Origin of the sequence: Escherichia sp. MOD1-EC6842, from assembly GCF_002965705.1 — a bacterium.
GTDB classification, from domain to species: domain Bacteria; phylum Pseudomonadota; class Gammaproteobacteria; order Enterobacterales; family Enterobacteriaceae; genus Escherichia; species Escherichia ruysiae.
The window spans coordinates 57,540-115,210 of the sequence record NZ_PTRF01000010.1 but is presented as its reverse complement, the minus strand read 5'-3'; the positions used below and the strand labels follow the sequence as shown (position 1 = coordinate 115,210).

52 protein-coding genes (2 of these 52 cut by a window edge) are annotated in these 57,671 nt (G+C 50.3%); 30 read left to right on the top strand and 22 right to left on the bottom strand.

Going from position 1 to position 57,671, the window contains the following annotated elements; genetic code table 11:
* A protein-coding gene (locus tag A7Z29_RS13780) for a YbjC family protein (RefSeq protein WP_001201587.1) crosses the window boundary here: on the bottom strand, positions 1-103 show its beginning. It extends 185 nt beyond the left edge of the window; only the first 103 of its 288 coding nucleotides appear in the window; it begins with the start codon at positions 101-103; its stop codon lies off the left edge, out of view.
* A gap of 159 nt (positions 104-262) precedes the next feature.
* Between A7Z29_RS13780 and grxA the strand changes: the two genes are divergently transcribed.
* Positions 263-520 (top strand): glutaredoxin 1, encoded by a 258-nt coding sequence (gene grxA, locus A7Z29_RS13775; protein ID WP_001195223.1) that lies wholly within the window; start codon positions 263-265, stop codon positions 518-520.
* Between the two features lie 31 nt (positions 521-551).
* Here grxA and A7Z29_RS13770 read toward each other — a convergent pair whose 3' ends face one another.
* Positions 552-929, bottom strand: coding sequence for an inner membrane protein YbjM (locus tag A7Z29_RS13770; RefSeq protein ID WP_000681103.1), 378 nt, complete (start codon positions 927-929; stop codon positions 552-554).
* Positions 930-1,197: 268 nt separating this feature from the next.
* Here A7Z29_RS13770 and A7Z29_RS13765 point away from each other — a divergent pair, with 268 nt between their 5' ends.
* The gene (locus A7Z29_RS13765) at positions 1,198-2,883 is read left to right on the top strand and encodes an aspartate:alanine antiporter (RefSeq protein ID WP_001024863.1); all 1,686 of its coding nucleotides are present in this window, start codon (positions 1,198-1,200) and stop codon (positions 2,881-2,883) included.
* Between the two features lie 135 nt (positions 2,884-3,018).
* On the opposite strand, the gene rcdA is transcribed toward A7Z29_RS13765, so the two are convergent.
* A complete protein-coding gene (gene rcdA, locus A7Z29_RS13755) occupies positions 3,019-3,594 on the bottom strand; it encodes a DNA-binding transcriptional regulator RcdA (RefSeq protein ID WP_001250444.1) in 576 nt (191 codons plus the stop codon).
* 83 nt (positions 3,595-3,677) lie between these two features.
* On the opposite strand from rcdA, the gene A7Z29_RS13750 reads away from it, so the two are divergent.
* The 3 genes from A7Z29_RS13750 to ybjH all read left to right on the top strand — a co-directional run bounded on the left by A7Z29_RS13750 (position 3,678) and on the right by ybjH (position 6,070).
* On the top strand, positions 3,678-4,886 hold the full coding sequence (locus A7Z29_RS13750) for an MFS transporter (RefSeq protein WP_000217871.1): 1,209 nt from the start codon (positions 3,678-3,680) through the stop codon (positions 4,884-4,886).
* Positions 4,886-5,701, top strand: a complete 816-nt coding sequence (gene ybjI / locus A7Z29_RS13745) for a 5-amino-6-(5-phospho-D-ribitylamino)uracil phosphatase (protein WP_010347526.1) — start codon at positions 4,886-4,888, stop codon at positions 5,699-5,701. The genes A7Z29_RS13750 and ybjI overlap by 1 nt, the downstream gene beginning before the upstream one ends.
* Positions 5,702-5,785: 84 nt before the next feature.
* Positions 5,786-6,070 carry a protein YbjH gene (ybjH, locus tag A7Z29_RS13740; RefSeq protein WP_077629224.1) on the top strand — a complete coding sequence of 95 codons (285 nt, stop codon included), beginning with the start codon at positions 5,786-5,788 and terminating at the stop codon, positions 6,068-6,070.
* Positions 6,071-6,110: 40 nt separating this feature from the next.
* On the opposite strand, the gene mdfA is transcribed toward ybjH, so the two are convergent.
* Positions 6,111-7,343 (bottom strand): multidrug efflux MFS transporter MdfA, encoded by a 1,233-nt coding sequence (gene mdfA, locus A7Z29_RS13735; protein ID WP_010347523.1) that lies wholly within the window; start codon positions 7,341-7,343, stop codon positions 6,111-6,113.
* Positions 7,344-7,626: 283 nt separating this feature from the next.
* Between mdfA and ybjG the strand changes: the two genes are divergently transcribed.
* Together ybjG and deoR are read left to right on the top strand one after the other, a co-directional pair.
* On the top strand, positions 7,627-8,223 hold the full coding sequence (ybjG, locus tag A7Z29_RS13730; protein ID WP_000892324.1) for an undecaprenyl-diphosphate phosphatase: 597 nt from the start codon (positions 7,627-7,629) through the stop codon (positions 8,221-8,223).
* A 57-nt stretch (positions 8,224-8,280) separates the two neighbouring features.
* Positions 8,281-9,039, top strand: coding sequence for a DNA-binding transcriptional repressor DeoR (gene deoR, locus A7Z29_RS13725; RefSeq protein ID WP_000450137.1), 759 nt, complete (start codon positions 8,281-8,283; stop codon positions 9,037-9,039).
* Between the two features lie 47 nt (positions 9,040-9,086).
* Here the strand turns inward: deoR and dacC are convergent, their stop codons facing one another.
* Complete coding sequence (dacC, locus tag A7Z29_RS13720) at positions 9,087-10,289, bottom strand: serine-type D-Ala-D-Ala carboxypeptidase (RefSeq protein ID WP_024212562.1); 1,203 nt, start codon at positions 10,287-10,289, stop codon at positions 9,087-9,089.
* Between the two features lie 246 nt (positions 10,290-10,535).
* On the opposite strand from dacC, the gene gstB reads away from it, so the two are divergent.
* Entirely contained in the window at positions 10,536-11,162 is a 627-nt protein-coding gene (gene gstB, locus A7Z29_RS13715) for a glutathione S-transferase GstB (protein ID WP_105290374.1), read from the top strand.
* Here gstB and yliI read toward each other — a convergent pair.
* The 3 genes from yliI to A7Z29_RS13700 form a co-directional block, all read right to left on the bottom strand.
* Complete coding sequence (yliI, locus tag A7Z29_RS13710) at positions 11,159-12,274, bottom strand: aldose sugar dehydrogenase YliI (protein WP_085460558.1); 1,116 nt, start codon at positions 12,272-12,274, stop codon at positions 11,159-11,161. The genes gstB and yliI overlap by 4 nt on opposite strands.
* Positions 12,275-12,384: 110 nt before the next feature.
* The gene (gene bssR / locus A7Z29_RS13705) at positions 12,385-12,768 is read right to left on the bottom strand and encodes a biofilm formation regulator BssR (protein ID WP_000497144.1); all 384 of its coding nucleotides are present in this window, start codon (positions 12,766-12,768) and stop codon (positions 12,385-12,387) included.
* A gap of 104 nt (positions 12,769-12,872) precedes the next feature.
* Positions 12,873-14,927 (bottom strand): beta-galactosidase, encoded by a 2,055-nt coding sequence (locus A7Z29_RS13700; protein WP_105290373.1) that lies wholly within the window; start codon positions 14,925-14,927, stop codon positions 12,873-12,875.
* Between the two features lie 234 nt (positions 14,928-15,161).
* On the opposite strand from A7Z29_RS13700, the gene A7Z29_RS13695 reads away from it, so the two are divergent.
* From A7Z29_RS13695 to rimO, 3 genes are all read left to right on the top strand, one after another.
* Positions 15,162-16,244 (top strand): LacI family DNA-binding transcriptional regulator, encoded by a 1,083-nt coding sequence (locus A7Z29_RS13695; RefSeq protein ID WP_105290372.1) that lies wholly within the window; start codon positions 15,162-15,164, stop codon positions 16,242-16,244.
* A gap of 254 nt (positions 16,245-16,498) precedes the next feature.
* Positions 16,499-17,734 (top strand): oligosaccharide MFS transporter, encoded by a 1,236-nt coding sequence (locus tag A7Z29_RS13690; protein ID WP_105290371.1) that lies wholly within the window; start codon positions 16,499-16,501, stop codon positions 17,732-17,734.
* 127 nt (positions 17,735-17,861) lie between these two features.
* Positions 17,862-19,187, top strand: coding sequence for a 30S ribosomal protein S12 methylthiotransferase RimO (rimO, locus tag A7Z29_RS13685; RefSeq protein ID WP_032225035.1), 1,326 nt, complete (start codon positions 17,862-17,864; stop codon positions 19,185-19,187).
* Between the two features lie 46 nt (positions 19,188-19,233).
* Here rimO and A7Z29_RS13680 read toward each other — a convergent pair whose 3' ends face one another.
* From A7Z29_RS13680 to iaaA, 7 genes are all read right to left on the bottom strand, one after another.
* Complete coding sequence (locus tag A7Z29_RS13680) at positions 19,234-20,562, bottom strand: GGDEF domain-containing protein (protein ID WP_000086867.1); 1,329 nt, start codon at positions 20,560-20,562, stop codon at positions 19,234-19,236.
* Between the two features lie 7 nt (positions 20,563-20,569).
* Positions 20,570-22,918 carry a sensor domain-containing phosphodiesterase gene (locus tag A7Z29_RS13675; RefSeq protein ID WP_000950341.1) on the bottom strand — a complete coding sequence of 783 codons (2,349 nt, stop codon included), beginning with the start codon at positions 22,916-22,918 and terminating at the stop codon, positions 20,570-20,572.
* A 177-nt stretch (positions 22,919-23,095) separates the two neighbouring features.
* Positions 23,096-24,007 (bottom strand): glutathione ABC transporter permease GsiD, encoded by a 912-nt coding sequence (gene gsiD / locus A7Z29_RS13670; RefSeq protein WP_001236036.1) that lies wholly within the window; start codon positions 24,005-24,007, stop codon positions 23,096-23,098.
* Between the two features lie 2 nt (positions 24,008-24,009).
* A complete protein-coding gene (gene gsiC / locus A7Z29_RS13665; RefSeq protein WP_000936043.1) occupies positions 24,010-24,930 on the bottom strand; it encodes a glutathione ABC transporter permease GsiC in 921 nt (306 codons plus the stop codon).
* 17 nt (positions 24,931-24,947) lie between these two features.
* The gene (gene gsiB / locus A7Z29_RS13660; RefSeq protein ID WP_105290370.1) at positions 24,948-26,486 is read right to left on the bottom strand and encodes a glutathione ABC transporter substrate-binding protein GsiB; all 1,539 of its coding nucleotides are present in this window, start codon (positions 26,484-26,486) and stop codon (positions 24,948-24,950) included.
* A 19-nt stretch (positions 26,487-26,505) separates the two neighbouring features.
* Entirely contained in the window at positions 26,506-28,380 is a 1,875-nt protein-coding gene (gene gsiA, locus A7Z29_RS13655) for a glutathione ABC transporter ATP-binding protein GsiA (protein WP_105280614.1), read from the bottom strand.
* Complete coding sequence (iaaA, locus tag A7Z29_RS13650; RefSeq protein WP_105290369.1) at positions 28,367-29,332, bottom strand: beta-aspartyl-peptidase; 966 nt, start codon at positions 29,330-29,332, stop codon at positions 28,367-28,369. The genes gsiA and iaaA overlap by 14 nt, the downstream gene beginning before the upstream one ends.
* Before the next feature lie 201 nt (positions 29,333-29,533).
* Between iaaA and moeA the strand changes: the two genes are divergently transcribed.
* Positions 29,534-30,769 (top strand): molybdopterin molybdotransferase MoeA, encoded by a 1,236-nt coding sequence (gene moeA, locus A7Z29_RS13645; protein ID WP_105290368.1) that lies wholly within the window; start codon positions 29,534-29,536, stop codon positions 30,767-30,769.
* Positions 30,769-31,518: a molybdopterin-synthase adenylyltransferase MoeB gene (gene moeB / locus A7Z29_RS13640; protein ID WP_105280612.1), complete on the top strand. Its 750-nt coding sequence runs from the start codon at positions 30,769-30,771 to the stop codon at positions 31,516-31,518. The genes moeA and moeB overlap by 1 nt, the downstream gene beginning before the upstream one ends.
* A 189-nt stretch (positions 31,519-31,707) precedes the next feature.
* On the opposite strand, the gene fsa is transcribed toward moeB, so the two are convergent.
* On the bottom strand, positions 31,708-32,370 hold the full coding sequence (gene fsa, locus A7Z29_RS13635) for a fructose-6-phosphate aldolase (RefSeq protein WP_001487873.1): 663 nt from the start codon (positions 32,368-32,370) through the stop codon (positions 31,708-31,710).
* A gap of 130 nt (positions 32,371-32,500) precedes the next feature.
* On the opposite strand from fsa, the gene A7Z29_RS13630 reads away from it, so the two are divergent.
* The 4 genes from A7Z29_RS13630 (at position 32,501) to A7Z29_RS13615 (ending at position 38,205) form a co-directional block, all read left to right on the top strand.
* Positions 32,501-33,400, top strand: a complete 900-nt coding sequence (locus A7Z29_RS13630; protein ID WP_105290367.1) for a glycyl-radical enzyme activating protein — start codon at positions 32,501-32,503, stop codon at positions 33,398-33,400.
* Between the two features lie 5 nt (positions 33,401-33,405).
* Positions 33,406-35,838 carry a glycyl radical protein gene (locus tag A7Z29_RS13625; protein ID WP_000209350.1) on the top strand — a complete coding sequence of 811 codons (2,433 nt, stop codon included), beginning with the start codon at positions 33,406-33,408 and terminating at the stop codon, positions 35,836-35,838.
* 140 nt (positions 35,839-35,978) lie between these two features.
* Positions 35,979-36,794: a sugar-phosphatase YbiV gene (ybiV, locus tag A7Z29_RS13620; RefSeq protein WP_000216898.1), complete on the top strand. Its 816-nt coding sequence runs from the start codon at positions 35,979-35,981 to the stop codon at positions 36,792-36,794.
* Positions 36,795-36,945: 151 nt separating this feature from the next.
* Positions 36,946-38,205 (top strand): DUF1479 domain-containing protein, encoded by a 1,260-nt coding sequence (locus tag A7Z29_RS13615; RefSeq protein WP_105290366.1) that lies wholly within the window; start codon positions 36,946-36,948, stop codon positions 38,203-38,205.
* Positions 38,206-38,433: 228 nt separating this feature from the next.
* Here the strand turns inward: A7Z29_RS13615 and A7Z29_RS13610 are convergent, their stop codons facing one another.
* Complete coding sequence (locus A7Z29_RS13610) at positions 38,434-40,026, bottom strand: ABC-F family ATPase (RefSeq protein ID WP_032225022.1); 1,593 nt, start codon at positions 40,024-40,026, stop codon at positions 38,434-38,436.
* Between the two features lie 218 nt (positions 40,027-40,244).
* Between A7Z29_RS13610 and ldtB the strand changes: the two genes are divergently transcribed.
* On the top strand, positions 40,245-41,165 hold the full coding sequence (ldtB, locus tag A7Z29_RS13605; RefSeq protein ID WP_001056379.1) for a L,D-transpeptidase: 921 nt from the start codon (positions 40,245-40,247) through the stop codon (positions 41,163-41,165).
* A gap of 232 nt (positions 41,166-41,397) precedes the next feature.
* Here ldtB and A7Z29_RS13595 read toward each other — a convergent pair whose 3' ends face one another.
* A complete protein-coding gene (locus A7Z29_RS13595) occupies positions 41,398-42,516 on the bottom strand; it encodes an anion transporter (protein ID WP_000056471.1) in 1,119 nt (372 codons plus the stop codon).
* Positions 42,513-42,980, bottom strand: coding sequence for a manganese-binding transcriptional regulator MntR (mntR, locus tag A7Z29_RS13590; RefSeq protein WP_000091012.1), 468 nt, complete (start codon positions 42,978-42,980; stop codon positions 42,513-42,515). The genes A7Z29_RS13595 and mntR overlap by 4 nt, the downstream gene beginning before the upstream one ends.
* Positions 42,981-43,165: 185 nt before the next feature.
* Here mntR and mntS point away from each other — a divergent pair, with 185 nt between their 5' ends.
* Positions 43,166-43,294: a manganase accumulation protein MntS gene (gene mntS / locus A7Z29_RS13585; RefSeq protein ID WP_001001762.1), complete on the top strand. Its 129-nt coding sequence runs from the start codon at positions 43,166-43,168 to the stop codon at positions 43,292-43,294.
* Between the two features lie 271 nt (positions 43,295-43,565).
* Entirely contained in the window at positions 43,566-45,149 is a 1,584-nt protein-coding gene (gene opgE / locus A7Z29_RS13580; RefSeq protein WP_001054642.1) for a phosphoethanolamine transferase, read from the top strand.
* A 49-nt stretch (positions 45,150-45,198) separates the two neighbouring features.
* Here opgE and ompX read toward each other — a convergent pair whose 3' ends face one another.
* Positions 45,199-45,714 carry an outer membrane protein OmpX gene (gene ompX / locus A7Z29_RS13575; protein ID WP_024212356.1) on the bottom strand — a complete coding sequence of 172 codons (516 nt, stop codon included), beginning with the start codon at positions 45,712-45,714 and terminating at the stop codon, positions 45,199-45,201.
* A gap of 52 nt (positions 45,715-45,766) precedes the next feature.
* Positions 45,767-45,832 carry a hypothetical protein gene (locus A7Z29_RS23255; protein WP_123058184.1) on the bottom strand — a complete coding sequence of 22 codons (66 nt, stop codon included), beginning with the start codon at positions 45,830-45,832 and terminating at the stop codon, positions 45,767-45,769.
* A gap of 234 nt (positions 45,833-46,066) precedes the next feature.
* Here A7Z29_RS23255 and rhtA point away from each other — a divergent pair, with 234 nt between their 5' ends.
* The 6 genes from rhtA (at position 46,067) to ybiO (ending at position 52,765) form a co-directional block, all read left to right on the top strand.
* A complete protein-coding gene (gene rhtA / locus A7Z29_RS13570) occupies positions 46,067-46,954 on the top strand; it encodes a threonine/homoserine exporter RhtA (RefSeq protein WP_105290365.1) in 888 nt (295 codons plus the stop codon).
* 298 nt (positions 46,955-47,252) lie between these two features.
* Positions 47,253-47,756 (top strand): DNA starvation/stationary phase protection protein Dps, encoded by a 504-nt coding sequence (gene dps / locus A7Z29_RS13565; RefSeq protein ID WP_000100800.1) that lies wholly within the window; start codon positions 47,253-47,255, stop codon positions 47,754-47,756.
* A gap of 403 nt (positions 47,757-48,159) precedes the next feature.
* On the top strand, positions 48,160-48,906 hold the full coding sequence (gene glnH / locus A7Z29_RS13555; RefSeq protein ID WP_000843874.1) for a glutamine ABC transporter substrate-binding protein GlnH: 747 nt from the start codon (positions 48,160-48,162) through the stop codon (positions 48,904-48,906).
* Between the two features lie 138 nt (positions 48,907-49,044).
* Positions 49,045-49,704, top strand: a complete 660-nt coding sequence (gene glnP / locus A7Z29_RS13550; protein ID WP_105290364.1) for a glutamine ABC transporter permease GlnP — start codon at positions 49,045-49,047, stop codon at positions 49,702-49,704.
* Positions 49,701-50,423: a glutamine ABC transporter ATP-binding protein GlnQ gene (gene glnQ / locus A7Z29_RS13545; protein ID WP_000569080.1), complete on the top strand. Its 723-nt coding sequence runs from the start codon at positions 49,701-49,703 to the stop codon at positions 50,421-50,423. The genes glnP and glnQ overlap by 4 nt, the downstream gene beginning before the upstream one ends.
* Positions 50,424-50,539: 116 nt before the next feature.
* On the top strand, positions 50,540-52,765 hold the full coding sequence (gene ybiO, locus A7Z29_RS13540) for a mechanosensitive channel protein (protein WP_001267280.1): 2,226 nt from the start codon (positions 50,540-50,542) through the stop codon (positions 52,763-52,765).
* On the opposite strand, the gene rlmF is transcribed toward ybiO, so the two are convergent.
* On the bottom strand, positions 52,762-53,688 hold the full coding sequence (gene rlmF, locus A7Z29_RS13535; protein WP_010354760.1) for a 23S rRNA (adenine(1618)-N(6))-methyltransferase RlmF: 927 nt from the start codon (positions 53,686-53,688) through the stop codon (positions 52,762-52,764). The genes ybiO and rlmF overlap by 4 nt on opposite strands.
* Positions 53,689-53,962: 274 nt before the next feature.
* On the opposite strand from rlmF, the gene mcbA reads away from it, so the two are divergent.
* From mcbA to ybiI, 4 genes are all read left to right on the top strand, one after another.
* Positions 53,963-54,223, top strand: a complete 261-nt coding sequence (gene mcbA / locus A7Z29_RS13530) for a DUF1471 family periplasmic protein McbA (RefSeq protein WP_010347475.1) — start codon at positions 53,963-53,965, stop codon at positions 54,221-54,223.
* A gap of 264 nt (positions 54,224-54,487) precedes the next feature.
* Positions 54,488-56,770 carry a catecholate siderophore receptor Fiu gene (locus tag A7Z29_RS13525; RefSeq protein ID WP_105290363.1) on the top strand — a complete coding sequence of 761 codons (2,283 nt, stop codon included), beginning with the start codon at positions 54,488-54,490 and terminating at the stop codon, positions 56,768-56,770.
* A 41-nt stretch (positions 56,771-56,811) separates the two neighbouring features.
* Positions 56,812-57,489: a PKHD-type hydroxylase YbiX gene (gene ybiX, locus A7Z29_RS13520; RefSeq protein ID WP_000990155.1), complete on the top strand. Its 678-nt coding sequence runs from the start codon at positions 56,812-56,814 to the stop codon at positions 57,487-57,489.
* Positions 57,490-57,562: 73 nt separating this feature from the next.
* Positions 57,563-57,671, top strand: the start of a protein-coding gene (gene ybiI / locus A7Z29_RS13515) for a C4-type zinc finger protein YbiI (protein WP_000146362.1). It continues 158 nt past the right edge of the window; only the first 109 of its 267 coding nucleotides appear in the window; the start codon lies at positions 57,563-57,565; its stop codon lies off the right edge, out of view.

The window sequence follows — 57,671 nt, the reverse complement described above, 5'->3', positions numbered from 1 at the left end:
GCGAAAAGTTGTCACTTATCGACAGTAACGCCGCCGCCAGTAACATCATTCCGAGAAATTCCAGTATCAACACGCTTTTAGGCAATTTACCGATCGCGCGCATAAACTTCCCTCTGCAAAGTGAGCTGCCAGTTTAAAACCTTTCGCCGCGTTGTGCTTAACAGTTATAGCTTTAAGCAATCAATGCAACAGGTTAAACCTACTTTCAGCGAATAAGATTTGGCGTGATCATGCACACATGACAGATAAATGGAGAAAGCCAATGCAAACCGTTATTTTCGGTCGTCCGGGTTGCCCTTACTGCGTGCGTGCCAAAGATTTGGCAGAAAAGTTAAGTAATGAACACGATGATTTTCACTATCAGTATGTGGATATTCGTGCTGAAGGGATCACTAAAGAGGATCTGCAACAGAAAGCTGGCAAGCCGGTAGAAACCGTACCGCAGATTTTTGTCGATCAGCAACACATCGGTGGCTATACCGATTTTGCTGCCTGGGTGAAAGAGAATCTTGACGCCTGATTACCGGATAAGCCCTCTCTGTTTGAGGGCTTTATTGATTTTTTCTGTGTTGTGGCCTGAACAAGCTACTAATAAACAAAAAACATAACGCGCCCAGCGCACACCAGAAGACGGCACTCAACAACCACGCCAGCTCCTGCCAGAATGAGCGTGATGGTGAAAAAAACAGACGCATAATTAACATAGAACAGGGTGCTGCCAGCATTGCGCCAAACAGTGGTTTAAGGACTTCTCTACGCCGCGAAAAAAAGCTGGCTACAGCCCCAGGAAGAATAAAAAACAGTAAGCCGATTTCAGGGTGCCCGGCAGCCCGAAAAGCTCCCTTCATATGTGTCGCCAGAAAAAGGCACACCACAATAAAGAGGACAAAACAGCAAATTGCCCCCGCCCAATGTTGTTTATGTTTCACATGTTCCTCCTGACACTGCCTCTATCGAACACATTTTTCGCCGGTGTGGCGCTCAGTAAGATAAAGCCGCTTCGCATTCCATGCTAATATAGGCCAACACAATTCTTATAGCCGTTGGTATCTAATGTGATTACACTAGTAAAATATATTGTTACTTTACTATTGATTAAGTGCGCTGAATGAATCTGCGCTCTGAATTCAGGTAAAAACATTATCTTAAATTACCATTTCTTTCAACAGCTTACTCGTAAACAAGAAGTTAGTCTCCGTGAATATAAACGTCGCCGAATTGTTAAATGGGAATTACATTCTGTTATTATTCGTGGTCCTCGCGCTTGGACTATGTCTCGGAAAATTACGACTTGGTTCAATCCAACTGGGTAATTCCATTGGCGTTTTAGTCGTATCACTGTTATTAGGGCAACAACATTTCAGTATTAACACCGACGCGCTTAATCTTGGCTTTATGCTGTTTATTTTCTGCGTCGGGGTCGAAGCCGGACCCAACTTTTTTTCCATTTTTTTCCGCGATGGTAAAAATTACCTAATGTTAGCCCTGGTAATGGTCGGTAGTGCACTGCTGATCGCCTTAGGGCTGGGTAAGTTGTTTGGCTGGGACATCGGCCTGACGGCTGGTATGTTGGCTGGCTCAATGACATCAACACCGGTTTTGGTTGGTGCGGGCGATACCTTACGCCACTCTGGAATAGAAAGCAGGCAACTCTCTGCGGCACTGGATAATTTAAGCCTCGGGTATGCATTAACCTATTTGATTGGCCTGGTGAGTTTGATTGTTGGTGCGCGTTACTTGCCTAAGTTGCAGCATCAGGACTTACAGACCAGCGCCCAGCAAATCGCTCGTGAGCGAGGTCTGGACACCGACGCCAGCCGTAAAGTCTATCTGCCGGTAATTCGCGCCTACCGCGTCGGCCCAGAACTGGTCGCCTGGGCCGACGGCAAAAACTTGCGTGAACTGGGTATTTATCGACAAACCGGTTGCTACATTGAACGTATTCGTCGTAACGGGATTCTGGCAAATCCGGATGGTGACGCCGTGCTACAGATGGGCGATGAAATAGCGTTGGTAGGATATCCCGACGCCCACGCCCGACTCGATCCCAGCTTCCGTAATGGTAAAGAAGTTTTTGATCGAGACCTTCTCGACATGCGTATCGTCACTGAAGAGGTGGTCGTCAAAAACCATAACGCTGTCGGTAAACGTCTGGCACAACTGAAGTTGACCGATCACGGTTGCTTCCTTAACCGCGTTATTCGTAGCCAGATTGAGATGCCGATAGATGACAACGTCGTGCTTAACAAAGGTGACGTTTTACAAGTCAGCGGCGATGCCCGCCGCGTAAAAACCATCGCCGATCGCATCGGCTTTATCTCGATTCACAGCCAGGTCACTGACTTGCTGGCATTCTGCGCGTTCTTTGTTATTGGGCTGATGATCGGGATGATCACCTTCCAGTTCAGCACATTCAGCTTCGGCATGGGTAACGCTGCCGGGTTGTTATTCGCTGGTATTATGCTGGGCTTTATGCGAGCGAACCACCCAACCTTCGGCTATATTCCCCAGGGCGCGTTAAGCATGGTGAAAGAGTTCGGTTTGATGGTATTTATGGCGGGCGTTGGTTTAAGTGCCGGCAGCGGCATCAATAACGGCCTGGGCGCGATTGGCGGTCAAATGTTGATTGCTGGGTTAATTGTCAGTCTGGTGCCTGTTGTTATTTGCTTCCTGTTTGGCGCTTACGTGCTGCGCATGAACCGCGCGCTGTTGTTCGGTGCAATGATGGGCGCGCGTACTTGTGCTCCAGCAATGGAGATCATCAGCGACACTGCGCGCAGCAACATTCCGGCATTAGGTTATGCGGGCACTTATGCAATAGCTAACGTGCTGCTGACGTTGGCAGGGACAATCATCGTAATGGTATGGCCAGGACTCGGATAAAACTGAAGTTGCCCCAAAAATGAAATTTTTTTGCACAACCGCAGAACTTTTCCTCGGGGCATCAGTCTTAATTAGTGCCACTGCTTTTCTTTGATGTCCCCATTTTGTGGAGCCCATCAACCCCGCCATTTCGGTTCAAGGTTGGTGGGTTTTTTGTTGCCTGAATTTTATCTCCTGCCCTGCCAATTGCGCCACCATCTGCAAAATATCCTCGCGCGATAGCGGCTTACGGTCAGTGACAAAATGCAGTGTCATCCCTTCAATAAACGCATCCAGCGCGCGGGCGGTTCCGGGTTCAAACCATTGTTCGAGCGTTTGCTGACTGCGCTGCATCCAGTTTTGCATCACCGTTTTTAATAGCGGTTTTCGGCTGGCCAATGCGTAGAGTTGATACATCAGTTCCATGTTATCCGGCGTTGCAACCTGCGAGCTGTAGATCATGTCGGTTATGGCCTGGCAGGCGCCTGAAGCATCACTGACATCGCTAAAAAATGCCTGATATTGCTTAGACATGATCTCTGTAAAACTGCTGAACGCCTCCAGCAGCAACTCATCAATTCCTGAAAAATAGTAGGTCATCGACCCCAACGGCACTCCGGCAAGAGTAGCGATTTTGCGGTGTGTAACGGCATGTATTCCGTAAAGTTTCACCGCCTCCAGCGTGGCCTGGATGATTTTTTCTCGCCGTTGCGGATCGTTAGCGCGACGCATGTCATTTCCTCTCTTTGCAATTGTGTACAAATGTACACAACCTTGCTAATGTTGTCTTCCCTCTTCTTTTTTTGACGTGATCTATGACCGTAAATTCTTCACGTAATGCCTTGAAACGCCGAACCTGGGCGCTGTTTATGTTCTTCTTTTTGCCAGGCCTGTTAATGGCATCCTGGGCAACCCGTACGCCTGCTATCCGCGATATTCTTTCTGTCTCGATCGCTGAAATGGGCGGTGTCCTCTTTGGCTTGTCGATCGGTTCGATGAGCGGAATTCTCTGCTCGGCGTGGTTAGTGAAACGTTTTGGGACGCGTAATGTCATCCTGGTCACGATGTCCTGCGCGTTGATCGGGATGATGATATTAAGTCTGGCGCTCTGGCTGACATCGCCCGTGCTCTTTGCCGTGGGTCTTGGCGTCTTTGGAGCCAGTTTTGGTTCTGCGGAAGTGGCGATAAACGTTGAAGGTGCCGCCGTTGAGCGAGAAATGAATAAAACGGTTTTGCCGATGATGCACGGCTTTTATAGCCTGGGCACGCTGGCAGGTGCTGGTGTCGGGATGGCGCTGACGGCCTTTGGCGTTCCGGCAACTGTGCATATTTTGTTGGCGGCACTGGTCGGCATCGCACCTATTTATATCGCCATTCAGGCAATCCCTGACGGAACAGGAAAAAATGCCGCCGATGGCACGCAGCATGGCGAAAAAGGCGTACCTTTTTATCGCGATATCCAGTTGCTGTTGATTGGTGTCGTGGTGCTGGCGATGGCGTTTGCAGAAGGTTCTGCCAACGACTGGTTACCCTTATTAATGGTTGATGGTCACGGTTTTAGCCCTACTTCCGGCTCGCTGATTTATGCCGGTTTTACCCTGGGGATGACCGTTGGACGCTTCACTGGCGGTTGGTTCATAGACCGTTACAGTCGCGTTGCCGTGGTTCGGGCCAGTGCGCTAATGGGTGCGTTGGGTATTGGGCTGATTATTTTTGTCGATAGCGCCTGGGTCGCGGGGGTGTCTGTTGTCCTTTGGGGGTTGGGAGCTTCTCTGGGCTTCCCACTGACCATTTCTGCCGCCAGTGATACCGGCCCCGATGCGCCGACCCGCGTCAGCGTGGTAGCAACAACCGGTTATCTGGCTTTCCTCGTCGGGCCGCCGCTGCTGGGCTATCTCGGCGAACATTATGGATTACGTAGTGCAATGCTGGTTGTACTGGCGCTGGTTATTCTCGCGGCTATTGTCGCGAAGGCCGTCGCCAAACCCGATACCAAAACGCAGACGGCGATGGAGAATAGTTGATGAGCATTAAATTAATTGCGGTAGACATGGATGGTACTTTCTTAAGCGATCAAAAAACCTATAACCGCGAGCGGTTTATGGCTCAATATCAGCAAATGAAAGCACAAGGGATTCGCTTTGTGGTCGCCAGCGGGAATCAATATTATCAGTTGATCTCTTTCTTCCCCGAAATTGCCGATGAAATTGCCTTTGTGGCAGAAAACGGCGGTTGGGTAGTGAGCGAAGGCAAAGATGTTTTTAATGGCAAGCTGTCGAAAAATGCATTTACCACTGTAGTGGAACATTTACTGACGCGCCCGGAAGTGGAAATTATTGCCTGCGGAAAAAATAGCGCCTATACCCTCAAAAAATATGACGATGCCATGAAAACGGTGGCGGAAATGTATTATCACCGTCTGGAATATGTCGATAACTTTGACAACTTAGAAGATATCTTCTTTAAGTTTGGCCTGAATCTTTCCGATGAACTGATTCCGCAAGTGCAAAAAGAGTTACATGATTCGATTGGCGATATTATGGTGCCGGTTCACACCGGCAACGGTAGCATCGATCTGATTATCCCCGGCGTACATAAAGCCAATGGCCTGCGGCAACTCCAGAAGTTATGGGGAATAGACGACAGTGAAGTGGTGGTCTTTGGTGATGGCGGTAACGATATCGAAATGCTGCGCCAGGCTGGCTTTAGCTTTGCGATGGAAAATGCCGGCAACGCGGTCGTAGCTGCGGCGAAATACCGCGCAGGCTCCAATAACCGTGAAGGCGTACTGGATGTGATCGATAAAGTTCTTAAGCACGAAGCGCCATTTAATCAATAAAACGGCAGCACGCCCGGCAACACAATGCCTGAATGAAGGATGCATAATTCGCGGAAATTCCCCTTCTGGATTATTTCAGGCGAAATGATGATGAAAAATTGTGTACTGCTGGGCGCGTTTCTATTGAGTTTTACTGGTGTGGCAATGGCGCAAAGTGTCACCGTTGATGTGCCGAGCGGATACAAAGTGGTGGTAGTCCCCGATTCAGTCAGCGTTCCACAAGCGGTCAGCGTCGCGACTGTACCGCAAACTGTCTATGTGGCGCCTACTCCAGCGCCGGCTTACCGCCCACATCCGTATGTTCGTCACCTTGCCAGCGTAGGCGAAGGGATGGTTATCGAACATCAAATCGACGACCATCACCATTAATCCATGAATGCCTGATTGTGCAAAGCAACCAGGCATTTTCTTATCCGTCGTTTGAATTTCCTGTTTGTTTATCTTTTAAAAAGATAAACATCAGCAGCAGCCACAAAATTCCGTTGGCAAGGTTAAAGAGATTAAACAGGCCGTTGCCCCCGTTCAGCCAGGCATGTTTACTGATTTCGATACCGACGGTAAAGATCAGCATTTGTAACATCCCCATCGCCGCAGAAACCGTACCTTTACTCATATCGCTGGCAAACAGGGTTAATCGCACCAGCCCCGCATTCGCCAGGCCAATACCAAAAGCATAAATACTTAACCCGGCGGTCATCCATAAATACGCGTGCGATGAGATAACCGTTGCGGCAGCGGCGACTAACAGGCCAATCATAATCGGCCAGCCGCCCATGATGATCAATGCACGAACGGTGCGGCGCGAGGTCAAACGCGCTAACAGCAAGTTACCCGCAATTAACGCCCCGAAAACTGGCACTTGCAGCAAACCATATTCATAGCTGCTCAACTTTTCGCCAGTGATAATGATAATTGGTGACTGGGCGATCCACGCCAGCAACGGCAGGCTGACGAACCCCAGCGCCAGAGCTCCGGCAACAAAGCGACCGTTCTTCAGCACCAGCTTGTAGTCATGCCCAAGCTCTTTCAGGGACAGTTTCTCACCAATACGCGTGGCGGTTTCCGGCATAGCGCGTTGCAGACCGAAAAAGGAGATCGCTGCCAATGCGGCAAACAAGACAAACATCCCCTCCCAGGGCAGCACATGGATCCATGCGGCGCCCACCAGCGGACCGAGTAGCGGAGCAATCAGCGCCACGTTCGCCATCAGCGCGGTGATCTTGATACAAACCGCCTCTTCGAAGGATTCCTGAATCGCGGCGTATCCGACAGCGCCAATGAAACAAAGGCTTATCCCTTGCAGGAAGCGTAATAGCGTGAATTGTTCAATGTTTTGCGCCAACAATATTGCCAGACAGGTGACGATAAACCACACCACGCCCGCCAGCATCACCGGACGGCGGCCAATACGATCCGACAGCGGTCCCAGGAGCCACTGTAAAAACATCCCGCCCGCCAGGTAAGCGGTCATCGAAGTAGGAACCCAGTCAATACCCGCCTGATACTCTTCCACTACAGCGAGCATACCGGGTTGAATCATATCATTGCCGATATAGGTCGAGAATTCGTAGAGCACCAGACAGAGAGGAAAAAGTAACGCCTGACGTCCAAGCCGGGCACCGGAAGCTAATCTATTTTGCATGCAATTTCTTCGCCAATAATAATCGCGCAAAGTTTAATAAAAGCGCGGCAAACGAGAAAGCAAATTTTGTAGGTGAAACCACGCTTAAGCACATTCTTACATTATTCCGAGTATAGCTACTCTTTCTTTAAGCTTTATTTAATTCCTTCGCGTTACTATTCCCTGTTGTAAACCAATCCGAAAGTGAAATAAGACGATGCCGCTTTACCCTGTTTAACATGCACTTTATGCTCATCGACTTGCCTGATGGCTCCCCAATAATCACCTTTTGAGTCTGAAAGTTATGCTGGAAAATCTGAATTACTCATTATTCTCTCTTATTAACGCGACGCCAGACTCATCCGCATGGATGATTTCGTTAGCGATTTTTATTGCCAAAGATTTAATTACTGTAGTACCGCTGCTGGCTACGGTGCTTTGGCTATGGGGGTTTACAGCGCAACGGCAACTGGTGATAAAAATCGCTATCGCGCTGGCGGTCGGCCTGTTTGTTTCCTGGACGATGGGGCACTTATTTCCGCACGACCGTCCGTTTGTTGATCATATCGGCTATAACTTCCTGCATCATGCGGCGGATGACTCTTTCCCAAGCGATCACGGCACGGTGATATTTACCTTTGCGCTGGCATTTTTATGCTGGCATCGCCTGTGGTCAGGCGCAATCCTCATGACGCTGGCGGTGGTCATTGCCTGGTCACGTGTTTATCTCGGTGTTCACTGGCCGCTGGACATGCTCGGTGGATTGTTGGCAGGAATGATTGGTTGCCTTAGCGCCCAGATTATCTGGCAGGCTGTGGGGGCAATGCTCTACCAGAAGCTGCAATTATGGTATCGCTTCTGTTTCGCCTTACCTATACGTAAAGGCTGGGTGCGTGGCTGATTTCGGATAAAAAGTGTAATATCAGGCGGCTCGCTTCAATAACTATTCAGAGGGAATATGGAAACACGTCGCGAAGAGCGTATCGGGCAGTTACTACAAGAATTAAAACGCAGCGATAAGTTACACCTGAAGGATGCCGCCGCCCTGCTTGGGGTTTCAGAGATGACGATTCGTCGCGATTTGAATAACAACAGTGCCCCCGTCGTACTACTCGGCGGCTATATTGTTCTGGAACCGCGTAGTGCCAGCCATTACCTGTTAAGCGATCAAAAATCCCGCCTGGTGGAAGAAAAACGCCGGGCTGCGAAACTGGCCGCGACGCTGGTTGAACCCGATCAGACCCTCTTTTTTGACTGTGGCACCACCACGCCGTGGATTATTGAAGCGATAGATAATGAAATCCCTTTCACCGCCATTTGTTATTCACTAAATACCTTTCTGGCGCTGAAAGAGAAACCCCATTGTCGCGCGTTTCTTTGCGGTGGTGAATTTCACGCCAGCAACGCTATTTTCAAACCCATTGATTTTCAGCAAACACTGAATAATTTTTGCCCGGATATCGCTTTTTATTCCGCAGCTGGCGTGCATGTCAGTAAAGGCGCAACCTGTTTTAATCTTGAAGAGTTGCCGGTAAAACACTGGGCGATGTCGATGGCACAAAAGCACGTGCTGGTTGTCGACCACAGTAAGTTTGGCAAGGTACGTCCGGCGCGCATGGGCGAGCTGAAACGCTTTGATATTGTGGTGAGCGATTGTTGTCCGGAAGATGAGTATGTGAAGTATGCGCAGGCGCAGCGTATTAAGTTGATGTATTAATGACGCATAACCGGATGACGTTTCCGCGCCATCCGGTCATCAGAAGATTAAGAGAACCAGCTGCCGAACCACTGATGGAATTTCATCATCACGAAGTCCCACATCCGACCAAAGAACCCACCCTCTTCCACATTTTCCATCACGATCAGCGGACGCTGTTCAATAGATTTACCGTTAAGCTGGAAATCAATGGTGCCGACAACCTGACCTTTTTTCAGCGGCGCGGTGAGCTGCGGTTCCGTTAACGTATAACTCGCTTTCAGGTTTTTCAGTTGCCCGCGTGGGATGGTCACTGATCCCCCTTCGCCTGCGCCGAGATTCACTTCGCTCTTATCACCGAACCAGACGCGCTGAGTCACAAAGGTGGCATCAGGTTTAATTGGCGTCACGGTTTCAAAAAAGCGAAAGCCCCAGGTCAGTAATTTCTCAGACTCATTAAAACGGATGCGGTCAGTTTTTGCCCCCAGCACTACGGAGATTAAACGCATATCACCCTGGGTAGCCGAAGCAACCAGATTATATCCCGCACCTGCCGTGGTTCCGGTCTTCATGCCATCAACATTCAGATTGCTGCTCCACAGCAGACGATTACGGTTAGGCTGACGAATTTTGTTAAAGGTAAACTCTTTCTCTTTATGAATAGCGTACTCTTCCGGCACATCGTGGATTAACGCTTTACCCAGCAATGCCATATCGCGCGCGGTACTGAATTGCCCCGGCGCATCCAGACCGTGCACCGTCTGGAAGGTGGTGTTGGTCAGGCCCAGTTTTTTGGCATAACCATTCATCAAACCAATAAATGACTCCTGACTCCCGGCAACGTAATCGGCCAACGCAATACAGGCGTCATTACCGGACTGGATAATCACACCTTTGTTCAAATCCGCCACCGAAACCTGATCGCCCGGTTTGAGGAACATTACCGACGAACCGCGCAGTGCCGGGTTTCCCGTCGCCCAGGCATCTTTACCGACCGTCACCATATCGGTGAGTTTGATCTTATCGGCCTTAAGCGCCTGCCCAACCACATAGCTGGTCATGATTTTAGTCAGACTCGCGGGATCCAGTTTCTCATCCGCATTGCCTTCTGCCAGCACTTTACCGCTGGCGTAATCCATTAAAATCCATGCACGCGCATCCACGCTCGGCGCTTCAACGGTTTGTTCTGCCGCGAATGCCGTTGGGGCAAAAAGGAATAAAAATGCAGAACCCGCTGCAAGACCACGAAGGAAAGAGGAGTATTGCGTCATAAATGCCACCCGAGTATCCATTCAAAAAAAATACGTTATATCGCCGTATGATAAGTTCGGTGATTAATAACGCACACACAAGTTTAAAGAAACCGTAAGTTGGTAAAGTTTTTAAAGTTTATGCAATATCCTGCCGCTTCGCTGCTTCTGGCGTCATTTTTTTACTCGCTGTTGCTTAAAAGTTAACTTTACTTCACCATCGGAGTCCTGTTCAGCCTGTGGCTGCCTGTCGGAAAAGGGGTGAGTATGATTACGTTGTGGGGTCGGAATAATTCAACCAACGTTAAAAAAGTGTTGCTGACGCTCGAAGAACTGGAACTGCCTTATGAGCAAATTTTGGCGGGTCGTGAGTTTGGGGTAAACCATGACGCCGATTTTCTGGCGATGAACCCTAACGGGCTGGTGCCGCTGTTGCGTGATGACGAAAGTGATTTAATTCTTTGGGAATCAAACGCCATTGTCCGCTATCTGGCGGCACAGTACGGGCAAGAACGTCTGTGGATCGACTCACCGGCACGTCGCGCAGAAGCCGAAAAGTGGATGGACTGGGCAAACCAGACGCTCAGCAATGCCCATCGTGGGATCCTGATGGGATTAGTCAGAACACCACCGGAAGAGCGCGACCAGGCCGCCATTGATGCCAGCTGCAAAGAGTGCGATGCCCTGTTTGCCCTACTCGATGCGGAGCTGGCAAAAGTAAAATGGTTTTCTGGCGACGAGTTTGGTGTGGGCGATATCGCTATCGCACCGTTTATTTACAATTTGTTTAACGTTGGCCTGACCTGGACACCGCGTCCGAATCTGCAACGCTGGTATCAGCAACTCACCGAACGCCCCGCTGTGCGCAAAGTGGTGATGATCCCCGTTAGCTAATTGCGTGGGCTAACTTTGAGTAATTCCCCGTTGGGCTCGTCGGTGAGAACGTATAAATAACCGTCGGGTCCTGTGCGAACGTCACGAATTCGCTGCCCCCTGTCCGTTAATATGCGGCCATCTTCCGTCACTTTGTCGCCTTTGACGCTCATCACGATGACATCTTTATCTTTCAGCGCGCCAATAAATAATTTTTGCTGCCACTGGGGGAATTTGTCACTGTTATAGAAGGCCATACCGCTCACGGCGGGCGAATCTTTCCAGTAAAAAACCGGTTGCTCGGTTCCGGCGACGATTTCCCCTTTTGCTTCCGGTATTTTAAAACCTGAGTAATTAATGCCCCAGGTTGCCAGCGGCCAACCGTAGTTTTTGCCTTTTTGCGGGATATTAATTTCATCACCACCGCGCGGGCCATGTTCATTCAGCCACAGCGCATTACTCCACGGATTCATCGCCATCCCTTGCGGGTTACGAATGCCATAAGACCAGATCCCGGCTCGCGCACCGGATTCGTTTACAAAGGGATTATCATCCGGGATCTCGCCCTGTTCGGTCAGACGCACCAGTTTGCCCTGTAATTTATCCAGATCTTGCGCCGTCAGACGCTGATTGTTTTCGCCCAGAGCAATAAAAAGATAACCGTTACCGTCGAAGACCAGCCGCCCGCCAAAATGGTTGCCGGTAGAAAGTTTTGGTGTCTGGCGAAAGACAGTGCGGAAGTCGGTCACTTTTGAGAGATCATCACTTAAGCGGCCATACCCCACGGCAGTTCCGGCTTTGCCATCATCGCCAACTTCGGAATAACTTAACCAGATGCGGCGCGACTGGGCAAAATCAGGCGCTAATGCCACATCCAGCAGGCCGCCCTGCCCGCGCGCCCAGACTTCCGGCACACCGACAAGCGGCGCAGATAATCCTTTTCCTGCTTGCCAGTGACGCAACTCGCCACCGCGCAGGGTGATTAACATGCCGTGATTATCAGGTAAAAAGGCCAGCGCCCACGGATGGTCGAGTTTGTCTTGCAGTACTTCGACATTTACCGGCGCGGGAGCCGCCCAGAGAGCGGAAGAAACACAGAGAAAGGGCACAAGGAAAAGGGATTGTCGATGCATAACGCCTCCGGATTGACTCTGGCTTAAAGCGTAGTCAGTGGAGGAGATGACAAATTCATTTTTACAAAAACTTAAACATGAAGGGGGAGACGCTTTCTCCCCCTTAGTTTTCAGGCCTGCGCAAGCATGGTGTGCTTTTCAAGGCTCTGGATACTCAGCGTTAAGCTCATCAGACAATTTTCAAGCTTATCGGCGTTGACGGTAATAACAGTCGGGCAATCATGATGCCCACTCATCAAACATACTGCGGCTGTCGCTAATGCTTCTTCAGCATGATGAAGAGCACTCCACTCTTCCTGATCCAGATGAAGATTCAACCGCAGCGATTTATCGTGCAGTTCGCGATTCAGTTTAAAAAAGTTATCTCGTAGATGATTGCTTTCGCTGACGGACATGTATCCTTTGGCCTTCCTCAGTTGCACATATGCGGCGAGGTCAACTCTTGCATCGATCAACCGGTTAAGTAGATCGCTTCGCTGTCTGTCAACGAACATACTTCGATCCTCCTCTTTGCAGCCTTTGTGCAATTAAATAGTATGGCTACTTTTTGTACAAAATGCTGTCAGGGATCAATACTTCACATTTTATTAATAAGAATTTACATTATTTCTCTTTCCAGCACCTCGCATCCCCACGGAGCCAGTTCTAAGTCTTGTGAACAAGCTTTACCTGTTTCCGCCACTCGCCACGCTCCAGGAAGCACAATATTTTGTACATGAGCAGTGTAGTTTTGTACAAAAACCCATTCCTGATCGCCGTCTGTCCGACGCGTTGCAATAACGCCAGCAGGAAGTTCAGTAGCAAGTGCTTTTGGGAGATGAAGTGTGTTGATCAACATCGCGGCAAACGCTTGATGAAATAACGCATCATTACGCGAAGCCACATAGAAAGCTCGACCTTGTCCGACGTGATTTACCGTTAACGCAGGCGTACCCGCATAAAAATCCTCGCCATAGCGCGCCAGAACCTGTGCACCTTCGGCGTGAATAACCGCACATAATTCCCGTGCCTGCCATTGCCCCTGCAGTCCATATGCATTCGGCTCACAGATAACTTCGTTATGCTGATAATCATTAAGGCTATCAATCTCTTCAGCCCACACACCCATCAGGTCACGCAACGGGCCAGGGAACCCACCCAGGTGACATAAATCGGTTTCATTGACAATCCCGGACCAGTAAGTGGTGACAAAATTGCCACCAGCGTCAACATAGGCGCGAGCACGAGCAGCAAATCCATCGCGAACCATATAGAGCATTGGGGCAATAACTAACTGATAACCCGTAAGATCACAATCAGCATTGATAATATCGACCGCCACGCCCTGCTCCCAGAAAGGTCGGTAATGCTCCACTACCGTTTGCTCGTAGTGGATACCGCAATTGCGCGGCCCGGCAGCATCATTGACCGCCCAGCGGTTTTCCCAGTCGAAAATAATGGCAACTTTTGCCTGCGTTTTCGTCCCAACCAATTGGTTAAGATGAGCCAGCCGTTGCCCCAGTTGTATGACTTCGCGCCCGGTACGCGTCTCCAGATGACCGACATGATCAACTACCGCACCATGAAACTTCTCCACGGCGCCACGACTCTTACGCCACTGAAAATAGTGCACGCCGTCTGCGCCGTGAGCGACGGCCTGTAAGGAAGAAAGAATATTCATTCCCGGCTTTTTCAATTTGCTGGTTGGCTGCCAGCTTGTCTGGCTGGGCGTGGATTCCATCAGAATAAACGGTTTATTTTTCAAGGTACGCATCAGGTCGTGATACATCGCTGTTTTACAGGCAACGGCGCGTTCATCTTCCTGTTTATGCCACATGGGATAGCTATCCCAACTCACAAAATCAACCACTTCGGCTAATGCCCAGTAGTTGTAGTCATTGAAATACCACATAAAATTGGTCGTCGCAGGTAAATCTGGGCGTTCAGCTTTTAACGGCGCGATCTCCATTTGGTAGAACTCTTTTACCTGCGATGTGACAAAGCGCCGCCAGTCAAGATTCAAACCGTGGTTAGACATCTCACCTAATGGGGAAGGCGATTCAATTTGTGACCAGTCACTGTATGTATGGCTCCAGAAGCCAGTCCACCATGCCTGATTAAGCGCCTCAAGAGTGGTGTAACGAGTCTGCAACCAACGGCGAAACGCCTGTTGGCATCCCTTACAATGACACTCTCCGCCATATTCATTACTGATATGCCACCCCAGAACCGCCGGATGATTGGCGTATCGCTGCGCCAGCTTACGGTTAATTTGCGTCACTTTATCTTTATACACTGACGAAGAAAGGCAATGATTATGGCGACCTCCGTGAAGCATTTTCTCGCGTGAGGCGCTAACTCTCAGAACCTCTGGATAACGAGCTGCAAGCCAGGCGGGTTTTGCTCCGCTTGGTGTTGCGAGGAAGACAGAAATCCCGCCAGCATGAAGTTTATCCAGCACTTCATCCAGCCAGTCAAAGCGATACTCACCCTCTGTGGGTTCCAGCATTGACCAGCTAAAAATGCCCACCGACATGGTGTTACAACCAGCCTGTTGCATCATGGCGATATCTTTCTCCAGAATCCCAGGGACATGTAACCATTGCTCCGGATTGTAATCAGCACCATGAAGTAACCATGGGGCCCTGGGGATGATCGGTGGGTGCTTGTCCATGCTGACTCCTGAATTGTTTTAAACAGACAAAAAATGTTATTCGTTCACAACGATATCATCTAGTAATTAATTGCTTCGCTATGCAAGGAATGTCCGGCAAGAATGTGATCAAGTACGCGTTTTTTCCCTTCAAACAGGTTCGTCGGTTCAGCTTACCAGCACTGAGACAGGTGAGCGTGATACGTATGACATTCACTGCGGTATACTGTGACAAATCTTTTAGCCGGGGCGAATATGAAAACCAAAGCTGCAACCCTTGCCGATGTTGCTCGTCATGCCAATGTTTCTTATCAGACAGTGTCGCGGGTGCTTAACAATTCAGCGAACGTGTCTGCCAAAACACGTCAAAAAATTGAACAAGCCATTGCCGAACTTAAATACGTTCCAAATCGCGTAGCTCAACAGTTGGTAGGGAAAGAGAGCAAAACGATCGGGCTGGTTACAACTTCGCTCGCCCTACATGCCCCCTCGCAAATTGCGGCAGCAGTGAAAAAATATGCCGGAGAACAGGGATATCAGGTGCTGATATCCATGATCGATGATATTGATATTAAAGGTATTCAGGCTGCAATTAATGACTTAAAAGCACAACGGGTAACAAAGATTATTATCAACGCACCGCTGGAAACGGCATTGGCTGAAACTCTGGTTGCTGAAAACAGCGATGTGTTGTGTCTGTTTCTCGACGTGGACCCTTATAGCCCGGTATTTAACGTCACCTTTAATCCCGCAGAAGGTGCACGCGCCAGCGTGAAATATCTTTACGATTTGGGGCATCGTCAATTTTGCCTGGTCTCTGGCCCAGAAAATTCAGTACCAGCGCGGCTACGACTCAATACCTGGCGCGATACCCTCTCCTCACTCCAACTGACGCCGCTGGCCATTCATTACGGTAGTTGGGACGCTCAAAGCGGCTATCTGGCGACGTTACAGATGCTACGTGAAACGCCACAGGCGACCGCTCTTCTGATCGCCAATGATCAGATGGCATTGGGGGCGTTAAGCGCCTTACATCAACAAAAACGTAAAATCCCGCAAGATATTTCTGTCATTGGCTATGACGACACCTATGAGAGTGCGTTTTTTGAACCTTCGCTAACGACCGTCGCAATCGACTTTGATTTACAAGGGAAAATTGCCGTTCAACAGATTTTACAGCCGGACGATGAACATGCGATGCTCCGCTCTTCAACCATCCTTCCCAGTCGCCTGGTCGTGCGTAACTCTGCTGGCCCTCTGCACTCAGCACAGACTGATCTGATGAATATTGCTGAACACCTTCGCACACTGGCGGATGAGCTAACACGCAAGGCATAAAAGTAATACGTTCTCATAAAAAGATTTAGTGATCTATTTCGCTAAATCTTTTTTATTACCAGCAATAATTGTGATGCAAATCGCAAACATTCATTTAACACATTGCCTAATCATCGCGGTCAGGGTCAGAGTAAAAATGAAATTGTTAACGTATGACATTTTCCGGAGATGCATACCAAAACAATAACCAGTAAGCACAGCGAATGCCTGTGCCAACGGTAAATGACCCAACGCCAGTGATTGAGGATATGGCTATGTTATTGCCCGGTAAACGTAATTATATTTTGCTCAGTATTTTCGATTTCCTGTACCTCTTTGCCTGGTCGGCAACGATGGCATTTTTTGTCATATGGACGACACAGCATCTGGAAATTACCGCCACACGCACAGGATTACTTTATTCCGTTAATGCTTTCATTGCGTTATTAATGCAACCGTTCTTCGGTTTCATCTCCGATAAATTTGGTCTTAAGAAACAACTCATCTGGCTCCTCGTCGCATTATTACTTCCCGTAGGCCCATTCTTTATTTATGTGTACGCCCCGCTTCTGGTTCATAACTTCTGGCTGGGCGCTGTTTTGGGTGGCGTTTACCTGGGGATCATTTTTAATTCTGGCTGTGGCGTTCTGGATTCCTGGATAGATAAAGTTTCGCGTCGTTATCATTTTGAATATGGTCGCGTAAGAATGTGGGGCTCTCTGGGATGGGCCGCCGCCGCGTGGATTGTGGGTAAATACATTGATACCAGCCCTAATCTCTCTTTCTGGCTGGCAAGCTGTGCCATTGTGGTCGCCGCAATCTGCTTTATGTTTACCAAAATCGAACTGACCGAGGCGGAAATTGAAAAAACCAATTCGCTGAAAGCTATCCATGCGCTTGAACTGGCGAAAAATAGTCAGTTCTGGTTTTTATTGATGTTCACTCTGTTCGTAACGCAAGTTTATGACACCTACGATCAACAATTCGCACAATATTTTTCGCTGCAATTTCCGACACCAGAAGAAGGCAATCGCTGGTACGGGATTCTGGCTTCTGTCCAGGTCTGTGGAGAAACCCTATTTCTCTGTCTGATGCCGTGGTTTGTTAACCGCACTGGCGCAAAATGGGCATTAGTGATTGCCGGAACCATTATGTCGTTGCGCATTGCCGGTTCTGCAATCCAACTGGGACCAGTGTGGATTGCAGCCGTTAAAATGATGCACGCCATCGAAAAACCACTGATCCTGGTATCTGTGTTTAAATTTATCGCAGCTAACTTTGATCATAAACTCTCTTCGACGGTCTACCTGCTGGTGCTTTTTGTGGCATCCATCGCCACGGCAATCTATTCACCTATTGCCGGCTATCTGTATGACACCATTGGCTTTGCTGAAACCTATCTCATCCTGGGGGCGATTGCCGGTTGTTTCACGCTTATTTCGGTCTTTACGCTGCGGGACAAATCCAGCAACCAGCCTGCAAAGGCGCTAACTGAAAACCCTGTAGCCTGATAACCATTTGCGCCCCGATATTTGGGGCGTTTTCCTCGCCTGTTGACCAGATTACGATACAAATTTTATCCAGAACTCTGTAGAATCCCTGCCCTGACCTTTCCTGTAACTGAATATTTTTTAAGCTATGAGCAAAGTAACTCCCCAGCCGAAAATCGGCTTTGTTTCCCTCGGCTGTCCGAAAAACCTCGTCGATTCAGAGCGTATTCTGACCGAATTGCGCACTGAAGGTTATGACGTAGTACCGAGCTACGACGACGCAGACATGGTAATCGTCAACACCTGCGGTTTTATTGACAGTGCGGTGCAAGAATCACTGGAAGCCATTGGCGAAGCGTTGAATGAAAACGGCAAGGTAATAGTGACCGGTTGTCTGGGGGCGAAAGAAGATCAGATCCGCGAAGTCCACCCGAAAGTGCTGGAAATCACCGGCCCTCATAGCTATGAGCAGGTTCTGGAGCACGTTCATCACTACGTGCCAAAACCGAAACACAACCCATTCCTGAGCCTGGTGCCTGAGCAAGGCGTTAAGCTGACGCCACGTCATTACGCTTATCTGAAGATATCCGAAGGCTGTAACCATCGCTGCACCTTCTGCATTATTCCGTCTATGCGCGGCGATCTGGTGAGCCGTCCGATTGGCGAAGTGTTAAGCGAAGCGAAACGCCTGGTAGATGCGGGCGTTAAAGAGATTCTGGTGATCTCCCAGGATACTTCCGCGTATGGCGTTGATGTTAAACACCGTACAGGCTTTTACAACGGCGAGCCGGTAAAAACCAGTATGGTCAGCCTGTGCGAACAGTTATCAAAACTGGGGATCTGGACACGTCTGCACTACGTTTACCCTTACCCGCATGTAGATGACGTTATCCCGCTGATGGCTGAAGGCAAAATCCTGCCGTATCTGGATATTCCGTTACAGCACGCCAGCCCGCGAATTCTCAAACTGATGAAGCGCCCGGGTTCTGTAGATCGCCAACTGGCACGCATCAAACAGTGGCGCGAAATCTGCCCGGAACTGACCCTGCGTTCAACCTTTATTGTCGGCTTCCCTGGCGAGACGGAAGAAGATTTCCAGATGCTGCTCGACTTCCTGAAAGAAGCACGTCTGGATCGCGTTGGCTGCTTTAAATACAGCCCGGTTGAAGGCGCAGACGCCAATGCCCTGCCTGACCAGGTTCCGGAAGAAGTGAAAGAAGAACGCTGGAATCGCTTCATGCAACTGCAGCAGCAGATTTCCGCCGAGCGCCTGCAAGAAAAAGTGGGCCGTGAAATTCTGGTCATTATCGACGAAGTGGACGAAGAAGGCGCAATCGGCCGCAGCATGGCAGACGCTCCGGAAATCGACGGCGCGGTTTATCTCAATGGTGAAACCAACGTTAAGCCGGGCGATATCCTGCGTGTGAAAGTCGAGCATGCCGACGAGTACGATTTGTGGGGTAGTCGGGTTTAATTAATTCAGGCCGGGCAAAATCATTTGCCCGGTTCGTTAATAAAAATTACTGCCAGCTAATCTGTGCCCTGCCGTTTTTCTTACTTTTATACAGCCGCTCATCCGCCAGCATTTTTAACCGTTCAACGGTAGTACATTCATTTGAATGCGCCACGCCGATACTGGTGCTTAAATTAATACTCCCCACCTGGAAATTGACGATATCTTTTAAAATCGATAGCAACTCATCCAGGGTTCCGCCAGTATAAATCACCGCGAATTCGTCGCCGCCAAAGCGGTAGACTTTGCCTTTATCCACCGGAATTTGTGATTTAAGGATTTTCACGACCTTCATCAACACTTCATCGCCCAACAAATGACCGAAGGTATCGTTAATATTTTTGAATTTATCGACGTCAAACAGGCATAAATAACCGCCTTTTTCCGGTAAGGTTTTTAAATCTTCGTCAAAGGATTTTCTGCCCATTGCTTTTGTCAGATCGTCAAGAAACGCCGAGTTATACATGCTGTAGAGTTTTTTGACATCCGCCGCCGAAAAGAAAAGCCCACCGTCCAGCACGCGATCAAAATGGTTATTAATAATGGCTTCTTTCTCAACAATGCCACGATTAATCACTCTGCGTATCAGATAGAGGCAACTTGTGCCTGAAATAACTGCCACCAAGGCAGCAAAGAAAATAATCAGCGTACATACCTGCAAATAAACGTCTTTTTTATAAGCAAATACGTACAATCCGGTCGGCAAATAGGAGAAATGTTCCATCGCTTCCGAAACGGTGAAGATGGCGTTTTTGGCATTATATTCATCACCGGTAACTGGCTTGCCGTTCTTAAACAGTGAGAACATCAGGTTCTCGCTATCCATTGCCAGTGACTTTGACAGTAACGAAAATCGCTCCAGCCCAAGCAAAAATATCAAACTGCGATTGTGAGTAACCGGATAGAGATAATAGACGAAGGTTTTGCCGTCAAAAGAGATGAACCCCGTATTTTTAACATGCCGATACTTAACAACTTGCATAATATCTGCACAATAATTATTTTCATACTCCTTAACCTGAATACACTCATCACTGGAAATCAGATAAGGACCAACATCATACAAATAAGAAGGTGAAACCGAGTCAGCGTAAGCTGTGCGCAAGCCAGCCAGCAATTCTTCTTCAGTCGGGTTAAGCGTGTTAATGAGATCAATTGCCACACTACGCCGATATTCAGCAATATTTGCCACCGCAAAAGCAGTATCAATAACGGACTGTTTCAGGCCATACACCCGTTCTTTTACCATCTGGGTATAGATCCCGCAGGCAACTGCTGAAATCATGATAAAAATCAGCAGACTGACTGTAAGTACGAATTTATTGATTCTGGACATACCTAAACTACTCTTTTACTAACTTTCCACTTTTGTCCCAGGCAGAGAATGGCAACGGCTTCTGGTACAGATACCCCTGGGCCTGAACACACCCTAATTTGATTAATTCACGCGCAACCTCTTCGCTCTCAACACCTTCTGCAATCACCGGGATCCGGTTATAGCGTGCCAGGTCGAAGATAATGCGCAAAATTTTACCCGCAGTGCCGAAAATATCGCCGGTAAATTGCGAGTCCACTTTTATGCTATCAGGATTAATTTCATAAAAACGTTTCAGGTTTGACAAACCCGTACCAAAGTCATCAATCGATATTCGTACCCCTTGTTTACGCAGTTGTTCAATATTGAGATAAAAATGTTCACTAATTCGCTCAATCACAGTTTCAGTGATCTCAATACAGAGACTTTTCGCTGTCAGTTCATGTTCTTTCATGATGGCGATAAAACGCTCATGAAAATGAGGTTCGTTTAACTGCCAGGGCGAAACATTTATATGCAGTAAGAAATCCTGTTTCAGGAGCGCACGCTGGCTAAAATGGCGGAATTCAGCCATCGCCGTTTTAATAATTTGGTAACCCAGTTCATTGATAAAAGCGATATCTTCCGCGATAGCAATAAACTTCAGTGGCGAGATGATCCCCCGCTCCGCAGAAACCCAGCGGCACAGTGCCTCAGCGCCCAGAATTTCACGGGTGTTAATATCAACAATCGGTTGATAAACCAGGAATAGCTCGCCTTTTTCCATTGCATGACGGATATTGCGCGCAATCCAGATATTCTCTTCAATTTCGCTGAGTTTCGCATCATCACAGAAAATAAACTCAGAGAACATATGGTCACGGATGCTGGAAATCGCCAGCTTCAGTTTTTCTGCGTAGCTCCAGGCATTTTCGCCCTTCAGAGGTTCACAAATGGCAGATTTGTGTATACGCAGATTGCGATAGCCAAAGCTACTGTCGAAATCGTTTATCATCGCTATTTTACGAGTAAACGTCTGTATATTTTCCCGACACAATAATAAATAGAGATCGGCATTAAATGTCACGATATCGCAGCATTGTGCATATTTCTCGGCAATTCGCTGACACAGCCTCCTGACGATTTTGTTGCGTTCCTCGACACCAAACACGGCTTCGACGGCTTCCAGTCCGCACAGTTTGATGATCCCGGCGGCCAGATACTGATTATTGTTTGACTCAATAATCGCCATATTTTTGATAAAACCGCTTTCCTGATCGTAGGAGATCAGCGAGAGCAATTTATTTGAACGCTCAACTTCAGCATCTTTCATTTCCGCGATCGAATTTTTGATGCTGATAATCTCTTTCGCATCGCCGTCACGAATTTTCAGTGCCTGCATTTGATCCGCAGAGTCAGGTAAAAACTCCAGCGTATTGACCAGCGTTGTCATTTCTGAAAATTGGCGACGGAACACACGGGTCGTCATTAAGTAAACCGCCAGCAATACGACAATAATGAAAGCAAACGGTAAATAAAAAAGTTTATCTGACGCGTTAAATAGTTTCCCCGTAGGATAATAAAAATAGATTTCGAATAGCGAGTTATTGGGTACGCGCGATGTTTTTGCTATATACTCTGTATCGACAGAATCAATAATATTATAATTATCTTCGCTATTATAAATAATCAATTTTTCACGGGCGAGTTGGTTCTTGGCAATGATTTCATAACCTTGTTTCAGAAACAACACTTCATCAGTTGCGCTGATTTGATCAAGGTATTCGTTCAGGTATCGCCAGTTTAAATCGACATGAATTTTATCAATAGCCAGCAAATCACGGTCTTTGCCGTTAATTCGTAGTGTAAAAGAAATACATTTTTTCCCCGGACGATCAAAGCAATTATATGCCGGATTCCAGCTACTGTCAGAGCCATCCGAAGCTACTGACCACGGGCGCTGCGACGGATTAAAATCGGCAAAGATGACGCGTCCTGCCTCATCAACAAGGGGACCATTTACCTTTTCCTGATGATAAACAAAGATTTTATCATTCGCCCGCCGCGAAAATAGATAATATTTATCATTATCCAGTACCAGCCCCACTGAGTCTAAAAATGGCATCATTTCCATTTTCAGGATGACAGCTCGTTTAATCTCCTCACTGTTTTTCAATAAATAAAGTGAGTCCTTTAACGTCAGAGCGGAACGTTCAATATCTTTAAAGAAATAGCCAACGTTTTTTTGAATAAGTTCAAAGCGGCTATCAGCACGTTTTACCGCACGCTCCGATACCAGCTGATAGTTAATGATGAAAAAAAGAACAATAAATGACAGCGCAGCCAATAAAAATAAAATTATCAGCCTGATCTTTATCTTTTCGTATAAACTCAGCATGTTAATACATTTAACAAAATAACTGTCAGTACGCTGTGCCGCTGCATAAATAGTCCCTCACAGCGGCTTTTTAACCAAATTACTCGATTCTACAAAATTAGAAGAAAGTTACAACACTTGCTTAAGGCAATAATTTCCTCTGAGGTCATTACTCTTTCAAGCAATGTTCAACCGTGACTATCCTTTAATTTTGGGGTCCAGCGCATCACGCAAACCATCACCCAGCAAGTTGAACGCCAGCACGGTCAGGAAAATAGCCAGTGCCGGAAAAACCGCCACATGCGGCGCGATAACCATATCCGCTCTCGCTTCGTTGAGCATCGCTCCCCACTCCGGGGTCGGCGGCTGCGCTCCCAAGCCGAGAAACGACAGACTGGCGGCGGAGATAATTGAGGTGCCAATGCGCATGGTAAAGAACACGACGATGGAAGAGACTGTCCCCGGTAAGATGTGGCGCAACAAAATGGTCATATCGCTGGCACCAATACTGCGCGCTGATTCAATAAAGGTTTGCTGTTTTAACACCAGCGTGTTGCCGCGCACCAGTCGGGCAAACGCAGGAATAGAAAAGATAGCGACGGCGATAATCACGTTAGCAATGCCGCTTCCCAGCACCGCGACAACAGCAATAGCCAGCAAAATGCCAGGGAAAGCAAACAGCACATCGCAAATACGCATGATCAGCCGATCCCACCAGCCTTCGTAATATCCAGCCAGCAAGCCCAGCAACGTCCCTATCGCCGCACCGATAAACACCGCAAACACGCCCGCCGCCAGCGAGATTTGTGCACCAACCAGGACACGGCTGAAAATGTCGCGCCCCAGTGAATCGACGCCAAACCAGTGCTGCAAAGAAGGTCCGTTATTCAGATTGTCATAATCGAAATAATTTTCGGCGTCATAGGGGACGATCCAGCGTGCAAAAATTGCCATCACAATCAACAAAATGACGAATAATGCGGCGGTCATCGCCATATGCTGACGGCGAAAACGTCGCCAGAACTCATGCCACGGAGTACGCACCTGATCAGGTTTTACTAGTGGCATGGCGTTTAACACCGCCTGACGACGCCAGTTAAATAATCGCATCCTTACTTGTACCTGATAGCCGGGTTAATGGCGGCGTAAAGCACATCCACCACTAAGTTGATAAGAATAAATTCCAGCGAGAAAAGCAGAATTTCCGCCTGAATCACCGGGTAATCGCGCATTTCTACGGAGTCAACGAGTAAGCGCCCAAGTCCGGGCCAGTTGAAAACCTTCTCCACCACGATGGAACCTCCGAGCAAAAAGCCAAACTGTAAGCCCATCATGGTCACTACCGGGATCATCGCGTTGCGTAGCCCGTGTTTGAGGACAACCCAGGTTTCACTCACCCCTTTCGCCCTCGCGGTACGCATATAATCTTCGCTTAAGACATCGACAAACGACGCACGGGTAAAGCGCGCCATCACGGCTGCCACTGCCGCACCGAGCGTCAGGGAGGGTAAAATGTAGTGCTGCCAACTATCTGCACCTACGGTAGGCAGCCAGCCCAGCTCAACGGAGAAAACCTGTATCAAAAGCATCCCCAGGGCAAATGCCGGGAAGGAGATCCCCGACACCGCGATGGTCATACTCAATCGATCCGGCCAACGGTTACGCCAGACGGCGGCGATAATTCCTGCCGCCATACCAAATATCACCGCCCAGACCATGCTGGTTATGGTCAGCCACAGCGTTGGCATGAAGCGGCTGGCAATCTCATCGGCAACCGGACGACGCGACACCATCGACAGGCCAAAATCTCCCTGCACTGCGTTGCTGATGTAGTGCCAGAACTGGTGATACAGCGGCTGATCCAGACCCAGTTGCTGACGCACCAGTTCGATGACCTGAGCATCGGCTTCGGGGCCGGCAATCAATCGCGCCGGATCGCCGGGCAGCATATGGACAAATAAAAACACCAGCACCGAGACGATAAACAGCGTCGGAATCAACCCCAGTAAGCGTTTGATAACGTAATTAAGCATTCCACTCCCTGCGTTGCTTATTGCAAGTCCGCATCTTCAAAGCTGAAGCCGGTGTCTGGCATGATCCAAAAACCGGTCAGATTTTTACTGTGTGCCGACACCAGTTTTTCGACCACCAGCGGGATCCACGGCGACTCTTGCCAGATGATATCCTGCGCCGCCTTATATAAGCGGGTCTTTTCCGCCGGATCGTTAGTTTTCAGTGCCTGAGCCAGGAAATCATCCACCTGTTTATTACTGTAAAACGCAGTATTAAACAGCGTCGGTGGCCAGTTCTGTGACGCAAACAGCGGCGATAACGCCCAGTCAGCTTCGCCGGTCGATGCCGACCAGCCGGTGTAGAACAGTCGCACGCCGCTCTCTTTTTGCCCTTTACCTTCTACTTCTGCCGCCCGCTGTCCGGCATCCATCGCCGTCACCTGGGCTTTAATTCCTACCTGCGCTAACTGCTGCTGGGTAAATTGCAGCACTTTCTGCGCGGTGCTGTGGTTATGTGACGACCACAGCGTGGTACTGAAACCGTTGGGATATCCCGCCTCTTTAAGTAATTCGCGCGCTTTTGCCGGATCGTAAGGCCACGGTTGGTAACTTTGCGCGTAGGCGATACTCGGCGGCACCACGCCAGTGGCGGGCGTTGCATATCCCGCAAACGCGACTTTCACCAGCGCCGGACGGTTGATGGCATAATTCAGCGCCTCCCGTACCTTCGGGTTATCGAACGGCTTTTGCGTCACATTCATACTGATATAACGCTGCATAATCGACGGGCTGGCCATCAGCTCGATATTTTTGTTTTTCTCCAGCAGCGCGGCCTGCTCGTAGGGAATGGGGAAAGCAAACTGCGCTTCACCGGTTTGCAACATTGCCGCGCGAGTGTTGTTATCCGCCACCGGACGCCAGGTAATGCTGTCCAGTTTGGGCAGTCCTGACTGCCAGTAACCGGTGAATTTTTTGACCTTCACAAAATCGGTCTGATTCCAGGTGTCCAGTTCATACGGCCCGGTTCCCACCGGATGAAAACCAATCTCTTTGCCATATTTTTCCAGCGCCGCCGGAGAAATCATCGCTGTCGCCGGATGGGCAAGAATATTAATAAACGCGGAGAACGGCTGTTTAAGCGTAATCTTCACCGTTGTCGGATCGAACGCTTCAGTTTTGGCAATATTCTTATACAAGTTATAGCGTTTAAGATGATTCGCTGGGTCACTGGCCCGATCCAGATTCGCTTTTACCGCCGCCGCGTTGAAGTCGGTGCCATCCTGGAACTTAATCCCTTCACGCAATTTCACGGTGTAAGTGAGGCCGTCACCGGAGACGGTATAACTCGCCGCCAGCACATTTTTCAGCTTCATCTCTTTATCCAGACCGAACAGCCCCTGGTAAAACGATTTCGCCACGGCCTGTGACAACGTGTCATTCGCGTCATACGGGTCGAGGGTGGTGAAGTTCGATCCCACCGCCACAACCACATCTTTGGCAGCGAATGCACAAGATGCCATCAACGCTGTGACAATACCCAGCGCCACTAACCCACTACGGTGTACAGCTCTTGCCATTTGATTCTCCGCCTGAATGTTATCTACGCATGAATGCGTATTCTGATTGTGGTTGTGCGACGTAATGCCCCGGCCCGACGCATTGCAACGAGACGGCTGCAACCTCTTCGCCACGCTGATGAATATTGCTGGGAAGATCGTCCGATAGCAGTACGCGCTGTGGTCGCAGCCGGGACGGTTCAGCAACCGGAACTGCCGCCAGTAATTTACGCGTATAAGGGTGCTGTGGATTTTCAAAGACCGCGCGCCGGGGGCCTATTTCGACAATTTGTCCAAGATACATCACCGCTACACGATGGCTGATCCGCTCCACGACCGCCATATCGTGAGAGATAAACAGATATGCAATGCCGAAATCACGCTGGAGATCGAGCAACAAGTTGATAATCTGCCCGCGAATAGAAACATCCAGCGCCGACACGGCTTCATCGGCAATAATGACTTTGGGATTCAACGCCAGCGCACGGGCAATACAGATACGCTGACGCTGACCGCCGGAAAACTCATGCGGGTAGCGCCACGCATGTTCGGGTAACAGACCAACGCGTTCCAGTAGCCACGCAACGCGTGCAGCGGCTTCATTACCCTGCAATAATCCATGAACACGTAGCGGTTCGATAATCGAATCACCGATCGTCTGGCGTGGATCCAGTGAGGCGTAAGGATCCTGAAAAATAAACTGAATATCGCGGCGCAATGCCTGAAGTTTGCCGGGTGACAGAGTATCGATTCGCTGGCCGTTGAAGATAATTTCTCCGCCCTGACTTTCAACCAGGCGCAACAACGCCCGTCCGGTGGTGGATTTACCACTGCCAGACTCCCCCACCAGCGACAACGTTTCACCCGGCCAGAGATCAAAACTAACCTTTTCAACGGCGTGCACTTCCCGCGTTACGCGATTCAACAACCCACTACGCAAAGGGAAACGGGTGACCAGATTACGCACCTGTAAAACAGGTTCGCCATCAACCACCGTTTTCTGCTCGACAGGGCGTTCCTGTTGAGTCGGATGTTCAAGCGATATCAACGGGAAACGTCGGGGATAATCTTGCCCTCTCATCGCGCCAAGCTGCGGAACCGCAGCCAATAGCGCACGGGTATAAGGATGCTGTGGCGCATGAAAAATCTGTTCGACGCTGCCCGTTTCCACCGCCTCGCCCTGATACATCACCAGTACCCGATCGGCAATCTCCGCCACCACGCCCATGTCGTGAGTGATAAAGATGACGCCCATCGACATCTCTTTTTGCAACACTTTGATTAATTGAAGGATCTGCGCCTGAATGGTGACGTCCAGCGCAGTCGTCGGCTCATCGGCAATCAGCACCGCCGGGCGACATGACAGCGCCATGGCAATCATCACCCGCTGACGCATCCCACCGGAGAGTTGATGCGGATAACGCGAAAGAATGGTTTGTGCTTCCGGGATGCGAACCTGATCCAGCATCCGTTTCGCCTCCGACATCGCTTCTTCACGACTGGCGTTCTGATGCAGACGGATAGACTCGGCAATCTGTTCGCCCACGGTAAATACCGGATTTAGCGACGTCATTGGCTCCTGGAAAATCATCGCTATATCCGCACCGCGTATATGCTGCATTTGCCGGGAGCTCTGCTGCTCACTAAGCTCAATCACCTCACGACTGCGGCGCCGCAATAACATTTTGTCGCACTGCACCAGCCCCCCCGCCTGTTCTAACAGACGCATCAACGCCAGTGCTGTAACTGACTTGCCGGAACCGGACTCTCCAACAATTGCCAGCGTCTCACCACGTCGCAGGCTAAAAGAGAGACCGCGAACCGCAGCCACTTTCTGCTGGTCCTGCATAAAGGCAATATTGAGATTATCAACAGCCAGCACATCATCGGCTTCAAGCTCATCACTGTGTGGCAACGGTGTCCCCTTTTTCACGATAGATACCGGTGGTTGGCGTATCGCCTGCGTAGCCCCAGGCGCGATACATTCCCTCGGTGTTAAAAGGTAGCGCGACGTTGCCTTCATGATCGATAGCGATTAGTCCGCCACTGCCGCCAAGCGCAGGGAGTTTTTCCATCACTACCCGCTCGCAGGCTTGTGCGAGGCTTAAGCCGCCGTAATCCATCAACGCGGCGATGTCATACGCCGCCAGCGCGCGAATGAAGACTTCGCCCGTGCCGGTACAAGAAACTGCCACGCTGGCGTTATTGGCGTAGCACCCGGCGCCAACCAGCGGGCTGTCGCCGACCCGACCAGGTAATTTATTGGTCATTCCCCCCGTGGACGTGGCAGCCGCCAGATTGCCATGGAGATCCAACGCCACGGCTCCCACAGTGCCCATTTTCTGTTTTTCATCCAACGGTGCGCCGCTATGGTCGAGGAGCATCTCCCCTTCCTCACGCGCCGCCAGTAATTGTTCATAACGCAAAGGCGTGGAGAAAATCTCCGGCGAGACGCGCTCCATGCCATGAGCAAAAGCAAAATTTTCTGCGCCATCACCTATCATCATCACATGCGGGCTTTGTTCCATCACCAGACGGGCGGCAAGAACCGGATTACGCAGATGACTGACGCCCGCCACTGCACCGGCTTTCAGGGTATTGCCATCCATCACACAGGCGTCGAGTTCATGGGTTTCATCACGCGTAAAGACAGCGCCAATTCCGGCGTTAAACAGTGGGCACTCTTCCAGCAAGCGCACGGCTTCCGTCACTGCATCCAGCGCACTTGCGCCCGCTTCGAGCATTTTCTGTCCGGTTTCAACAATGGCAGACAGTGCCTCAATGTAGCGTAATTCCTGTTGCAGACTCATCTGTGCGCGGCTAATTGCGCCTGCGCCGCCGTGAATTGCAATGACTGCTTTGCCCATAGTATTCGTCCATTAAGGGTGGCTCGCCACTTTGCTATAAATATCAGAATTTTTATGAATTATTCATTCAATTTTTGAATATAGAAAGATGTATATGGCATGTAAAGGCAGGAGCCCGCTCTACGACCGAGGTGGCATACAGTCCGTGGCGTTTTTCTGACATAATAGGCGGATTCGATTTTGCCCCGCAGGAGTGTTTTCATGGAATTTACCACCGGTTTGATGTCGCTCGACACCGCGCTTAATGAGATGCTTTCTCGCGTTACCCCTTTGACTGCTCAGGAAACGCTGCCACTGGTTCAGTGTTTTGGTCGTATTCTGGCGAGCGATGTGGTTTCGCCGCTCGATGTCCCTGGGTTTGATAACTCGGCAATGGACGGCTACGCGGTTCGTTTAGCCGATATCGCCTCCGGGCAACCGCTGCCCGTTGCTGGCAAATCGTTTGCCGGGCAGCCGTATCATGGTGAATGGCCTGCTGGCACCTGTATTCGCATTATGACCGGTGCTCCGGTGCCGGAAGGCTGTGAAGCGGTGGTGATGCAGGAACAGACCGAACAAACGGATGCAGGAGTGCGTTTTACCGCTGAAGTGCGTAGCGGGCAAAATATTCGTCGTCGCGGTGAAGATATCTCTGCGGGTGCGGTTGTTTTCCCGGCGGGGACTCGCCTGACTACCGCAGAGCTGCCGGTGATTGCTTCACTGGGAATTGCCGACGTTCCGGTGATTCGCAAAGTGCGTGTGGCGCTGTTTTCCACCGGTGATGAACTCCAGTTGCCAGGTCAGCCACTGGGCGACGGTCAAATCTACGATACCAACCGTCTCGCCGTACACCTGATGTTAGAACAACTGGGTTGCGAGGTGATCAACTTAGGGATTATCCGCGACGATCCCCACGCCTTGCGCACAGCATTTATTGAAGCCGACAGTCAGGCGGATGTAGTGATCAGTTCTGGCGGTGTTTCGGTTGGTGAAGCGGATTACACCAAAACCATTCTCGAAGAGCTGGGCGAAATCGCCTTCTGGAAGCTGGCGATTAAACCGGGTAAACCGTTCGCGTTCGGTAAACTCGGCAATAGCTGGTTCTGCGGCCTGCCGGGTAATCCGGTTTCAGCAACGCTGACATTCTACCAACTGGTACAGCCGTTACTGGCAAAATTAAGCGGCAACACCGCCAGCGGCCTGCCTACGCGCCAGCGTGTACGCACGGCTTCTCGCCTCAAGAAAACGCCTGGTCGTCTTGATTTCCAGCGTGGTGTGCTGCAACGCAATGCCGACGGCGAACTGGAAGTGATGACCACCGGACATCAGGGTTCCCATATATTTAGCTCTTTTAGCCTCGGCAACTGCTTTATCGTGCTGGAACGCGATCGCGGCAATGTTGAATCGGGCGAATGGGTGGAAGTCGAGCCGTTTAACGCGTTGTTCGGAGGCCTGTAATGGCGGAACTCAGCGATCAGGAGATGCTGCGCTACAACCGGCAAATCATCCTGCGTGGTTTTGATTTTGACGGCCAGGAAGCGTTGAAAGATTCTCGCGTGCTGGTCGTCGGCCTCGGTGGACTCGGTTGCGCAGCCTCGCAGTATCTGGCAAGCGCCGGTGTCGGCAACCTGACGCTGCTCGACTTCGACACGGTTTCGCTCTCGAATCTGCAACGCCAGACGCTACACAGTGACGCTACGGTCGGGCAACCGAAGGTTGAATCTGCCCGTGATGCACTGGCACGGATCAATCCACATATCGCAATTACACCAGCGAATGCGTTACTTGATGATGCTGAGCTTGCTGCGTTGATTGCTAAACACGATCTGGTGCTCGACTGTACGGATAACGTTGCGGTACGTAATCAACTGAACGCAGGCTGTTTTGCCGCGAAGGTGCCGCTGGTTTCCGGCGCGGCAATTCGTATGGAAGGTCAAATCACGGTCTTTACTTATCAGGACGGCGAGCCTTGCTACCGCTGCCTTAGCCGTTTGTTTGGCGAAAACGCGTTAACCTGCGTGGAAGCAGGCGTGATGGCGCCATTGATTGGCGTAATTGGTTCGTTGCAGGCAATGGAAGCGATCAAACTGCTGGCAGGTTATGGGAAACCTGCCAGCGGAAAAATCGTTATGTACGATGCGATGACCTGTCAGTTCCGCGAAATGAAACTGATGCGCAATCCGGGATGTGAGGTTTGCGGGCAGTAATTGTCGCCTCCAGGCCTGATAAGACGCGGCAGGCGTCGCATCGGGCATTGTGCTCCGGGTGTCGGATGCGGCGTAAACGCCTTATCCGACCTACGGTTCGGGCGCAGATTTCCAGGCCTGATAAGACGCGGCAGGCACCGGTGCACTCCGCCACGTTATAAGCAATTTATGAGGATGCAGAACATCCCGTTAAATCGACGTTCTGCCAAACGCGCCCTGCCAGTCCTGCTCAAACTTCGCCACAGCGGCATCCACCGCCGGATAGCTAATCATCTGTTGTGCCACATCCAGTGGCAGCGTGATGGATTCACATCCTGCCAGTAAGCAGTCCAGCGCCTGACGCGGGGTTTTGAAACTCGCGGCTAACACTTTCGCCTGTGGCGCATGCATTTTCAGTAACTGATGCAAATCGGTCACGGTTTGAATACCGCTACCACCCTGAGCATCAATACGGTTGACATAAGGCGCAACATATTCCGCGCCCGCCAGCGCCGACAACAGCCCTTGTGCTGCGCCATACACCGCCGTGCCCAGCGTCGGGATCCCTTCCGCTTTTAACATCTTAATAGCTGCCAGCCCCTCGGCGGTCACCGGGACTTTCACCACGATATCCGCAATAATAGAACGCAATTTACGTGCGTCATTCACCATCCCTTCAGCAGTGGTAGCCATTACCTGGGCAAACAGACGCCCCTGACCGCCCATCGCCTCGTGAAGTTGCGGAAGCACAACGTCCAGCGGTTTTTTACCCGCTGCGATAATGCTTGGGTTAGTGGTCACACCCGCCAGCGGAAAAATACGTGACAGCGCCTTCACCGCAACAACGTCTGAAGTATCCAGATACAGTTCCATAACCATCCTCAAAATGTACTTTTTGTCTGAAACCAGACTACCACGAGAAAACTCTCTGAACAGTTGACGCACATCAACATAACTTTCATTCGAAAGTAATTTAATGTTTGAACGAAACAGAGAGGCATCTATGATCTTCAATATTCAACGCTACTCGACCCACGACGGCCCCGGCATTCGCACAGTGGTTTTTCTGAAAGGTTGCTCGCTGGGTTGTCGCTGGTGTCAGAATCCTGAAAGCCGCGCCCGCACGCAGGATCTACTGTATGACGCACGTCTGTGCCTGGAGGGCTGCGAGCTATGTGCTAAGGCCGCGCCGGAAGTGATTGAGCGCACGCTGAATGGCCTGCTTATTCATCGGGAAAAGTTAACCCCGGAGCATCTGACGGCGTTAACCAACTGCTGCCCGACACAGGCGTTAACCGTGTGTGGTGAAGTGAAAAGCGTTGAGGAGATCATGGCGACCGTTTTGCGCGATAAACCGTTTTACGATCGCAGCGGCGGCGGCTTAACGCTTTCTGGCGGTGAACCCTTTATGCAGCCGGAAATGGCGATGGCACTACTGCAAGCCAGCCACGAGGCCGGCATTCATACTGCGGTAGAAACCTGCCTGCATGTGCCGTGGAAATATATCGCCCCTTCTCTGCCCTATATCGATCTGTTTCTTGCCGATTTAAAACACGTCGCCGACGTGCCGTTTAAACAGTGGACCGACGGTAACGCCGCCAGAGTGCTGGATAACCTGAAAAAACTCGCCGCAGCGGGGAAAAAAATCATTATCCGCGTGCCGCTGATTCAGGGCTTTAATGCTGACGAAACCTCTGTAAAAGCCATTACCGATTTTGCCGCCGACGAGCTGCACGTTGGCGAAATTCATTTCCTGCCCTACCACACGCTGGGCATCAACAAATATCACTTACTTAATCTGCCCTATGACGCCCCGGAAAAACCGCTTGATGCGCCAGAACTGCTCGACTTTGCCCAGCAGTATGCCTGCCTGAAAGGGTTAACCGCGACTTTACGAGGATAACAACCATGACAACACTGAAACTGGACACGCTCAGCGACCGCATTAAAGCGCACAAAAATGCGCTGGTGCATATTGTGAAACCGCCGGTTTGTACCGAGCGCGCACAGCACTATACCGAGATGTATCAACAACATCTCGATAAGCCGATCCCGGTTCGTCGCGCGCTGGCGCTGGCGCATCACCTGGCGAATCGCACCATCTGGATCAAACACGATGAGTTGATCATTGGCAACCAGGCAAGCGAAGTTCGCGCCGCGCCAATCTTCCCGGAATATACCGTCTCCTGGATCGAAAAAGAGATTGATGATCTGGCAGATCGTCCCGGCGCGGGTTTTGCGGTGAGCGAAGAGAACAAACGCGTTCTGCATGAAGTGTGCCCGTGGTGGCGCGGTCAGACCGTACAGGATCGCTGCTACGGCATGTTTACCGATGAGCAAAAAGGCCTGCTGGCGACCGGTATTATCAAAGCAGAAGGCAATATGACCTCCGGCGATGCACACCTGGCGGTCAATTTCCCGCTGTTGCTGGAAAAAGGGCTTGATGGTCTGCGCGAGAAAGTGGCGGAGCGTCGCTCGCGTATCAACCTGACTGTGCTGGAAGATTTGCACGGCGAGCAGTTCCTGAAAGCGATTGATATCGTGCTGGTTGCAGTCAGTGAACATATTGAACGTTTCGCTGCCCTGGCGCGTGAAATGGCAGCCACCGAAACCCGCGAAAGCCGTCGCGATGAACTGCTGGCAATGGCGGAAAATTGCGACCTTATCGCCCACCAGCCGCCGCAGACTTTCTGGCAGGCGCTGCAACTGTGCTACTTCATCCAGTTGATTTTACAGATTGAATCAAACGGTCACTCGGTGTCGTTTGGTCGTATGGATCAGTATCTCTACCCATACTATCGCCGCGACGTTGAACTGAACCAGACGCTGGATCGCGAACACGCCATTGAGATGCTGCATAGCTGCTGGCTGAAACTGCTTGAGGTGAACAAGATCCGCTCCGGCTCACACTCAAAAGCCTCTGCGGGAAGTCCGCTGTATCAGAACGTCACCATTGGCGGGCAAAATCTGGTTGATGGTCAACCAATGGATGCGGTGAATCCACTCTCTTACGCGATCCTCGAATCCTGCGGTCGTCTGCGCTCCACTCAGCCTAACCTCAGCGTGCGTTACCATGCGGGAATGAGTAACGATTTCCTCGACGCCTGCGTACAGGTGATCCGCTGCGGCTTCGGGATGCCGGCGTTCAACAACGACGAAATCGTGATCCCGGAATTTATTAAACTCGGTATTGAACCGCAGGACGCTTACGACTACGCAGCGATTGGTTGTATCGAAACCGCCGTCGGCGGCAAATGGGGCTATCGCTGCACCGGCATGAGCTTTATCAACTTCGCCCGCGTGATGCTGGCGGCGCTGGAAGGCGGTCGTGATGCCACCAGCGGCAACGTGTTCCTGCCGCAAGAAAAAGCGTTGTCAGCGGGTAACTTCAACAACTTCGATGAAGTAATGGACGCGTGGGATACGCAAATCCGTTACTACACCCGCAAATCGATCGAAATCGAATATGTGGTCGACACCATGCTGGAAGAGAACGTGCACGATATTCTCTGCTCGGCGCTGGTGGATGACTGCATTGAGCGAGCGAAAAGTATCAAGCAAGGCGGCGCGAAATATGACTGGGTTTCTGGCCTGCAGGTGGGCATTGCCAACCTCGGCAACAGCCTGGCGGCAGTGAAGAAACTGGTATTTGAACAGGGCGCGATTGGTCAACAACAACTGGCTGCCGCGCTGGCGGATGACTTCGATGGCCTGACTCATGAGCAGTTGCGTCAGCGTCTGATTAACGGCGCGCCGAAGTATGGCAACGACGATGATAGCGTCGATACGCTGCTGGCTCGCGCCTATCAGACATATATTGACGAACTGAAGCAGTACCACAACCCCCGCTACGGTCGTGGTCCGGTTGGCGGCAACTATTACGCAGGTACGTCGTCTATCTCCGCTAACGTACCGTTTGGCGCGCAAACAATGGCAACGCCGGACGGACGTAAAGCACATACCCCGCTGGCGGAAGGCGCAAGCCCGGCTTCCGGTACTGACCATCTTGGCCCAACGGCGGTCATTGGCTCGGTGGGTAAACTGCCTACCGCAGCGATTCTCGGCGGTGTATTGCTCAACCAGAAACTAAACCCGGCGACGCTGGAGAACGAATCTGACAAGCAGAAACTGATGATCCTGCTACGCACCTTCTTCGAAGTGCATAAAGGCTGGCATATTCAGTACAACATCGTTTCCCGCGAAACGCTGCTGGAAGCGAAAAAACATCCGGATCAGTACCGCGATCTGGTCGTGCGCGTAGCGGGCTATTCCGCCTTCTTCACCGCGCTCTCTCCAGACGCTCAGGACGATATCATCGCCCGCACCGAACACATGCTGTAATCCCCTCAGCCCGGCGTCACCGCCGGGCTAAAACATTCACGAAATCAATTTTACTCTCGCTTTCATTCGAAATTAGTTTGTGCTCCGCATCACATTGTCATTACACTGTGGCGTTTGCATTCATTGCCGGGAGCACTTTTATGACTGTAAAAGTTATCGTTTGCGATATGGACGGTACTTTTCTTAACGACGCCAAAATGTACAACCAGTCACGTTTTATGGCGCAGTATCAGGAACTGAAAAAGCGCGATATTGAGTTCGTTGTCGCCAGTGGTAACCAGTATTACCAGCTTATTTCCTTCTTTCCTGAGCTAAAAGATGAAATCTCTTTTGTCGCGGAAAATGGCGCGCTGGTCTACGAACATGGCAAGCAGTTGTTCCACGGCGAACTGACCCGGCATGAATCCAGGATTGTCATTGGGGAACTGCTGAAAGATAAGCAACTCAATTTTGTCGCCTGTGGTCTGCAAAGCGCATACATCAGTGAAAATGCGCCGGAAGCATTCGTCGCACTGATGGAAAAACACTACCATCGACTGAAACCTGTGAAGGATTACCAGGAGATTGATGACGTGCTTTTCAAGTTTTCGCTCAACCTGCCGGATGAACAAATCCCGCTGGTTGTCGACAAACTGCACGTTGCGCTCGATGGCATTATGAAACCTGTCACCAGTGGCGCGGGTTTTATCGACCTGATTATTCCCGGCCTGCATAAAGCAAATGGTATTTCGCGGTTGTTAAAACGCTGGGGTCTGTCGCCGCAAAATGTGGTAGCGATTGGCGACAGCGGTAACGACGCAGAGATGCTTAAAATGGCGCATTATTCCTTTGCGATGGGCAATGCTGCGGAAAACATTAAACAAATCGCCCGTTACGCTACCGATGATAATAATCATGAAGGCGCGCTGAATGTGATTCAGGCGGTGCTGGATAGCTCCGCTCCTTTCAATAAGTAATCTTCTCCCGGCCGGAGCGACCGTTCCGGCATCTCTCTTTTTTGCTCACTTTGTGCACTGACTCAAGATTTTTATCTTGCGTTAACTTATTTTTAACTTAAAGTATCAATCGTAACTATTTTCACTTTCGAACGAAAGTTGCGAGGTTGATATGACTTTTACCTATGAGACGCTGCCAACAGATGCGAAAACGGCTATCCGTGAAATGAAAGCGAAGCTGCGACAACAGATCGGCGATGTACAACAGGTCTTCGAAAAACTCTCTGCAAAAATCGAAGCGCGTGTAGCAGAAATAGACGCACTGAAAGCGCAAGGATTGCCGGTTTGGCCGGAAGTTCCTTATAGCGACATTGCAGCAGGTACAGTGAGTGAAGCCACGCGCAATGAGATAAAACGTCGCGGTTGCGCGGTAATAAAAGGCAATTTCCCCCGCGAGCAGGCGCTGGCGTGGGATCGCGCAATGCTCAACTACCTTGATACCAATCACTTTGATGATGTGTATAAAGGTCCCGGTGACAGCTTTTTCGGCTCGCTGGAGGCGTCTCGCCCCGAAATCTATCCCATTTACTGGTCACAGGCACAGATGCAGGCGCGGCAGAGCGACAATATGGCTGCGGTGCAATCTTTCCTTAACCGTCTGTGGAAGTCTGAAAGCAACGGCAAACAATGGTTTGATCCCGATGTCAGCGTGATCTATCCAGACAGGATCCGCCGCCGCCCACCGGGCACGACGTCCAAAGGTCTGGGGGCACACACTGATTCTGGCGCACTGGAACGCTGGTTATTACCTGCTTATCAGCGCGTTTTTGCCCATGTTTTCAACGGTAATTTTGATGATTACGATCCGTGGGATGCCGCACACCGTACCGATGTAGAAGAATACACCGTCGATAACACCACCAAATGTTCGGTGTTCCGCACGTTCCAGGGCTGGACGGCACTTTCCGATATGTTACCAGGCCAGGGATTGTTACACGTGGTGCCGATCCCGGAAGCGATGGCATACGTTCTGCTGCGTCCGTTGCTGGATGACGTACCGGACGACGTGCTGTGCGGTGTTGCGCCTGGTAAAGTTCTGCCTGTTTCAGAGAAATGGCATCCCTTATTGATGAAAGCACTAACGTCAATTCCGGCAATAACAGCGGGGGATTCTGTCTGGTGGCACTGCGATGTGATCCACTGTGTCGCACCGGTAGACAATCAACAGGGCTGGGGGAATGTGATGTATATTCCTGCCGCGCCGATGTGCGAGAAAAACCGGGTTTATGCGCACAAGGTCAGGAAAGCACTGGAAAAAGGTACATCGCCGGGAGACTTCCCACGGGAAGATTATGAAACAAACTGGCAAGGCCGATTTACACTGGAAGATCTGAACGTTCACGGTAAACGCGCGCTGGGCATGGATGTTTGAGAAGTGATGGATTAGTGGAAGTGAATTGATGTGAGGTTAAGAAAGAAGGTTCGATGTTGCTCAGATTGCTGACAAAGTGCGCTTTGTTCATGCCGGATGCGGCGTTAACGCCTTATCCTGCCTACAAAGTCCTGAAGATTCAATATATTGCAGGTACTGCGTAGGCCTGATAGCAATCTTGTATTTGTCATCAGTAGCCCTGACATAACCAGGGCTACTGACTATAACTTACTCGATTCCTTTACTACGCAGGTAATCTTCGTAATTACCGCTAAAGTCAATCACGCGTTCCGGCGTGATTTCCAGAATACGGGTCGCCAGGGAGCTTACAAACTCACGGTCGTGAGAAACAAAAATCAGCGTGCCCTGATACAGTTCCAGCGCCATGTTAAGCGACTCGATGGATTCCATGTCCAGGTGGTTGGTCGGTTCGTCCATGATCAGAATGTTCGGTTTCTGCATCATTAACTTACCAAACAGCATACGGCCTTTTTCACCACCGGAAAGCACTTTAGCAGGCTTTTTGATGTCGTCCTGGCTGAACAACAAACGACCGAGAATGCTGCGCACCGCCTGCTCGTCATCGCCTTCCTGTTTCCACTGGCTCATCCATTCAAACACGGTCAGGTCATTATCGAACTCATATTCGTGATCCTGCGCGTAGTAACCAATGCGCGCGTTCTCTGACCATTTTACGGTGCCACTATCCGGTTCCAGATCACCCACCAGCGTTTTCAGCAAAGTCGATTTACCGACGCCGTTGGTGCCGAGTACCGCCAGCTTTTCACCCACTTCCAGCAGCAGGTTGAGATTTTTAAACAGCGAACCGTTATCAAACCCCTTGGTCAGCCCTTCCACTTCCAGCGCGTTACGGAACAGTTTCTTATCCTGCTCGAAACGGATGAACGGGTTCTGACGGCTGGAGGCTTTCACCTCTTCCAGTTTGATTTTATCAATCTGGCGCGCGCGCGAAGTTGCCTGGCGAGATTTCGAGGCATTGGCGCTAAAGCGGCTAACGAAAGATTGCAGCTCAGCAATCTGCGCTTTCTTCTTGGCGTTATCAGCCAGCAGACGCTCACGCGCCTGGGTCGCCGCCGTCATGTACTCATCGTAGTTGCCCGGATAAACGCGCAGCTCGCCGTAATCCAGATCCGCCATGTGGGTACAAACCATGTTAAGGAAGTGACGGTCGTGCGAGATAATGATCATGGTGCTGTCACGCTCGTTCAGCACCTGTTCCAGCCAGCGAATGGTGTCGATGTCGAGGTTATTGGTCGGTTCGTCGAGCAGGAGAATGTCTGGATCAGCAAACAGCGCCTGCGCCAGCAGCACACGCAGCTTCCAGCCAGGAGCAACTTCACTCATCGGGCCGTAGTGTTGTTCCACTGGAATTCCCACACCAAGCAACAGCTCACCGGCGCGCGCTTCCGCAGAGTAACCGTCCATTTCGCCGTATTTCACTTCCAGATCGGCAACTTTATAGCCATCTTCTTCGCTCATTTCCGGCAAAGCATAGATGCGGTCGCGCTCCTGCTTCACTTCCCACAACTCTTTATGCCCCATGATCACCGTATCCAGCACGGTGAACTCTTCAAAGGCAAATTGATCCTGACGTAGCTTACCAATGCGCTCGTTGGGATCGAGGGAAACGTTACCCAGCGTCGGCTCTAAGTCGCCGCCGAGGATCTTCATAAAGGTGGATTTACCACTACCGTTCGCGCCAATCAGGCCGTAACGGTTGCCGCCGCCAAATTTGACGGAAATGTTTTCAAACAACGGCTTACTGCCGAACTGCATGGTGACGTTACTGGAAACTAACACAGGCGTATCCTGAAAAGAGATATGACAAACCGCGCATTATGCCATAAGTCTGAAAGAAGATCCCGTCCCCCGCTTAAGGTCTACACTCTTCCCAAAGGCAAAAAATGTGATTTAGTACACATCTGATTTCACTGTTAGCTGGAATGAACATATAATGCGCTTCCAATACTCTAATATTCTCAACCTAATGGCCTGCCAGGCACGAAATCTCGCTTAACATGAATATGAAATTGAAAACGTTATTCGCAGCGGCCTTCGCTGTTGTCGGCTTTTGCAGTACCGCTTCAGCGGTAACTTATCCTCTGCCAACCGACGGGAGTCGCCTGGTTGGTCAGAATCAGGTGATCACTATCCCTGAAGGTAACACTCAGCCGCTGGAGTACTTTGCGGCGGAGTATCAGATGGGGCTTTCCAATATGATGGAAGCGAACCCGGGTGTGGATACCTTCCTGCCGAAAGGCGGCACCGTACTGAATATTCCGCAGCAACTGATCCTGCCGGACACTGTTCATGAAGGCATTGTGATTAACAGCGCAGAGATGCGTCTGTATTACTATCCGAAAGGAACTAACACCGTTATCGTACTGCCGATCGGCATTGGTCAGTTAGGCAAAGACACACCTATCAACTGGACCACCAAAGTAGAGCGTAAGAAAGCAGGCCCGACCTGGACGCCGACCGCCAAAATGCATGCAGAATACCGCGCTGCGGGCGAACCGCTTCCGGCTGTCGTTCCGGCTGGCCCGGATAACCCGATGGGGCTGTACGCACTGTATATCGGTCGCCTGTACGCTATCCACGGCACCAACGCCAACTTTGGTATCGGCCTGCGCGTAAGCCACGGTTGTGTGCGCCTGCGTAACGAAGACATCAAATTCCTGTTCGAGAAAGTGCCGGTCGGTACTCGCGTACAGTTTATTGATGAGCCGGTAAAAGCGACCACCGAGCCGGACGGCAGCCGTTATATTGAAGTCCATAACCCGCTGTCTACCACCGAAGCCCAATTTGAAGGTCAGGAAATTGTGCCAATTACGCTAACCAAGAGCGTGCAGACAGTGACTGGTCAGCCGGATGTCGATCAGGCTGTTCTGGATCAGGCTATTCAAAACCGTTCCGGAATGCCGGTTCGTCTGAATTAATCTTTAAAACTTAAAGCAAAGGCGGACTCATAATCCGCCTTAGACTGCTGATGGCAATACATAATTGCCTGATGCGCTACGCTTATCAGGCCTACGCGGAACCTGCAATATATTGAATCCGCAAGATTTTGTAGGCCGGATAAGGCGTTTACTCCGCATCCGGCATGAACAAAGCGCACATTGCCAACAATCAGAGGCGGACTCATAATCCGCCTTTTTTATTTGTCGGCTCTTACACTGCCGGGAACATAACTAACAAAACGTATCCTACCAGCGCCGCCCACAACAGCATCGGTATCGAATAGAGATGGAAACGCCACCAGATCCGGCGATCGTTCGCCATCCGTAGCGCAATCAAATTTGCCAGCGATCCGGGTAATAAACCAAAGCCACCTACGTTTACCGCCCATGCCAGTAATAAAGACGGTGGTACATAATTGAGCAGCAAAATCGTGCTCGGCACGTTACTGATCACCTGCGATAAACCAATCGCCGTTAACCATAATCCGGGTTCGGATAAATGACTCACGTTACTCAACACGCCTTGCAACGCCGGAAGCTGGGTCAGTAAATGGACGTCGATAAACATCGCCATAAACACCAGCAGCAACGTCCAGTCCACACTCAGCACCACGCGACGCGCCAGAAGCGTAAACCCCACTGCCACAATCACCAGCCCCCACAGCTCTTGTTTCAACTCCAGCGCCGTAAGGAAGACGATATACAGTCCCAGACAACTCCACACCAGCCGTGGTTTCCACTCCGGCGTTTGCGTCCCCGTATGATATTGCAGCGCCTTTCCAGGGAAACAACACCAGCACAGCAGCAGCAATGTCAGCATCATTGCGCCAGCCAACGGTGCCATCTGTGCAATAAAACCGGCAAACGAAAGACCCGAACGTCCCCAGATAAGGATATTTTGCGGATTACCAATCGGCGTCAGCAGCGATCCAGCATTCACTGCCAGTGCCTCAAAAATAATCAGCCGATTAACCGGGATCTCACACAGTCTTTTCAGCGTGATGGTCAGCGGGACAACAATAAACAGCGCGACATCGTTGGTCAGAAAGGTAGAAAGCAGCGCCGCCGCCAGCACCATAAACATCGCCAGCCGACGCTCAGTAGCAAAACGGCGCACCATTTTGCGCCCAAGCACATCAAAATAACCGCTTAATTCAACACCTTTGGTCAGCAGCATCAGGCCACTTAAGGTAATGATGGTGTGCCAGTCGATAGCGCCAGGCCAGGATTTCGGCGCAAAGGGAACAAAAAAACTTAATCCGATACCAACGAGAATTAATAACTGAAAAAAGCGATCGCCTTGCAGCGTGCGTAAAAAAGGCAGGCTCATTTGGCACCGTGTTTCTGGGTAAACAAACGAAAGGCGTCCAGCGTCTCTTCACTGACATGGTGTTCCATGCCTTCCGCGTCGCGACGGGCAATTTCCGGGCTGACGCCCAACACCAACAAGAAATTTTCGACTATCTGATGGCGCTCGCGGCTTTCCTGCGCCAGCTTCTCTCCTTCCGCCGTTAAAAACACGCCACGCCACGGGATCATTTCAATCAGCCCCAGGGTTGCCAGCCGCTTAAGCATTTTAGCCACCGTCGGTTGCGAAACGCCCAGACGAGCAGCCATGTCCACCTGACGGGCTTCCCCCACTTCTCTTATCAGGTCAGAAATCAGCTCAACATAATCGTCAATAAGTTCGCGGCGATGCGCTTCTCTTACCTGGCGAAACCCTTCAACGTGCTCTTCCACGTTCACTAACTGCGTCACTTTTTTTGCTGTTGGCGTACCTGCGCGACGACTCATTGTGCTTCCTCATTATGGTGACACATATATAGCGTTCTTATTTCGTGCGCACATTGTAAACCAGAGTTGCGAAGGCACAAAAAATTAACGTTTTAGCAATAGCTATATAATATAGCCTGTGCTATATCTGTATGTAATGCAATCATCCCTCAAGGAGTGACGGGATTAGCAAGTCAGGAGGTCTTATGAATGAGTTCAAGAGGTGTATGCGCGTGTTTAGTCATTCTCCCTTTAAAGTACGGTTAATGCTGCTCTCGATGTTGTGCGATATGGTCAACAATAAACCGCAGCAGGATAAACCCTCCAATAAATAGCGGCGTCGCGGTACGCCGCTTCACTCCTGCTTTATTGCAGGCATAAATCTTTACTGCCTGAAAACCCCCACTTTTTGTCAGATTTGCAATCTTCTTCGCAAAAGATTTGTTCGTCAGTAGTTGACCTGAACGGCGGCTCGCTCTATCTTCTTGCAGCCCTGCGTATATTGCGGCTCGCGGATGCGGACCCTTTTCCCCTCTTCACGCACTCTTGCAGGTATTGACCCTTGACGCCAGGGTAAGCACATGGCGTTTGTTACGATAGTGGCATATGAATTTAACCCTCAAAGAATCGCTTGTTACCCGTAGCCGGGTATTTAGCCCGTGGACTGCGTTCTACTTTTTACAGTCGCTATTAATTAATCTCGGCTTAGGCTATCCCTTCAGTTTTCTCTACACCGCCGCGTTTACGGCTATTTTGCTTTTGCTATGGCGGACATTGCCTCGCGTGCAAAAAGTCCTGGTCGGCGTCAGTTCATTAGTGGCAGCCTGTTATTTCCCTTTTGCTCAGGCCTACGGTGCGCCTAACTTCAATACCTTGCTGGCCCTGCACTCCACCAATATGGAAGAGTCAACTGAAATCCTGACGATTTTTCCGTGGTACAGCTATCTGGTCGGCTTATTTATTTTTGCGCTCGGCGTGATAGCTGTCCGGCGAAAAAAAGAGAGTGAAAAAACGCGCTGGAGTAAATTCGACAGCCTGTGTCTGGTATTCAGCGTGGCGACATTTTTTGTCGCTCCCGTGCAAAACCTGGCCTGGGGCGGCGTATTTAAATTGAAGGATACTGGCTATCCGGTATTTCGTTTCGCTAAGGATGTCATCGTCAACAATAACGAGGTGATTGAAGAGCAAGAGCGGATGGCAAAACTTTCCGGGATGAAAGATACCTGGACGGTTACTGCAGTTAAACCGAAATATCAGACCTATGTGGTGGTGATCGGTGAAAGCGCACGTCGCGACGCTCTCGGTGCCTTTGGCGGTCACTGGAATAACACCCCGTTTGCCAGCAGCGTTAACGGTCTGCTCTTCGCTGATTACATTGCCGCCAGCGGCTCCACGCAAAAATCGCTCGGCTTAACGCTTAACCGCGTCGTCGATGGCAAACCACAATTTCAGGATAACTTTGTCACCCTTGCCAACCGCGCAGGTTTTCAGACCTGGTGGTTTTCCAATCAGGGACAAATTGGTGAGTACGATACCGCCATCGCCAGCATTGCCAAACGTGCAGATGAAGTGCACTTCCTGAAAGAAGGTAATTTTGAAGCAGATAAGAACACCAAAGACGAAGCGTTACTGGACATGACCGCTCAGGTGCTGGCGCAAGAACACTCGCAACCGCAACTGATTGTTTTGCATCTGATGGGCTCACATCCGCAGGCCTGCGACCGGACACAAGGCAAATACGAAACCTTTGTGCAATCGAAAGAGACGTCGTGCTATCTCTACACCATGACGCAAACAGACGATTTACTGCGCAAACTCTATGACCAGTTACGCAACAGCGGTAGCAGTTTCTCGCTGGTTTACTTTTCTGACCACGGTCTGGCCTTTAAAGAACGCGGTAAAGAAGTGCAATATCTGGCTCATGACGATAAATATCAGCAAAATTTCCAGGTGCCTTTTATGGTCATTTCCAGCGACGATAAAGCGCACCGGATAATTAAAGCCCGCCGTTCAGCCAATGACTTCTTAGGTTTTTTCTCTCAATGGACAGGGATTAAAGCGAAGGAGATCAACATCAATTACCCGTTTATCTCTGAGAAGAAAGCCGGGCCGATATACATCACTAACTTCCAGTTACAAAAGGTTGATTACAACCATCTCGGAACCGATATATTCGATCCCAAATCTTAAGATAAAAAAATCCGCCCCGAGAGGCGGATTTTTTATATCACCGAAGTGATTAGAAGCGGTAACCAACACCGGCAATCCAGGTGCCTACGTCAACGTTACGAATACGGCTCTGCTCGTAAGAGAAGTCCAGAGCAACGTTTTCGATTGGGTTGAACTGCAGACCCGCACCGTAGGAGAAGCCGTAGTCGCTGGTGTCATGTTTGTAGGTCGGGTATTCAGTGGTCTGGAATTTACCATAGCCCACACCCACTACACCGTAGATGCTTGCCCAGTCGTTAATGCGGTAAGCCGGACCAGCAGTGATGCCGTAGTACTGGGTTTTGTTGTAGTCACCAGAGCTTGCAGTACGGCTTTTCTCGGTGTAAGTGAAAGAACCGATCACACCCAGCGGGCTGTTGTCTTCTTCATAGCGGTATTTCAGGTTGAAACCGCCCATTTTGTTCATTTTGCCCTGAGCGTCGCTCTGTGCATAACCACCAGTTACGGTAGAAGTAGCAGCTACAGAAGTACCTGCGGTGAAAGCCAGAACTGCGGCCAGTGCTGAAAGACATGCAATTTTTTTCATAACCACCTCAAATGTGATTCAAATAAGTCCTAAGTTTTAAATATATCAAAAATTAATGGGAAACTCTTGGCGATTTGTGATGTCTAACGGGCCATTTCGTGTAACAGAACGTTTCCATTCACCGCTATCCATCTAAATTTAAATCATTTTTTCAGTGAACTGCGTAAGTATTACGCATATATTCACACTCTCTCATCCAGATTATTCTTAATCAGCAAACTGATGAATCCATCAATCCTGGCGCATTTTAGCCAAAACGGGGAAAAAATTTTTCAACAAATGCTCAACCACCCACTGGTACATCCAGTACACTCCACGCTTTACCTTGCTATACAACTTTATGGGAGAAAGGATGCCAGGGTCATTACGTAAAATGCCGGTCTGGTTACCAATAGTCATATTGCTCGTTGCCATGGCGTCTATTCAGGGTGGGGCTTCATTAGCAAAATCACTTTTTCCACTGGTTGGCGCGCCTGGAGTGACTGCGCTGCGCCTTGCACTGGGAACACTGATTCTTATCGCTTTCTTTAAACCGTGGCGGCTGCGTTTTGCCAGAGAACAACGGTTGCCGCTGTTGTTTTACGGTGTATCTCTGGGTGGGATGAACTATCTCTTTTATCTCTCTATTCAGACTGTACCTCTGGGAATTGCAGTTGCGCTGGAGTTCACCGGGCCACTGGCGGTGGCGCTGTTCTCCTCTCGTCGCCCGGTAGATTTCGTTTGGGTTTTGCTGGCAGTGCTCGGTCTGTGGTTCCTGCTGCCGCTGGGGCAAGATGTTTCCCATGTCGATTTAACCGGCTGTGCGCTGGCGCTCGGTGCCGGTGCTTGTTGGACTATCTACATATTAAGTGGGCAACGTGCTGGTGCTGAACACGGCCCTGCGACGGTGGCGATCGGTTCGCTGATTGCGGCATTAATTTTCGTGCCAATCGGTGCGTTACAGGCTGGAGAGGCTCTCTGGCATTGGTCGGTTGTTCCATTAGGTTTAGCTGTCGCAATTCTCTCGACCGCTCTGCCCTACTCGCTGGAGATGATTGCCCTCACCCGTTTGCCGACGCGGACATTTGGTACGCTGATGAGCATGGAACCAGCACTGGCCGCCATTTCCGGGATGATTTTCCTCGGTGAGATGCTGACGCCAATACAGATTCTGGCGCTCGGCGCAATCATCGCTGCTTCAATGGGTTCCACGCTGACAGCACGCAAAGAGAGCAAAATAGAAGAAATAGATATTAATTAAATTTACAATTCTGCATGGTTATGCATAACCATGCAGAATATTTCGCTAAATTTCACCTGCCACATCCTTATATATCTGACTATACAAAAGCATATTTATTCCGAAAATTCCTGGTGAATATATAAATAAGAATTATTCTTACTGTAATATATAACCAACTGTATTTTATGCAGTTTTATTTTTTTCGTTTGTTACCACTATTAGTGTGATAGGAACAGCCAGAATAGCGGAACACATAGCCGGTGCTATACTTAGTCTCGTTAATTACTGGGACATAACATCAAGAGGATATGAAATTATGAGTACCGCTAAATTAGTTAAATCAAAAGCGACCAATCTGCTTTATACCCGCAACGATGTCTCTGACAGCGAGAAAAAAGCGACAGTAGAGTTGCTGAATCGTCAGGTTATCCAGTTTATTGATCTTTCGTTGATTACCAAACAGGCACACTGGAATATGCGCGGCGCTAACTTCATTGCCGTACATGAAATGCTGGATGGCTTCCGTACCGCTCTGATCGATCATCTGGATACCATGGCTGAACGCGCGGTACAACTGGGCGGCGTTGCCCTTGGCACCACACAAGTTATCAATAGCAAAACACCGCTGAAAAGCTACCCGCTGGACATCCACAACGTTCAGGATCACCTGAAAGAGCTGGCGGATCGTTATGCAATTGTCGCCAATGATGTACGTAAAGCCATTGGTGAAGCAAAAGATGATGATACTGCAGATATCCTGACCGCCGCCTCCCGCGACCTGGATAAATTCCTGTGGTTTATCGAATCTAACATCGAATAACACCACCGCTGATGGTTCAAAACGTTAACAAACAATAAAAGCGGCTTCCTGAAAGGGGGCCGTTTTTTTTGATGCCCTGTCTCTACGCACTTTTTTAGTGCATCCCATTCCCCTTCCAGCCTGACAAAGTAAACTTTTTGTATCAACATCATCACACAATCGTTACATAAAGATTGTTTTTTCATCAGGATTTACGCTAAATAATCATTGTGTTGACTGCACTATTTTAGCGCACCACTTTGGCGCCCCATAATGGTGCAATCTAACGGTGTTGCCTCATAAATCGTGCAATGCATTTTTATCGCCTCTCGAAAAATCAACGAGTTGCAAAACTGGCACGATTTTTTCATATAGGTAAATGTTACGCAGGGGATCGTCCCGTGGATAGAAAAAAGGAAATGCTATGAAGTCTGTATTAAAAGTTTCACTGGCAGCACTGACCCTGGCTTTTGCGGTTTCTTCCCATGCCGCAGATAAAAAATTAGTTGTCGCGACAGATACCGCTTTCGTTCCGTTTGAATTTAAACAGGGCGACAAATACGTGGGCTTTGATGTCGATCTGTGGGCGGCAATCGCCAAAGAACTGAAGCTGGATTACGAGCTGAAACCGATGGATTTCAGCGGTATCATTCCGGCGCTGCAAACCAAAAACGTCGATCTGGCGCTGGCGGGCATCACTATCACCGACGAGCGTAAAAAAGCGATCGATTTCTCTGACGGCTACTACAAAAGCGGTCTGTTAGTGATGGTGAAAGCGAACAACAACGATGTGAAAAGCGTGAAAGATCTCGACGGTAAAGTGGTTGCAGTGAAGAGCGGCACTGGCTCCGTTGATTACGCGAAGACGAACATCAAAACCAAAGATCTGCGACAGTTCCCGAACATCGATAACGCCTATATGGAACTGGGTACTAACCGCGCAGACGCCGTCCTGCACGATACACCAAACATTCTTTACTTCATCAAAACCGCTGGTAATGGCCAGTTTAAAGCGGTGGGTGACTCTCTGGAAGCACAGCAATACGGTATTGCTTTCCCGAAAGGTAGCGACGAGCTGCGTGACAAAGTTAACGGCGCGTTGAAAACTCTGCGCGAAAACGGAACTTACAACGAAATCTACAAAAAGTGGTTCGGTACTGAACCGAAATAATAACACCACGCCTGTAAAGCGCACGGACAGTCCCCTCTCCCCTCTGGGGAGAGGATTAGGGTGAGGGGCACAGGCCTGCTCCAACACCATTAATTACCCTGAATTTGATTATTTACACCACGGTAACAGGAACAACATATGCAGTTTGACTGGAGTGCCATCTGGCCTGCCATTCCGCTTCTGATTGAAGGCGCCAAAATGACCCTGTGGATTTCGATCCTCGGTCTGGCTGGCGGCCTGGTGATCGGACTGGCGGCAGGTTTTGCACGCACCTTTGGCGGTTGGATAGCCAACCATGTCGCGCTAGTCTTTATTGAAGTGATTCGCGGCACACCTATCGTCGTCCAGGTGATGTTTATCTACTTCGCCCTGCCGATGGCGTTTAACGACTTACGCATCGACCCGTTTACTGCGGCGGTGGTCACCATCATGATCAACTCCGGCGCGTACATTGCGGAAATCACGCGTGGCGCAGTGCTGTCAATCCACAAAGGTTTCCGTGAAGCCGGGCTGGCACTTGGTCTTTCACGTTGGGAAACCATTCGCTACGTCATTTTACCGCTGGCACTGCGCCGTATGCTGCCGCCGCTGGGCAACCAGTGGATCATCAGCATTAAAGACACCTCGCTGTTTATTGTTATCGGCGTGACGGAACTGACTCGTCAGGGGCAAGAAATTATTGCCGGCAACTTCCGCGCCCTTGAGATCTGGAGCGCCGTGGCGGTGTTCTATCTGATTATTACCCTGGTACTGAGCTTTATTCTGCGTCGTCTGGAAAGAAGGATGAAAATCCTGTGATTGAATTTAAAAACGTCTCCAAGCATTTTGGTCCAACCCAGGTGCTGCACAATATCGATTTGAACATTGCCCAGGGTGAAGTGGTGGTGATCATCGGGCCATCAGGTTCCGGTAAATCAACCCTGCTGCGCTGCATCAACAAACTGGAAGAAATTACCTCTGGCGATCTGATTGTCGATGGTCTGAAGGTTAACGATCCGAAAGTTGACGAGCGACTGATTCGCCAGGAAGCGGGTATGGTGTTCCAGCAGTTTTACCTCTTCCCGCATCTGACGGCGCTGGAAAACGTGATGTTTGGCCCTCTACGCGTGCGTGGCGCAAACAAAGAAGAGGCAGAAAAACTGGCACGTGAGTTGCTGGCGAAAGTTGGTCTGGCAGAACGCGCGCATCACTACCCTTCCGAACTTTCTGGTGGTCAGCAACAGCGTGTGGCGATTGCCCGTGCGCTGGCAGTGAAGCCGAAAATGATGCTGTTCGATGAACCGACTTCCGCTCTCGATCCTGAACTGCGCCATGAAGTGCTGAAGGTTATGCAGGATCTGGCTGAAGAAGGGATGACGATGGTGATCGTGACCCACGAAATCGGTTTTGCTGAGAAAGTGGCTTCACGTCTAATCTTTATTGATAAAGGCCGGATTGCGGAAGATGGCGATCCGCAGGTGTTGATCAAGAACCCGCCGAGCCAGCGTTTGCAGGAATTTTTACAGCACGTCTCTTAACTTCTCAGCCTCCCTTTCCCCTGAAAGGGAGGCACACCAGATTCCTCTCATTTCAAATCGCCCCTCCCCCAGCATCTATACTTATCTTTTTGCTTTGTTTTCTCACTGGAGGAGTCATGCGGTGGATCCTGTTCATCCTCATCTGCCTGCTGGGCGCACCTGCCCACGCGGTGTCCATACCCGGCGTAACAACCACAGCAACAACAGATTCAACCTCTGAACCGGTTTCAGAACCGGATATCGAACAAAAAAAAGCGGCCTATGGCGCACTGGCGGACGTGCTGGATAATGACACCTCGCGCAAAGAGTTGATCGACCAGCTACGCACCGTTGCCGCCACGCCCCCCACAGACCCCGTACCGAAAATCGTACCGCCGACGCTGGTTGAAGAGCAAACCGTGCTGCAAAAGGTGACTGAAATCAGCCGCCATTATGGCGAAGCACTCTCCGCGCGCTTCGGGCAACTTTACCGTAATATCACTGGCTCCCCGCATAAACCCTTTAACCCGCAAACCTTCAACAACGCGCTGACCCATTTTTCAATGCTAGCGGTGCTGGTGTTTGGCTTTTACTGGCTGATTCGCCTGTGCGCGCTGCCGTTATATCGCAAAATGGGTCAGTGGGCGCGGCAAAAAAACCGTGAGCGCAGCAACTGGTTACAGCTTCCTGCGATGATTATCGGGGCGTTTATTATCGATTTGCTGTTGCTGGCACTGACGTTATTTGTCGGCCAGGTATTAAGCGACAACCTGAACGCCGGTAGTAAAACCATTGCTTTTCAACAAAGCCTGTTTCTCAATGCTTTCGCTCTGATTGAATTTTTCAAAGCTGTTTTACGCCTGATTTTCTGCCCGAACGTGGCAGAGCTGCGCCCGTTCAATATTCAGGATGAAAGCGCCCGCTACTGGTGCCGCCGCCTTAGCTGGTTAAGCAGTCTGATTGGTTATGGACTGATTGTGGCAGTGCCAATTATCTCTAATCAGGTGAATGTGCAAATCGGGGCGCTCGCCAACGTGATAATCATGCTGTGCATGACCGTCTGGGCGCTCTATCTGATCTTTCGTAATAAAAAAGAGATCACCCAGCATCTGCTCAACTTTGCGGAGCACTCGCTGGCATTCTTCAGCCTGTTTATTCGCGCTTTTGCGCTGGTGTGGCACTGGCTGGCAAGCGCCTATTTTATTGTGCTGTTTTTCTTTTCGTTGTTCGATCCGGGCAACAGCCTGAAATTTATGATGGGTGCAACGGTGCGCAGCCTGGCGATTATTGGTATCGCAGCGTTTGTTTCCGGTATGTTTTCCCGCTGGCTGGCGAAGACCATCACCCTCTCGCCACATACTCAGCGTAACTATCCGGAGCTGCAAAAACGGCTGAACGGCTGGCTATCAGCGGCGCTGAAAACGGCGCGTATTCTGACGGTATGCGTGGCAGTGATGCTGCTACTCAGCGCCTGGGGGCTGTTCGATTTCTGGAACTGGCTGCAAAACGGCGCGGGGCAGAAAACCGTGGATATCCTGATCCGTATCGCGCTCATCCTTTTCTTCTCGGCGGTTGGCTGGACAGTGCTCGCCAGTTTGATCGAAAACCGGCTGGCTTCGGATATTCATGGCCGCCCGCTGCCCAGCGCCCGCACGCGCACCCTGCTGACGCTGTTCCGTAATGCGCTGGCGGTAATCATCAGTACCATCACCATCATGATTGTGTTGTCGGAAATCGGCGTCAATATCGCGCCACTGCTGGCAGGTGCCGGGGCATTAGGCCTGGCTATCTCGTTTGGTTCGCAAACGCTGGTAAAAGATATTATTACCGGCGTGTTCATTCAGTTTGAAAACGGCATGAACACTGGAGATTTGGTTACCATCGGGCCGTTGACCGGCACGGTGGAACGGATGTCGATTCGCTCCGTGGGCGTGCGTCAGGATACCGGGGCATATCACATTATTCCGTGGTCTTCGATAACCACCTTTGCTAACTTCGTCCGTGGCATTGGTTCGGTGGTCGCCAATTATGATGTCGATCGTCATGAAGATGCCGATAAAGCCAATCAGGCACTGAAAGATGCGGTAGCGGAATTGATGGAAAATGAAGAAATTCGCGGGCTGATTATTGGTGAACCGAACTTTGCCGGCATTGTCGGCTTAAGCAATACCGCGTTTACGTTGCGTGTTTCGTTCACCACACTGCCACTCAAACAGTGGACGGTACGCTTTGCCCTCGACAGCCAGGTGAAAAAGCATTTCGACCTGGCGGGTGTTCGCGCGCCGGTGCAAACTTATCAGGTGCTACCTGCACCGGGAACGCCCCCGGTAGCACCACTGCCATCGGGGGAGCCAACGCTTTAACGCTGGCGATTGACAAAACGACGGCGCTGTTCGTCGTTCATAAAGGTCCAGGCAATAAAGCGACTCTGCTTTTGCCCCTGGGCCATCTCTTTTTTGACCACTTTCACCGCACCAACATCCGTCAGTGCACGATACAAAGGCGGTAAGTTTTCGCCACGAGATACCAGCGAGGTAAACCACATCACCTGCTTTGCGAAGCCTTTACTCTCTTCAATCATCTTTTTGATAAAGGCCACTTCGCCGCCTTCACACCACAATTCCTGCTGTTGACCACCAAAGTTCAGCGCGTTATCTCTGTCCAGCCCCAGGTTACGCCGTTTGCGCTCACTACCTGCCCGTGCCGCAGCGGCGGAATCGTGGAATGGCGGGTTACACAAGGTCGCGTCGTATTGCTCGTTTTTGTGGATGATGCCGTTAAAAATGGCGCCGGTATCCTTTTGCCGACGCAGACGGATAGCGCGGTTAAGACCTGGATTGGCGCTGATGATCGCCTGCGCACTGCTTAACGCCTGGCTGTTAGTTTCTGTACCGGTAAAACGCCAGCCATATTCATGCACACCAATCAGCGGATAAATACAATTCGCACCAACACCGATATCCAGAATACTGGCATTGGCTGGAATTGTTCCGCTTGCCTCAGCCAGTAAATCGGCAAGATGATGAATATAATCTGCCCGCCCAGGCACTGGTGGGCAGAGAAAACCGTCAGGGATATCCCAGCTCGCCACAGCATAAAAATGTGCCAACAGCGCCTTGTTGAGCGCCTTCACTGCCAGCGGATTGGCGAAGTCAACGCTTTGCTCACCGGCAGGGGTAAGCGTAAGGAATTGCGCCAGTTCAGGATTCACCTGACAAAGCGTGGCGAGATCGTAGCGACTGTGATGACGATTGCGCGGGTGTAACCCCGGTTTCTGGGCGGACATAGCATTCTCCTTTAAGCAGCGGCGTAAGATACCCGCATAACGCAGCAGGGTAAATATCTGGCTGCGTTTAACATGCTTCAAACCTTAACCCGACTTCATTTTTTATCAATTCATCATAAAAATCAGTGTTCTTCATGTCATTGATTTGTCTGGTTTTGTAAAATTATTTTGTTCAAAAAATAAGCACATCTCTGTCAATTTTTTGCGTCATTTCCATCGCACAGGAGACCTACACTTATCATGCACTACTCGTTGTATTTATGAGGATGTCATTATGAAAAAGTGCCTCGCACTACTGATTGCCACCGTCCTGAGCGGAATCACCTTCACGGCTTATGCCGCGCAACCACTGAGTAACCAGGACAGCGGTCAACTACGACCCGCCGGAACCGTTTCGGCGACCGGCGCATCTAACCTAAGCGATCTGGAGGATAAACTGGCAGAAAAAGCGCGCGAACAAGGCGCGAAAGGTTATGTCATTAATTCCGCAGGCGGAAATGACCAGATGTTCGGTACTGCAACCATCTACAAATAACCCCACCAACGTAACTGCATTCACCTCTGGATGCAGTTTTCGCCCAATTTGTAATCAAAAAACATCAAATATGAACACAATGTAAATAAATGTATTTCTTTTTCGTGCAATGGGTGATAGAAAATCGCGCCAAGTGATAATGCTTATCAAAATTATTATCACTTGCACGAACACTTTTACGGGATTAACAGTGGCATCGCATCCGCAGAGATGCTTTCTCGTGACAGTGAAAATTTCAACATATAAGAAAAAGTCACCTGCAAAATGGAAAACAATCGCAATTTCCCTGCCAGACAATTTCATTCGCTCACGTTCTTTGCCGGTCTTTGTATCGGTATCACGCCTGTGGCTCAGGCACTCGCTGCCGAAGGGCAAACTAACGCGGATGACACACTGGTTGTCGAGGCATCAACGCCTTCACTTTATGCACCACAACAATCTGCCGATCCGAAATTCTCACGTCCGGTAGCGGATACTACCCGCACGATGACGGTGATTTCTGAACAAGTGATTAAAGATCAGGGCGCAACCAACCTTACCGACGCGCTCAAAAACGTTCCCGGCGTGGGTGCGTTTTTTGCTGGTGAGAACGGTAACTCCACCACTGGCGACGCTATATATATGCGCGGCGCCGATACCTCTAACAGCATTTATATTGATGGCATTCGCGATATCGGCAGCGTCTCGCGCGACACCTTCAATACCGAGCAGGTCGAAGTGATTAAAGGGCCGTCCGGCACCGACTACGGGCGCAGCGCACCGACTGGCTCAATCAATATGATCAGCAAACAGCCGCGCAATGATTCAGGTATTGACGCCTCCGCCAGTATTGGTAGCGCCTGGTTCCGTCGCGGCACTCTGGACGTTAATCAGGTCATTGGCGATACTACAGCGGTACGTCTGAATATGATGGGCGAAAAAACGCACGATGCCGGGCGCGATAAAGTCAAAAATGAGCGTTACGGCGTCGCCCCTTCCGTGGCATTTGGTCTTGGTACATCGAATCGTTTGTATCTCAACTATTTACACGTTACCCAGCACAATACGCCAGACGGCGGCATTCCGACCATTGGTTTACCTGGCTATTCAGCACCTTCTGCGGGTACGGCGGCGCTGAATCATTCCGGAAAAGTTGATACACATAACTTTTATGGTACGGATTCCGATTACGACGATTCGACCACCGATACTGCCACCATGCGTTTTGAGCACGACATCAGCGATAACACCACGATTCGCAATACCACACGTTGGTCGCGCGTGAAGCAGGATTATCTGATGACGGCGATTATGGGAGGGGCGTCAAATATTACCCAGCCCACCAGCAATGTGGATAGCTGGACATGGTCACGCACGGCGAATACCAAAGATGTAAGCAATAAAATCCTCACCAACCAGACTAACCTGACATCGGCATTTTATACCGGTTCAATTGGTCATGACGTCAGTACCGGCGTGGAATTTACCCGCGAAACGCAGACCAACTACGGCGTTAATCCGGTGACGTTACCGGCGGTGAATATTTATCATCCTGACAGTAGCATTCATCCTGGCGGCCTGACGCGCAATGGCGCAAACGCTAATGGTCAGACGGATACCTTCGCGATTTATGCCTTCGATACGCTGCAAATCACCCGTGATATTGAGCTAAATGGCGGAGTTCGGCTGGACAATTATCATACTGAATATGACAGTGCCACCGCCTGCGGCGGCAGCGGACGCGGTGCCATCACCTGCCCTGATGGCGTAGCGAAAGGTTCTCCGGTCACCACCGTCGACACCGCCAAGTCGGGCAATCTGGTGAACTGGAAAGCCGGGGCGCTGTATCACCTGACGGAAAACGGCAATGTCTATATTAACTATGCCGTTTCCCAGCAGCCGCCGGGCGGCAACAACTTCGCCCTTGCGCAGTCTGGCAGCGGTAACAGTGCCAACCGCACCGATTTTAAACCGCAAAAAGCCAACACCAGCGAGATTGGCACCAAATGGCAGGTTCTGGATAAACGCCTGTTGCTCACCGCCGCGCTGTTCCGTACTGATATCGAAAATGAAGTTGAGCAAAATGATGACGGGACTTATTCGCAATACGGTAAGAAACGCGTCGAAGGCTATGAGATATCCGTGGCCGGGAATATCACTCCCGCGTGGCAGGTGATTGGCGGCTATACCCAGCAAAAAGCAACCATCAAAAACGGCAAAGAAGTTGCCCAGGATGGTTCCTCATCGCTGCCGTATACCCCGGAGCACGCCTTTACCCTATGGAGCCAGTATCAGGCAACCGATGATATTTCTGTTGGTGCGGGCGCACGGTATATCGGCAGTATGCATAAAGGTTCAGACGGCGCGGTGGGAACGCCAGCATTTACCGAAAGTTATTGGGTCGCCGACGCCAAACTGGGGTATCGGGTTAATCGCAATCTCGACTTCCAGCTAAACGTCTACAACTTGTTTGATACCGATTACGTCGCCTCAATCAATAAGAGCGGCTACCGTTATCATCCGGGCGAGCCAAGAACTTTCCTGCTCACCGCCAATATGCATTTCTGATTCAGATGTGGGGTGAAAGCCCCACTTTTTGGAGAACTTATATGATGTACCACATTCCCGGCGTGTTATCGCCACAGGACGTCGCCCGCTTTCGTGCACAACTGGAACAAGCCGAATGGATTGATGGACGCGTCACCACCGGCGCACAAGGCGCGCAGGTCAAGAATAATCAACAGGTAGATACCCGCAGCGCGTTATATGCCGCATTACAAAATGAAGTGCTGAACGCGGTTAAACAACATGCTTTGTTCTTTGCCGCTGCCTTGCCGCGTACCATTTCCACACCGCTGTTTAATCGCTATCGGAACAATGAAACCTATGGTTTTCATGTGGATGGCGCAGTACGCAGTCATCCACAAAACGGCTGGATGCGCACCGATCTTTCCGCCACGCTGTTTTTGAGCGATCCACAAAGTTACGAAGGCGGCGAACTGGTCGTCAATGACACCTTCGGGCAACATCGGGTAAAACTCCCGGCTGGCGATCTGGTGTTGTATCCCTCCAGCAGCCTGCACTGTGTGACCCCCGTAACGCACGGCGTAAGGGTGGCATCATTTATGTGGATACAATCAATGATCCGCGATGATAAAAAGCGCGCCATGCTGTTCGAACTGGACAACAATATTCAGTCACTCAAAAGCCGCTACGGCGAAGGAGAAGAGATCCTGTCGCTACTCAATCTTTATCATAATCTGCTGCGGGAATGGTCGGAGATCTGACGCTTGAACTGCCCAGGTTCATCCCTGGATTAGCTACACTTAACAGTACAAGCATTGATATGAGGAGGACGATATGGCATCCGGTTGGGCTAACGATGACGCCGTCAACGAACAGATCAACAGTACAATTGAAGATGCGATTGCCCGCGCCAGGGGTGAAATTCCGCGTGGCGAAAGCCTGT

Excerpts from the sequence above, each read along its gene's own strand:
- mntS (WP_001001762.1), top strand. The coding sequence starts at position 43,166 with ATGAATGAGTTCAAGAGGTGTATGCGCGTGTTTAGTCATTCTCCCTTT.
- gstB (WP_105290374.1), top strand. The coding sequence starts at position 10,536 with ATGATTACGTTGTGGGGTCGGAATAATTCAACCAACGTTAAAAAAGTG.
- A7Z29_RS13680 (WP_000086867.1), bottom strand. The coding sequence starts at position 20,562 with ATGTCCAGAATCAATAAATTCGTACTTACAGTCAGTCTGCTGATTTTT.
- ybjH (WP_077629224.1), top strand. The coding sequence starts at position 5,786 with ATGATGATGAAAAATTGTGTACTGCTGGGCGCGTTTCTATTGAGTTTT.
- ybjI (WP_010347526.1), top strand. The coding sequence starts at position 4,886 with ATGAGCATTAAATTAATTGCGGTAGACATGGATGGTACTTTCTTAAGC.
- yliI (WP_085460558.1), bottom strand. The coding sequence starts at position 12,274 with ATGCATCGACAATCCCTTTTCCTTGTGCCCTTTCTCTGTGTTTCTTCC.
- gsiB (WP_105290370.1), bottom strand. The coding sequence starts at position 26,486 with ATGGCAAGAGCTGTACACCGTAGTGGGTTAGTGGCGCTGGGTATTGTC.
- gsiD (WP_001236036.1), bottom strand. The coding sequence starts at position 24,007 with ATGCGATTATTTAACTGGCGTCGTCAGGCGGTGTTAAACGCCATGCCA.
- ompX (WP_024212356.1), bottom strand. The coding sequence starts at position 45,714 with ATGAAAAAAATTGCATGTCTTTCAGCACTGGCCGCAGTTCTGGCTTTC.
- A7Z29_RS13615 (WP_105290366.1), top strand. The coding sequence starts at position 36,946 with ATGACTTTTACCTATGAGACGCTGCCAACAGATGCGAAAACGGCTATC.
- dps (WP_000100800.1), top strand. The coding sequence starts at position 47,253 with ATGAGTACCGCTAAATTAGTTAAATCAAAAGCGACCAATCTGCTTTAT.
- mdfA (WP_010347523.1), bottom strand. The coding sequence starts at position 7,343 with ATGCAAAATAGATTAGCTTCCGGTGCCCGGCTTGGACGTCAGGCGTTA.
- rhtA (WP_105290365.1), top strand. The coding sequence starts at position 46,067 with ATGCCAGGGTCATTACGTAAAATGCCGGTCTGGTTACCAATAGTCATA.
- fsa (WP_001487873.1), bottom strand. The coding sequence starts at position 32,370 with ATGGAACTGTATCTGGATACTTCAGACGTTGTTGCGGTGAAGGCGCTG.
- A7Z29_RS13690 (WP_105290371.1), top strand. The coding sequence starts at position 16,499 with ATGTTATTGCCCGGTAAACGTAATTATATTTTGCTCAGTATTTTCGAT.
- opgE (WP_001054642.1), top strand. The coding sequence starts at position 43,566 with ATGAATTTAACCCTCAAAGAATCGCTTGTTACCCGTAGCCGGGTATTT.
- A7Z29_RS13750 (WP_000217871.1), top strand. The coding sequence starts at position 3,678 with ATGACCGTAAATTCTTCACGTAATGCCTTGAAACGCCGAACCTGGGCG.
- moeA (WP_105290368.1), top strand. The coding sequence starts at position 29,534 with ATGGAATTTACCACCGGTTTGATGTCGCTCGACACCGCGCTTAATGAG.
- rimO (WP_032225035.1), top strand. The coding sequence starts at position 17,862 with ATGAGCAAAGTAACTCCCCAGCCGAAAATCGGCTTTGTTTCCCTCGGC.
- gsiC (WP_000936043.1), bottom strand. The coding sequence starts at position 24,930 with ATGCTTAATTACGTTATCAAACGCTTACTGGGGTTGATTCCGACGCTG.
- dacC (WP_024212562.1), bottom strand. The coding sequence starts at position 10,289 with ATGACGCAATACTCCTCTTTCCTTCGTGGTCTTGCAGCGGGTTCTGCA.
- ybiX (WP_000990155.1), top strand. The coding sequence starts at position 56,812 with ATGATGTACCACATTCCCGGCGTGTTATCGCCACAGGACGTCGCCCGC.
- mntR (WP_000091012.1), bottom strand. The coding sequence starts at position 42,980 with ATGAGTCGTCGCGCAGGTACGCCAACAGCAAAAAAAGTGACGCAGTTA.
- A7Z29_RS13625 (WP_000209350.1), top strand. The coding sequence starts at position 33,406 with ATGACAACACTGAAACTGGACACGCTCAGCGACCGCATTAAAGCGCAC.
- ldtB (WP_001056379.1), top strand. The coding sequence starts at position 40,245 with ATGAATATGAAATTGAAAACGTTATTCGCAGCGGCCTTCGCTGTTGTC.
- glnH (WP_000843874.1), top strand. The coding sequence starts at position 48,160 with ATGAAGTCTGTATTAAAAGTTTCACTGGCAGCACTGACCCTGGCTTTT.
- rcdA (WP_001250444.1), bottom strand. The coding sequence starts at position 3,594 with ATGCGTCGCGCTAACGATCCGCAACGGCGAGAAAAAATCATCCAGGCC.
- A7Z29_RS13700 (WP_105290373.1), bottom strand. The coding sequence starts at position 14,927 with ATGGACAAGCACCCACCGATCATCCCCAGGGCCCCATGGTTACTTCAT.
- glnP (WP_105290364.1), top strand. The coding sequence starts at position 49,045 with ATGCAGTTTGACTGGAGTGCCATCTGGCCTGCCATTCCGCTTCTGATT.
- mcbA (WP_010347475.1), top strand. The coding sequence starts at position 53,963 with ATGAAAAAGTGCCTCGCACTACTGATTGCCACCGTCCTGAGCGGAATC.
- A7Z29_RS13695 (WP_105290372.1), top strand. The coding sequence starts at position 15,162 with ATGAAAACCAAAGCTGCAACCCTTGCCGATGTTGCTCGTCATGCCAAT.
- deoR (WP_000450137.1), top strand. The coding sequence starts at position 8,281 with ATGGAAACACGTCGCGAAGAGCGTATCGGGCAGTTACTACAAGAATTA.
- ybjG (WP_000892324.1), top strand. The coding sequence starts at position 7,627 with ATGCTGGAAAATCTGAATTACTCATTATTCTCTCTTATTAACGCGACG.
- A7Z29_RS13525 (WP_105290363.1), top strand. The coding sequence starts at position 54,488 with ATGGAAAACAATCGCAATTTCCCTGCCAGACAATTTCATTCGCTCACG.
- rlmF (WP_010354760.1), bottom strand. The coding sequence starts at position 53,688 with ATGTCCGCCCAGAAACCGGGGTTACACCCGCGCAATCGTCATCACAGT.
- ybiO (WP_001267280.1), top strand. The coding sequence starts at position 50,540 with ATGCGGTGGATCCTGTTCATCCTCATCTGCCTGCTGGGCGCACCTGCC.
- A7Z29_RS13675 (WP_000950341.1), bottom strand. The coding sequence starts at position 22,918 with ATGCTGAGTTTATACGAAAAGATAAAGATCAGGCTGATAATTTTATTT.
- iaaA (WP_105290369.1), bottom strand. The coding sequence starts at position 29,332 with ATGGGCAAAGCAGTCATTGCAATTCACGGCGGCGCAGGCGCAATTAGC.
- A7Z29_RS13630 (WP_105290367.1), top strand. The coding sequence starts at position 32,501 with ATGATCTTCAATATTCAACGCTACTCGACCCACGACGGCCCCGGCATT.
- A7Z29_RS13595 (WP_000056471.1), bottom strand. The coding sequence starts at position 42,516 with ATGAGCCTGCCTTTTTTACGCACGCTGCAAGGCGATCGCTTTTTTCAG.
- ybiV (WP_000216898.1), top strand. The coding sequence starts at position 35,979 with ATGACTGTAAAAGTTATCGTTTGCGATATGGACGGTACTTTTCTTAAC.
- bssR (WP_000497144.1), bottom strand. The coding sequence starts at position 12,768 with ATGTTCGTTGACAGACAGCGAAGCGATCTACTTAACCGGTTGATCGAT.
- moeB (WP_105280612.1), top strand. The coding sequence starts at position 30,769 with ATGGCGGAACTCAGCGATCAGGAGATGCTGCGCTACAACCGGCAAATC.
- grxA (WP_001195223.1), top strand. The coding sequence starts at position 263 with ATGCAAACCGTTATTTTCGGTCGTCCGGGTTGCCCTTACTGCGTGCGT.